Raw genomic sequence first — 55,932 nt, forward strand, 5'->3', positions numbered from 1 at the left:
GTCAATGCCGGCCGGCGTAGCGCCGAAAGTCGGATATCGCGTTCGACGACGACGTCGGTCGGGCCGCCGATCAGAAGCAGGTGCTCGATATCGTCACGGCGTATCAGCACCAACCTGCGATGGCTGTCGACGGCGGTGGCATCCATGACGGCCAGTCGCGTCTTGCGGTTCCGGCCACCGGCGACGAAGGTTCCGAATGTCAGGTTGCGCACCAGCTTGATGATGACGAGAACGATGACCAGCAAGACAAGCGCTGCAAACGTCCACAGCAATGCTGCGGCATAACCGGGACCTGCCACGCTATCGAGCCATTGCATTGGGTTCCCCTGATCGCCCTTGGAAGTGACGAGACACTAGACCGTTGCAGCGGGCCACCGCAAGTTGCGTTTCACGCCGGTGAACAGCTAGAAAAACTCCGAAGCCCGGAAGACATCATTTTTATCCGACATTTGCCGCCCAGGCCTTTTCCGGACTAGGAGAATGTGATTCAACCCGCTAGGGGCGGGTGTCGGAACACCGGAATTCACGAGCAGGGGGCACATGGCCAAGGAAGCGCGCGGCGATTTCTATCCGGTACCGATCGTCGACCAGAATACGCGACCCGGCGCGGTCACCCGGCTTATCATTTTCATCGTCGTTCTGACGGGGGCGGCGATCGTCTTCGGGCTTTTCCGCGAGCGCCTCGGCGATCCTTTCCTGCTCGGCATGCTCGGCGTGCTGGCGATGATCGGCGTCGGCTTCCTGTTCGCGACGGCGATCGGCTTCGTGCAGGTCACGCCACGCTCGACAGGCGACGAACTGTCGAAATCCTTCGTCGATTCGATGTCGCAGGGGCTTCTCGTCACCGACACCAAGGGCCGCGTCGTCTACGCCAATCGCGCCTATGCGGATATGACCGGAGCATCGTCCGCTGCCGACCTGAAGACCGTCGAGGGATTGCTCTCGGATGTCCCCGAAGCCTCGGTGACGATCTATCGCCTGGCGTCCGGCCTGCGCGACGGCCAGCCGGGCGACGGCGAGTTTAGGCTCGCACAGTCCATTCGGCCCGGTGCCGAGCCTGGCGCCCGCTGGTACCGGGCCCGCGCCCGCGCCTTCAGCGTTCCAGGCCAGCGGCTGCCGATGCTGGCCTGGCAGCTTGCCGACATCTCGCAGGAACGGGCCGAGCAGGAGCGCTTCTTCCTCGACCTGCAGAAGGCGATCGATCACCTCGACCACGCGCCGGCCGGCTTCTTTTCGGCCGACCAGGAGGGCCGCGTCACCTATATCAACGCCACGCTCGCCGAATGGCTGGGCATCGACCTCACCAGCTTCACGCCCGGCGCCGTGTCTCTGTCGGAGATCGTGGCCGGCGACGGCATGGCGCTGGTCCGCTCGGTCAAGGCCGATCCCGGCACCACACGCAACGCGGTGATAGATCTCGACCTGACGACCACGACGGGCGAAGCGCTGCCGGTGCGCTTCATGCACCGTGTTTCGGCCAGCCGCGAAGGATTGAACGGGCCGACACGCACTATCGTGCTCAACCGCACGCAAGGCGAGGATGCCTCTGCCGATTTGCGGGCTTCGGAAGTGCGCTTCACCCGCTTCTTCAACTCGACACCGATGGCGATCGCCGGCGTCGACCACAATGGGCGCATCCTGCGCACCAATGCGCCGTTCCTGTCGCTGTTTTCGTCTGTCGTCGATCGCGACGCCGTTGACCGTCGCGTAAGGCTCGACACGGTGATCCACGAACGCGACCGGCCGGCCTTTGCGGCTGCCTTCGAGAAAGCGCAGCAGCGGCAGGCCGACATCGAGCCGATCGACACGCTTTTGCCGGGCAACGACGAACGGCACATCCGCTTCTACGTCAACGCCGTCGCCGACGGCACCGGTGGCGAGGGCGCCGAGGAGTCGGCCATCGTCTACGCCGTCGAGACGACGGAGCAGAAGGCGCTCGAAGGGCAGATGGCGCAGAGCCAGAAGATGCAGGCGGTCGGCCAGCTTGCCGGCGGCATCGCGCATGATTTCAACAATGTGCTGACCGCCATCATCATGGCGTCCGACCTTTTGTTGACCAACCACCGTCCGTCGGACCCCTCCTTCCCCGACATCATGAACATCAAGCAGAACGCCAACCGGGCGGCTTCGCTGGTGCGGCAGCTTCTGGCCTTCTCGCGCAAGCAGACATTGCGGCCGGAAGTGCTCAACCTGACCGACGTGCTCGCCGATCTCAGGATGCTGCTCGCCCGCCTGGTCGGCAACGACATCAAGCTGAAGGTCGACCATGGCCGCGACCTGTGGCCGATCAAGGTCGATATCGGGCAGTTCGAGCAGGTGGTCGTCAACCTTGCGGTCAACGCGCGCGACGCAATGCCGGCGGGCGGCGATCTCACCGTGCGCACCCGCAATGTGACCGCCGAGGAGTGCAAGGCCTTTTCCTACCGCGAACTCGCCCCGGCGGACTATGTCGTGGTCGAAGTCGAGGACACCGGCAGCGGCATCGCGCCCGACGTGCTGAAGAAGATTTTCGAGCCTTTCTTCACCACCAAGGAAGTCGGCAAGGGCACTGGCCTTGGCCTGTCGATGGTCTATGGCATCATCAAGCAGACCGGCGGCTTCATCTTCTGCGATTCCGAAGTCGGCAAAGGCTCGACTTTCCGCATTTTCCTGCCGCGTCACATCGCCGAAGCCAAAAAAGCAGGCGAGCCCGGCGATGCCCCGGCGACGCCGGCAAAGGTCGCCGATCCGGCCAAGGATCTGTCGGGCTCGGCCACGGTGCTGCTCGTCGAGGACGAGGATGCCGTGCGCATGGGCGGCATGCGGGCGCTGACCTCGCGTGGCTACACCGTGCACGAGGCATCGTCGGGCGTCGAGGCGCTGGAAGTGTTCGAGGCGCTGGGCGGCAAGGTCGATATCGTCGTTTCCGACGTGGTCATGCCGGAAATGGACGGACCGACACTGCTTGGTGAATTGCGCAAGCGCCAGCCGGACATCAAGTTCGTCTTCGTGTCCGGCTACGCCGAGGACGCATTCGCCAGAAACCTCCCGGCAGATGCGCATTTCGGCTTTCTGCCCAAGCCGTTTTCGCTCAAGCAACTGGCGACGATCGTCAAGGACGTGCTGGAGTCTTAGAGCCTTTCCCATGTTCCACCTTGCACAACGCCGTGACAACGCCATGATTGCGGGTGAAACGGCAGGAAGGCTTAGGGGGAGCAACTGGTGACGCCGCACAACGAAGCGGACAAGGACGACTACGCCGACACGGTTTTGTTGCCGGGTGACCCGCAGCGCGCCGAGTGGATGGCGCAAACGTTCCTGGAAGCGCCGCGCTGCATCAATCGCCGCCGCGGCGCACTTGGCTTCACCGGGCTGTTTGGCGGCAAACCCGTCAGCATCCAGGCGACGGGCATCGGCGTTTCATCGTTTCTGATCTACGCGCATGAACTGCTGGACCATTATGGCGCCCGGACCTTGATCCGCACCGGCACCTGCGGCAGCCTGACCGCAAAAGCAAAACTGCGCAGCCTTGTCATCTCGCAATCGGCGCAGGCGGAAAGCGCCCAGAGCGGCCAGGTTTTCGGCCTTTATGGACCCGCTGGCCCCGACCCGGCGCTCCTCGCATCGTCACTGGCCAAGGCGGTAGAATTCGGCATGGACCATCATGCCGGCCTGACGGTGTGCAGCGACATCTTCTATCACCCGGAGGGGCGCGCCCGTTTTGCCGTTGCGCGGGCGCAAGGAGCCCTGGCCGTGGATATGGAAACCAGCGCGCTATATCGCATATCGGAGCATTTCGGAGCGCGTGCGCTGTCGATGTGTGTCGTGGTCGACAACATCGAGACCGGCGAACAGACCGACTATTCCGAGCGCCAGGCGCTTTTCACCGACATGAGCCGTCTGGCGCTCGCTGTCGCTGTGGAAGCGGGCTAAGCAGCCTCCCGCTTCGGCACCATCTGCTCATCCATTCCCGGCCGATGGCCCCGCAGATAGAGCGCGCAGGTGGTGCGCAGCATCGACGCAAAGTTCGGGATGGCGCCGTTGATCTCGATGGCTTCGTCATAAAGCTTCGAAATGAATTTTGGCGTCGTCAAATCCTGGTTTTCGGCGATTTCGTCCAGCAAAGCCCAGAATGTCGCTTCGAGCTGGATGCTGGTCGAGTGGCCGTCGATGCGAATCGACCGGTTGATCTGGCGATAGCCTTCGGGATCCTGGCCCGCAAACACCCTGCACATCCGACAAACCTCCCATGATTGTTGGTCTTGGGTGGACGGGCGTGCAGTTTGATACTGCTTGACCTGTCCCCACATGCATTCTCGGGCAAAATTGCCGGTCCGGCAATCGGACTTTCGTCCCGTTCGCGGCTGCGGGCGTGGTAACCGGCTGCCACCACCTTTTGTCCGTGCCGCGCATAATCGCCTTCACACCAGAACGGAGACTGATTTGGCCAAGGCGATCCACAGTATGATCCGGGTTCTCGACGAAGCCCGATCGGTCGATTTCTACAGAAACGCCTTCGGGCTCGATGTCGCCGACAGGCTGGATTTCGAGACATTCACGCTCATTTACCTCAGCAATGCCGAGGCAGGGTTCGAGCTCGAACTGACCGTGAACAAGGATCGGCAGGAGCCTTACGGGCTCGGCGACGGCTACGGCCATCTGGCGGTCTCGGTCGTCGATCTCGACGGCGAACATGACCGTCTCGGCGCGCTAGGGCTCAACCCGAAGAAAATCGTCGAGTTCAACCGCGACGGATCCCTGATCGCCCGCTTTTTCTTCATCGAGGATCCCGACGGCTACAAGATCGAGGTTCTGCAACGCGGAGGTCGCTTCCAATAGGAGACATCGCAGCCGTCCCCTGACGGGGGCAGCGCGCCAGCAACGGCGTTCTGAAGAGAGCGCACATAGCAAGCAGGGAGGAATAAAATGGTCACGATCTATGACGCGAAGCCTGGGCTGTCCCGTCGAGAGCTTCTTAAACGCGGCGGCATTGGCGCGCTGCTCGTCATTTCAAGCAGCGCCGTCATCAGCCCCGAGCATGCCTGGGGACTGGAGACATCGGCACTCAAGCCCGAAACCATGGCGACGCTGATCCAGATGGCGCGTGACATCTATCCGCACGATCAGGTTCCGGACAAATATTACGCCATTGCCGTGAAAGGCCACGACGAACAGGCCGGCAAGGACGCCGCCTACAAGACTATGCTCGAAGATGGCATCGCCGACCTCGACAAGAAGTCCGGTGACGGCGGCTACCGCGGCCTTGGCTGGGAGGACCAGCGCGTCGCCGTGCTGAAGCAAATCGAGGCGACGCCGTTCTTCCAGGCCATTCGGGGTGGCCTCGTGGTCAGCCTCTACAACCAGAAAGAGGTGTGGCCGATCTTCGGTTACGAGGGCGAGTCCTATTCCAAGGGCGGCTACATCGCACGCGGTTTCGACGACATCGAGTGGCTCTGAGCCCCGTCGTTCTTGAACCCGCAAACAGAAATCATGGGAGGAAACCATGGCAGCTTCATTTGATCTGAACAACGATGGCGTGGTCGTCATCATCGGCTCGGGCGCCGGCGGCGGCACGCTAGGCAACGAACTCGCCCAGAAGGGTGTCGACGTCGTCATCCTGGAAGCTGGCGCGCGCCACGAATACGAAGACTTCATCAATGACGAGTGGGGTTCGTTCAGCCAGCTCGCCTGGACGGACAAGCGCACCACGTCGGGCGACTGGCGTGTGGCCAAGGACTTTCCCAACCTGCCGGCCTGGATCGTCAAGTCGGTCGGCGGTTCGACCACGCATTGGGCGGGAGCTTCGCTGCGCTTCCAGGAGCATGAGTTCAAGGGGCTGTCGACCTACGGCAAACTGGAAGGCGCCAACCTGCTCGATTGGCCGATCACGCTGGCCGAGATGGAGCCCTACTATGCCAAGGCTGAAGCCAAGATGGGCGTCACCGGCACCAATGACTGGCCGCGGCTGCCGGGCAACAACAATTTCAAGGTGTTGAAGGCCGGCGCCGACAAGCTCGGCTACAAGGAATGCCACACCGGCAACATGGCGATCAACTCGGTCGATCGCGACGACCGCATGTCCTGCCAGCAGACCGGCTTCTGCTTCCAGGGCTGTAAATGGGGCGCCAAATGGTCGACGCTCTACACCGAGATACCCAAGGGAGAGGCGACAGGCCATCTCGAAGTCAGGCCGAATGCCATGGCGATCAAGATCAACCATGACGTCAGCGGAAAGGTGACCGGCGTTGTCTACGCCGACAAAGACGGCAAGCTGCAGGAGCAGAAGGCGCGCATCGTCGCGGTTGCCGGCAATTCGATCGAGAGCCCGCGGCTGCTGCTCAATTCGGCGTCGGGGAAATTCCCCGATGGGCTTGCCAACTCGTCGGGTCAGGTCGGCAAGAACTACATGCGTCACACCACCGGCTCGGTCTATGCCATCTTCGACAGACCGGTGCACATGTATCGCGGCACGACCATGGCCGGCATCATCCGCGACGAGGCGCGGCATGATCCATCGCGCGGTTTCGTTGGTGGCTACGAGTTCGAGACGCTGTCGCTCGGCCTGCCGTTCATGGCAGCGTTTCTTGATCCGGGCGCATGGGGGCGCTCGTTCACCACAGCACTCGATCACTACGACCACATGGCCGGCCTTTGGATCGTCGGTGAGGACATGCCGCGCGCGGAGAACCGCATCGCGCTGCATGCCGACGAGAAGGACGCGCACGGCATGCCGATAGCCGACGTGCATTTCGACGATCATCCGAACGACACCGCGATGCGTAACCACGCCTACAAGCAGGCTACGGCACTCTATGATGCGGTCGGCGCCACCCGCACCTTCCCGACGCCGCCCTATCCGTCGACCCACAATCTCGGCACCAACCGGATGAGCGAGAAAGCGGAAGACGGCGTCGTCAACAAGCACGGCCAGGCGCACGACATCAAGAACCTGTTCGTGTCCGATGGTAGCCAGTTCACCACCGGTGCCGCCGAAAACCCGACCCTGACGATCGTGTCGCTCGCGATCCGCCAGGCCGACTACATCGCGGCGCAAATGTCGGCCAAGACGATCTAGTCACATCCTCCCGACGGACTGCTGGCGCGGAACCCGCAAGGTTCCGCGCCTTTTTCTTGCCGCCTCACTGCTTGGTGCAGGTCGAGGCGGTGAAGGCGCCGTCGGGCTGCTTCATGATGATGTCGAAGGAGGGCACGGTTTCGCCGTCCAGCGTCGCCTGGGTCAGCGACAGTGAATTGCCGCCGGCGGTATATCCGCCCAGCGGCCCCAGCCACGAGATCACGCCGTTTGCGTCCATTTGGTAGTTGTAGCCCTGCCGCGCGGTGCCGAAGACGCCGTGGCTGGCGTAGACGGGGCCGCTGTAGACGTTCCCCTTGATGGTGATGTCGCCGAGGCTGAGGAACATGCCAAGCAGGTACACTTCGCAATGATAGGCGCCGTCAGGCATCTTGCCGTCGCTGAAATCGGCTCGCGCGGCCACGGTTGCTGCAGCCAGAAGCAGTATGCCGATGAAAATACGTGAAATACCTGAAACCATGACGTCGCTCGCTTGAAGAGCGAGCTTGCCCTATTTTTGCACCGCGCCGCAACATCGGTCGCCTGAGGCACTGGTGAGTTCAAAATCTAGGCAGGTTTGATAAATGATCGAAAAATAGGCAGAGGCTGCGGAAGCTGCGCAAAATTCCCTCAATCGATTTCTGGCCACCTCTCTTTGTTTTGTAAGCCCTATATTCCAAGGTGCTGATATCTATAATTTATTTGTGCCCTTTCGGGATTGCCAGAGCGGTTGGCATGGGGGTTGCTTTGTAGTGTTGCGGTGCAATCAACTAGCTTGGGAGTCTGTAATATGAGGGGTAATTTCTCGACAATAACAAAAATGTTTTCGGCTGGTGTGGTCGCCGCCGGCCTGTTGACGTCCGCTCCGGTCAAGGCCGCCGACGACACGATCAAGGTCGGCATTCTCCATTCGCTGTCGGGGACCATGGCGATTTCGGAGACGACGCTGAAGGACGCCATGCTGATGCTCATCGACGAGCAGAACGCCAAGGGTGGTCTGCTCGGCAAGAAGCTCGAGGCGGTCGTCGTCGATCCGGCTTCCAACTGGCCGCTGTTTGCCGAAAAAGCGCGCGAACTGATCTCCAAGGACAAGGTCGCGGCGGTGTTCGGCTGCTGGACCTCGGTGTCGCGCAAATCGGTGCTGCCGGTGTTCTCGGAACTCGACAATATCCTGTTCTACCCCGTCCAGTATGAGGGCGAGGAAAGCGAGCGCAACGTGTTCTACACCGGTGCGGCGCCGAACCAGCAGGCCATCCCGGCTGTCGACTATCTGATGAGCGAGGATGGTGGTTCGGTGAAGCGCTGGGTGCTGGAAGGCACCGACTACGTCTATCCGCGCACCACCAACAAGATCCTCGAGGCCTATCTGAAGGCCAAGGGCGTGGCGGCTGAAGACATCATGGTCAATTACACGCCGTTCGGCTTCTCCGACTGGCAGACCGAAGTTTCGGCGATCAAGAAGTTCGGTTCGGCCGGCAAGAAGACCGCCGTCGTCTCGACCGTCAACGGCGACGCCAACGTGCCGTTCTACAAGGAACTCGGCAACCAGGGCATCAAGGCCGAGGACATCCCGGTCATGGCCTTCTCTGTCGGCGAGGAAGAGCTAGCCGGTCTCGACACCGCGCCGCTGGTCGGCCATCTCGCCGCCTGGAACTACTTCGAGAGCGTCGACACGCCCGAGAACAAGAAGTTCATCGCCGACTGGCACAAGTTCATCAAGAACGACAAGCGCACCACCAACGACCCGATGGAAGCCCATTATATCGGCTTCAACATGTGGGTGAAGGCGGTCGAGAAGGCCGGCACCACCGATCCGGACAAGGTCATCGACGCCATGATCGGCGTGTCGGTGCCGAACCTGACCGGCGGCTATTCGACGATGATGCCGAACCACCACATCACCAAGCCGGTGCTGATCGGCGAAATCCAGGCCGACGGCCAGTTCGAAACCGTGTCGCGCACGCCGGGCCTGGTGATGGGTGACGAGTGGTCCGACTATCTGCCTGATTCCAAGGACCTGATCTCCGATTGGCGCGCGCCTCTGTCCTGCGGCAACTTCAATGTTGCCACCGGCAAGTGCGGCGGCAAGGGCACGAACTGATCCTCCCCGGGCTGGACCTTCAGGTCCATGCCCATGACCGCGCGCGTCCGGACGGCTTCCTCCGCCGTCCGGACGCCCACTTCAACCTTCAGGGGTGACCAGAGACCGATGACCTTGATCCGCACGGGTTTGATGCTGTTGTTCCTGCTGGCGACACTGTCGTCCTCCGGCGCCGGCGAAGCCGATCTGCGCGGCATCATCGCCAAATTCGCCACGGCCAAGGGCTTTTCCGAGATCGGGGCCGTCGTCCACGAACTGGCGGCCGCCGGCGATCCGGCGGTAGAGCGGCCGCTTGCGGCACTTGCCGACGGCAACCTGTATGTCCGCAAGGCTGATTCCCTTGTGTTTGTCGGCAAGGAAGCGGGCGAAAGCGTCCAGCTTTCCGACCCGTTGAGCGGCGAGGCGTCGGGCGAAGCGGCCAAGGACGGCATCACCAAGATCAAGGTCAACAACACGCTGCGTCGCGTCATACGCGATGCGTTGGGCACACTGACGCTCGGCGCCAAGGACCCGGCAGTGCGTGTTGCCGCCGCCGACACCATGTTCAAGACTCCCGACGCCGCAAACATCGGACCGCTCGACACGGCAATCGCCAGTGAGACCGTGGCCAGCGTCAAGGCGCTGCTCGAACAGGCTCGTGCCGCCTCCGTTCTGGTCTCCGACCGGCCCGAAGCCGACAAGCTCGCTGCAATTGCCCTGATCGGCGCGCGTGGCGACCGCGATGCGGTTTCCCTGCTCACCTCGGTCGAGGCGAATTCCGCCGACACGGTCAAGCAAGCGGCGACGACCGCAATCGCCAACATCAATTCGACGCTGGCCTTCTGGGATGCCGGGCAGAACATCTGGTACGGCATCTCGCTGGGCTCGGTGCTGCTGCTGGCGGCAATCGGCCTTGCCATCACCTTTGGCGTCATGGGCGTCATCAACATGGCGCATGGCGAGATGGTCATGCTCGGCGCCTACACGACCTTCGTCGTCCAGCAGGTGATCCGCACCTCCTTTCCCGGCCTGTTCGACTGGTCGCTGGTCATTGCGCTGCCGCTCGCCTTCCTCGTCGCGGCCCTGGTTGGCCTGATCATCGAGCGCGGCGTCATCCGTTTCCTCTATGGCCGGCCGCTTGAAACGCTGCTCGCGACATGGGGCGTCTCGCTGATCCTGCAACAGGCCGTGCGCTCGATCTTCGGGCCGACCAACCAGGAGGTCGGCAACCCATCCTGGATGTCGGGCTCGTTCAATCTCGGCCAGTTGGCGATCACCTGGAACCGGCTGTGGATCCTGGTTTTCGCGCTCGCTGTCTTCGGCATCCTGCTCTACGTGATGAAGCGCACGCCCTGGGGCCTGCAGATGCGCGCCGTCACCGCCAACCGGCGCATGGCCGCCTCGATGGGCATCAGGACGCCATGGGTAGACGCGCTGACTTTCGCGCTCGGCTCCGGCATTGCAGGCATTGCCGGTGTCGCGCTCAGCCAGATCGACAACGTCTCGCCCAATCTCGGTCGCGGCTACATCATCGACAGCTTCATGGTCGTCGTCTTCGGCGGCGTCGGCAATCTGTGGGGCACGCTGGTCGGCGCCTTCTCGCTCGGCATCGTCAACAAGTTCCTCGAGCCCTATGCGGGCGCGGTGCTCGGCAAGATCGTCGTGCTGGTGCTGATCATCCTGTTCATCCAGAAGCGCCCGCGCGGCCTGTTCGCGCTCAAGGGCAGGGCGGTGGAAGCATGATCACGGGACGCTTCTTTGCCGCCGGCGCGGACCGCCGCATCGCCATCACGATCTTCATCCTGCTGGCAGTGGCCGTCATCGTGCCGCTGCTCAACCTTGCGGTGTCTCCCACCAGCGCCTTCTACGTCCCTTCCTACATCGTCGCGCTGACAGGCAAATATCTCTGCTATGCGCTGCTCGCCTTGGCGCTTGACCTGGTCTGGGGCTATTGCGGCATCCTCTCGCTCGGTCACGGCGCCTTCTTCGCGCTCGGCGGCTATGCGATGGGCATGTATCTGATGCGCCAGATCGGCTCACGCGGCGTTTACGGCAATCCCATCTTGCCCGACTTCATGGTGTTCCTGAACTACAAGGAATTGCCCTGGTTCTGGTACGGTTTCGACCATTTCTGGTTCGCCGGCCTCATGGTGCTCGCGGTGCCCGGCCTGCTCGCTTTCGTCTTTGGCTGGTTCGCCTTCCGCAGCCGCGTTACCGGCGTTTATCTCTCGATCATCACCCAGGCGATGACCTACGCGCTGCTGCTTGCCTTTTTTCGCAACGACATGGGGTTCGGCGGCAACAACGGCCTGACCGATTTCAAGGATATTCTCGGCTTCAACGTGCAGGCCGACGCGACGCGTTCGGCGCTGTTCGCGGCCAGCGCCGTGATGCTCGCGCTTGCCGTGTTCGTCACCTGGGCGATCGTCGGCTCCAAATACGGCAAGCTCCTGATGGCGGTGCGCGATGCCGAGAGCCGCACGCGCTTCCTCGGCTGGCGGGCCGAGAACGTAAAACTGTTCGCCTTCACCGTCTCGGCTGTCATGGCCGGCATAGCCGGCGCGCTCTACGTGCCGCAGGTCGGCATCATCAATCCGGGCGAGTTCGAGCCGGCCAATTCGATTGAAGTCGTCGTCTGGGCCGCCGTCGGCGGACGCGGCACCATTGTCGGGCCGATCATCGGTGCGTTGCTGGTCAATGCCGGCAAATCCTGGTTCACCGGCGTGCTGCCGGAGTTCTGGCTGTTTGCACTGGGCGGGCTGTTCGTCGCCGTCACGCTTTTGCTGCCCAAAGGCATCATCGGCATGTGGGACAGTTGGCGCGGCAACGCCAGGGCGTTGCGAGCAGCTTCGATTGCCGAGGAAGCCGGCAGCGACCCCGACGTTCCGACGCCGGCTAAAATCGTTCGCAGCGAGGCGAGAAAGCCCGGCGACTGGTCAGCCAGCAACCCCGAACCGCAGCCGGCGGAGTGAGCGACCATGTCAAAGTCGAACACGATCCTTTATCTCGACGGCGTATCGGTCTCCTTCGATGGTTTTCGCGCCATCAACAATTTGTCGCTGGTGCTCGACAAGGGCGAGATGCGCGCCATCATCGGCCCCAACGGCGCCGGCAAGACGACCATGATGGACATTGTCACCGGCAAGACGCGGCCCGACGAAGGCGATGTGTTCTTCGACGGCCAGGTCGATCTGACCAAGCATGACGAGGCCGAAATCGCCATGATGGGCATCGGCCGCAAGTTTCAGAAGCCGACCGTGTTCGAAAGCCACACGATCGAGGAAAACCTGATGTTGGCGTTGAAGGGACCGCGCTCGATCTTCCCGGCGCTGTTCCATCGCCGCTCGACCGCCGAGACGCGGCAGATCGATGACATCCTCGGCATCATCCGGCTTGGCGACAAGCGTGACGAATTGGCGGCCAATCTGAGCCATGGGCAAAAGCAGTGGCTCGAGATCGGCATGCTCCTGGCGCAAGACCCGAAACTGCTTCTAGTCGACGAACCGGTCGCCGGCATGACCGATGCCGAGACGGAGGAAACCGCTCGTCTGCTCAAGGACATCGCCCGCGACCATTCGGTCATCGTCGTCGAGCATGACATGCATTTCGTGCGCGAACTCGGCGTCAAGGTCACCTGCCTGCATGAGGGCTCGGTGCTCTCGGAAGGCACACTCGATTTCGTGTCGGCCGACGAGCGTGTCGTCGAAGTCTATCTGGGGAGATGAGCATGGTCTGGCGGGTGCAGTTCCATCATTTCGATCTGTCGTTTCTGCGGTTCTGGAAAAGGCGCTGACATGCTCGAAGTTTCCAATGCCACGCTGCACTACGGCGCCGCCCAGGCACTGCGCGGCGTGTCGCTGAAGGCGGGCGCAGGCAAGATCACCTGCGTGCTCGGTCGCAACGGCGTCGGCAAGACCAGTTTGATGAGATCGATCGTCGGCCATCACAGGCTGACGAGCGGAAGCGTTGCCTTCGAGGGGAAGGCGCTCGACCGGAGCGCGGCGTATGACCGCGCCCGGTCGGGCATCGCATTCGTACCGCAGGGCAGGGAGGTCTTTCCGCTGCTCACCGTGCGGGAGAACCTGGAATCAGGCTTTGCGCCGCTGAAACGGGCCGACCGCAACATTCCGGCGCATGTCTTCGAATTGTTCCCGGTGCTGAAGCAGATGCTCGGCCGCCGCGGCGGTGATCTTTCCGGGGGCCAGCAGCAGCAGCTCGCCATCGGACGGGCGCTGGTGATGCGGCCGAAACTGCTGGTGCTCGACGAGCCGACCGAGGGCATACAGCCTTCGATCATCAAGGACATCGGCCGCGCCATCCGCTACCTGCGTGACCAGGCCGGCATCGCCGTGCTTCTGGTCGAACAATATCTCGATTTCTGCCGCGAGTTGGCCGACGAGGTCAACATCATGGACCGTGGCGTGATCGTCCATACCGGCCCGGCGGAAGATCTGGACCGTGCTGATGTCAGGAAGTTCCTGACGGTCTAGAATCGCCAACGCACTTCAGTTGACGATCCGAAGTCCTTGGCAAGTCCAGTATTTCTCCGGCCCTGCACCAGCGTCTCTGGTGCATTGGCAGCTGCGTGCTAGTCTTTTCCTAGGCTTTTGTGAGTCGGCCGCTTCCGTACCAGTCTGGTTTATCGCAGATCGAGGAGCACGGCCAATGCCGGGCAAGTTTCACGCAAGCAAGGCTGCCTAGCTTCCCTCCTGCGATCTCTGTCGTTCAAACGCGTTTGGGCACACAGGCTAAGGGACAGCCATGGAACGTTACGTCGAGGATTACCAGAAGCGGCGGCTTATCGAACGGGTCGATATCATCGCTGCCATCAACATCTTGAGATCACAGGGCTGCGATTACGACGATCTGATCGAGGAGATCACCAAGGTCTTCTATGTCGATCTCGATACCTTCAATGAGATTGTCATGGCGGCCTAGGAGCCGCATTCGTCTCGCCACGATCAGAGGCCGGTGTTGACACGCGCGATCAGCCTGCGCGCTTGAACGGAGAAGCGGTGACGCGGTTGCGGCCGGCGCGCTTGGCGTCGTAGAGCGCTTTGTCGGCGGCATTGAGCACCTTGTCGAAGCCGAGGCCTTCCTTGGTGCCGAAAGCAAATCCGGCACTGACCGTGCATATCAGCGAGCCTGTCTCGGTTTCGATGTGGTGCGCGGCGAAAGCTGCCCGGATGGCCTCGGCGGTGGCCTCCACCGTTTCGGGCAAGGTCCGCTTCAGCACCAGCGCGAATTCCTCGCCGCCCATGCGCGCGGCGACATCGCCCGGGCGGAGATTGCTGGCGAGTTCCCGTGCAAATACCTTCAGCACCTCATCGCCGGCGGCGTGGCCGAATTCGTCGTTGATGGCCTTGAAGTTGTCGAGGTCGAAGACGACCACCGCCGCGAAGGCACCGACCGGCGCATCGCCGTGCAGGTCGAATAGGGCGCGGCGGTTGAGCAGGCCGGTCAGCGGGTCGGTCAGGGCATTGTGGCGGTGATGCCGGGCCAGACGCCCTTGGTTCAGGGCCAGGGAAAGCGCTCCGATGCCGGTCATGCTGGCGATGACGATGATGAGGCTCAGTTCCTCGGCCCAGTTGCTTGGCGCATGTCCAAGGACCAGCTTTCCCTCCCAGGCCAAAACCATGGCGCAGAGAGCAAAGGATGCGGCCGTGGCCGAATAGAGCGCGGTGATACCGGTTGTCAGGGCAGGGGCTTCGTCGCGGCCTTTCCAGTATTCGACCGCCGTTGCGAACAGAAGCAAGGCGGCGAAGGCATTTTCGAACATGAAGCCCAGCCCGTCATAGCCTAGAGCCATGGGAGGCAATGTCACGGCCAGCGAAATGGCGCTGCCAAACGCCGTTCGCGGCACTGGCGAGCCGCCGGTTCTGAACTGGTAGGCCGCGCCCAGCATTGTCGAGAAACCGAGCAGGAGGAAAGCCAGCGTGGCGATGCCCAGCAGGCGCCCGGGCATATCGATATAGGCGTCATAGAAAAAAATATCGCCGACCACGAACACCAGGCTGACCGCCCATGTCAGCAGGAACTTTTCCGAGCGAGCGGTCAGCCACATGCCAAACAAGGTCAGGCTCAGGCAGGCAGCGGAAAAACCGACAGCCAGCAGAAGTGAAGTGTAGTCGAGCGACATGCCCCTCGTCCTTGCCCGCGGCGGCCCAGATTTGCGACTGGTTCGGCTGGATTCATGCAGCAAGGAGGTATCGATAAGGTTACGACGATGGCGAAGATGCCATGATTCCGCAGCGTCAGGGCACCGACAGATCCTGGTCCACCCGCTTCATCAGTGCCATGGCGCCGAACGGCGCTCGCACCTTGCCCTCCGTGATGAAGTAGACGAACACGTCGCGCGGCTTGACCGGCGCATCGGTGGCGGGGTCGGCGCGCCGCAGGTCGGCCGGCTGCTTGCCTTGCGCCCAGATATTTACCCGCGCGGCCCATTCATCGAGACCTTTCGGCGTGTAGCAATCGGGATTGTCGTCACTGCCGGTCTGCAGCCGGGCGTAGACGAAATCGGCGGTGACGTCGGCGATATCGGGATATTTGGCATGGTCGGCGTAGACGATCGCGGCCTTGTATTTTCGGGCAAGTGCTGCGAATTCCGGCACGACAAAACTGTCGTTGCGGACCTCGACCGCGTGGCGCAGCGCAACGCCGTCCTGCTTTTCCGGCAGCAGTTTCAAAAAGGCTTCGAAATCGTCCGGATCGAATTTCTTGGTCGGCGCGAACTGCCACAGGATCGGCCCGAGCTTTTCCCCGAGTGCGGCAACGCCCGAGCCGAGGAAGCGCGTCATCGATTCGCCGGCCTCGCCCAGCACGCGCCGGTTGGTGACGAAGCGGTTGCCCTTTAGCGAGTACACGAAACCGTCCGGCGCCTCCTTGGCCCATTTGACGAAGGTCGGTTCCTTGAAGCTGGAATAGTAAGTGCCGTTGACCTCGATGCTCGGCACCTGGCGAGTGGCGTAGTTCAGCTGCTTGGCCTTGGAAAGCTTGTCGGGATAGAAGGACGTATCCCAGGGCTCGAAGGTCCAGCCGCCCATGCCGGCGCGGATTGTTCCCGATGTGCTCATCTCATCCTCCCAAGTTCAGAAAATCAGGCCGCTGTGCTCTCGTGGACCGATTTCGCCATGTCGACCAGCACCCATCCCGGCCGGTAGGGATTGGGCCGGCGACCCGTTTCGTGGAAACCATAGGCCAGATAGAGCGCGATGTTCCGTTCCATCCTGGCGTTGGTGTAAAGCCGCACCTCGGGCAGGCCCCAGAGACGGGTCAGCTCATCCGCGTGTTTCAGCAGCGCAATGCCGAAGCCTTTGCCCTGAAAGTCAGGGGAGACCGCGACGGAGAAGATCATCGCGTGATCGTCGTGCCGTTCCAGTGTGAGCACTCCGGCAATTTCGCTGCCACTTTCCAACACCCACACCTCGCCGCCCTCAATGCGCGGCGCATAGTCCTCGGTGACTGGGATCGGCGGTGCGCCTAACAGTGCAGTGTAAGGCGCATAGGCCGCTTGCGTCAGCGAGACGACGGTTTGGAGATCACCGGCAAGCGCTCTTCTGATTTTCATTCAAAAGCTCCAGGCGCCAACCGGTCCGATCACTCCGCCGCTTCGCGCTTGCCTCCGGGGCGCCGCTCCAGAAGCTCCTTGAGGAACTGGCCGGTGTAGCTGCGCTTCTCGCGCACGATCGCTTCCGGCGTACCGGAGGCAACCAGTTCGCCGCCGCCGTCGCCGCCTTCGGGGCCGAGGTCGAGTACCCAGTCAGCGGTTTTGATCACTTCGAGATTGTGCTCGATGACCACCACCGTGTTGCCCTGGTCGACCAGTTCATGCAGCACTTCCAACAGCTTGGCGACGTCGTGGAAATGCAGGCCGGTGGTCGGCTCGTCGAGGATATAGAGCGTCTTGCCAGTTGCCTTGCGCGACAGTTCCTTGGCCAGCTTGATGCGCTGCGCCTCGCCGCCTGACAGCGTCGTCGCCTGCTGGCCGATATGGATATAGCCAAGGCCGACCTGCTTCAGCGTGTCGAGCTTGTCGCGCACGCCGGGCACGGCGGCGAAGAAGTCGACGCCTTCCTCGACCGTCATGTCGAGCACGTCGGCGATCGACTTGCCCTTGAACACCACGTCGAGCGTCTCTCTGTTGTAGCGCTTGCCGTGGCAGACGTCGCAGGTGACGTAGACGTCGGGCAGGAAGTGCATCTCGATCTTGATGACGCCGTCGCCCTGGCAGGCTTCGCAGCGGCCGCCCTTAACGTTGAAGGAGAAGCGGCCGGGCTGGTAGCCGCGCGCTTTGGCCTCCGGCAGGCCGGCGAACCAGTCGCGGATTGGCGTGAAGGCGCCGGTATAGGTGGCGGGGTTCGAACGCGGAGTCCTGCCAATGGGCGACTGGTCGATGTCGATGACCTTGTCGAGGAATTCGAGGCCCTCGATGCGGTCGTGGTCGGCCGGGTGCTCGCGCAAGCCCATGATGCGGCGCGAGGCAGCCTTGAACAGGGTTTCGATCAGGAAGGTCGACTTGCCGCCGCCCGACACGCCGGTGACGGCGGTGAAGGTGCCGAGCGGTATTTCGGCGGTGACGTTCTTCAGATTGTTGCCGCGCGCGCCGACGATCTTCAGGCGCCGGTTTTTCTTCGCTTCACGCCGCACGCCTGGCGTCGCCACTTCGAGCGCGCCCGACAGATATTTGCCGGTGATCGAATTGGGATTGGCCATTACCTGCTGCGGGGTGCCCTGGGCGATGATCTCGCCGCCATGGATGCCCGCGGCCGGACCCATGTCGACGACATAGTCGGCATGCAGGATGGCGTCCTCGTCATGCTCGACGACGATCACCGTGTTGCCGATATCGCGCAGGTGCTTCAGCGTATCGAGCAGGCGGGCATTGTCGCGCTGATGCAGGCCGATCGACGGTTCGTCCAGCACATAGAGCACGCCCGTGAGACCGGAGCCGATCTGCGATGCCAGCCGGATGCGCTGGCTCTCGCCGCCTGACAGCGTGCCGGAATTGCGCGACAGCGTCAGGTAGTCGAGCCCGACATCGTTGAGGAAGCGCAGCCGCTCGCGGATCTCCTTGAGCACCCGCACCGCGATCTCGTTCTGCTTGTCGTTGAGCGACGCGGGCAGGTCGGTGAACCACTGGTCGGCCTTGCGGATGGAAAGCTCGGTGACTTCGCCGATATGCCTGCCGGCGATTTTCACCGCCAGCGACTCGGGCTTCAGCCGATAACCCTTGCAGACCGGGCAGGGCGTGGCCGACATGAAGCGCTCGATCTCCTCGCGCATCCAGGCGGATTCGGTCTCTTTCCAGCGGCGCTCCAGATTGGGAATGACGCCTTCGAAGGTCTTGGTGGTCTTGTAGGAGCGCAGGCCGTCATCATACTGGAAGGTGATTTCGCGCTCACCCGTGCCGTGCAGGATAGCTTCCTTGGCCTCTTCGGACAAATCCTTGAACTTGTCGCCGAGCTTGAAGCCATAGGCCTTGCCCAGCGCTTCCAGCGTTTGCGCGTAATAGGGGGAAGTCGATTTCGCCCACGGGCTGACGGCGCCGTCGCGCAGCGAGATGTTCTCGTCCGGCACGATCAGATTGCCGTCGATGGCGCGCTGGCTGCCGAGACCGTCACAGGTCGGGCAGGCGCCGAACGGGTTGTTGAACGAGAACAGGCGCGGTTCGATTTCCGGAATGGTGAAGCCGGAGACCGGGCAAGCGAACTTTTCCGAGAACAGGATGCGCTCATGCGTCTCGTTCTTCGACTTGTTGACCGAATCCTCGCCGGTCTGGCTGGAATCGAGCGGCTTGTCGGCGAATTCGGCGACCGCCAGCCCATCGGCCAGCTTCAGCGCCGTTTCGATGGAATCGGCGAGCCGCGTCGCCAGATCGCCGCGCACGACGATGCGGTCGACGACGACGTCGAGGTCATGCTTGTACTTCTTGTCCAGCGCCGGCACGTCGGCGATCTCATAGAAGACGCCGTCGACCTTGACGCGTTGAAAGCCCTTCTTCTGCAGTTCCAGCAATTCCTTGCGGTACTCGCCTTTGCGGCCGCGCACCATCGGCGCCAGGATGAACAGGCGCGTGCCTTCCTCGATCGCCAGCACGCGGTCGACCATCTGCGAAACCGTCTGGCTCTCGATCGGCAGGCCGGTGGCCGGCGAATAGGGTATGCCGACGCGCGCAAAAAGCAGCCGCATATAGTCGTAGATCTCGGTGACGGTGCCGACCGTCGAACGCGGGTTCTTCGAGGTGGTCTTCTGCTCGATGGAAATGGCGGGCGACAGGCCGTCGATCTGGTCGACGTCAGGCTTCTGCATCATCTCAAGGAATTGCCGCGCGTAGGCCGACAGGCTTTCGACGTAGCGGCGCTGGCCCTCGGCATAGATCGTGTCGAAGGCCAGCGATGACTTGCCGGACCCCGACAGGCCGGTCATGACAATCAGGCTGTCACGCGGCAAGTCGAGATCGACATTCTTCAGATTGTGTTCGCGCGCCCCGCGAATGGAAAGATATTTATGGTCGGCCATAGCCGGTCGCCGCCTCAGAATCTGGAATTTCCTGGAATGGCGGGTTTTCCCGGCCATCCCCTATGTAGGTAGTTTTGCCGCCACGTCGAGATACGCCACAATTCCCGACGAGAGCGTTTAAGCGTCTTTCGCGTGAACGGGCAAGCGGAAAGAACAAAGGCCGAACACGCTCCTGACAAAGCTGTGCAAAAACTGACTTGCACGTAACCTCCCGGCGATCACATTTTTCGGTAACCGGCTATTGATGGTTGACGCCACCAGCTGACGGGAGCAGTCTCCAGCAGTCAACGAAGACGGCCGTCTTTCGATGGCCTCGCCGCCCAAAGGCGGCCTGCGAGACGCCGCAGGCATTTGCGATTTGTGCTTCGAATTGACAACAATCGCAACGGACAGAGGAGCGGAGCTATGACGCCACCGGATCGTCCCCTAGGGTTCCAGTTGTCACTGGAGCCGAGGCAGGCATAAGTGCCAGGGTTCAGCGTTTTCGCCAGCCGGCAAACCGTGACCTGCCATCTCTCGTAAAATCAGAGACTACTAGTCGGATCGTCGGCTGAATGCCGCGGTGCATCCGAAATCAAACGCCGGCAGTACACTCCCGGTAAAATTGGATTTGAGATCCAAAAAGGCCCCGTCCGTTTGCGCAAAGCACGGCGGGGCCGTTTTCATGTGCGGATTGTCTTGTGGGCGACAGGCGCAGCGCGACACGCGCTGTCAGTGGCGCGGCGGCCCGATCGAGCCGGCGCCGACATCGACGGTGATGCTGCCGGAAATCCTGACATCGGTATCGCCGATCTTGAATGTGCCGTTCTCGCCGGCTGGCAGCGCATCGTCCGGCTCTGGAGCCGGCTTGGCGATGCGGTAGTCGCCGGTCACGCCGGGCAGGGCGCCTTTTTGCGTCGACGACGAACTGTCGTCGGCAAGTGCCGCGCCGCTGATGAGGCTCGCAATGGCGAGCGCTGCAACGGCGATGACGCGGTGCAATGATCTGGACTGATGAGTGTCGGTCATCCCAGGACTATAGTGGCGCGCCGCCGATGGAACCAGACCGGCATCGTCAAATCTTCGACTACCTGCCGGACGGTCTCCGATCCGGCCCTGGCTTACGCCGCTTTCTTTCGCGTGTCGAAAACATGGTCGACGATGCCCCAGGACTGGGCCTCGCGGGCGGTCATGAAGTGGTCGCGGTCGAGCGTGCGTTCCACCTCTTCATAGCTGCGGCCGCAATGCTGCGCGTAAAGTTCGGCCATGTGCCGTTTCGTCCGGCCGATGCGCTCGGCATGGCGCTGGATGTCGGATGCCTGGCCCTGGAACCCACCCAGCGGCTGATGCAGCAGGATAGTGGCATTCGGCAGGGAAATCCGGCGCCCCGGTGTGCCTGCCATCAGCAGGAACGAGCCCATCGAGGCGGCAAAGCCCATGCATACGGTGGACACCGGGCAGCTGATATATTGCATCGTATCGTAGATGGCGAAGCCGCTGGTCACCACGCCGCCCGGCGAGTTGATGTAGAGCGAGATCTCCTTGTCGGGATTGTCCGATTCCAGCGACAAAAGCTGCGCGCAGACCAGCGCCGAGATGTCGTCGTTGATCTCGCCGTTGATGAAGATGATGCGCTCGCGCAGCAGCCGCGAAAAGATGTCGAAGGCACGTTCGCCGCGGCTCGATTGCTCGATGACCATCGGCACCAGACTGGCAACACCGCTCATTGTCTCTCTCCGTCCGTTTTGTTTCAGGCCGCGCGAAGCAGGAGGCGAGGCGTGTTTGCGGCGATTGGCTTAGATGACCTGTTCGCACCGAGCGAAACCCGGCAGCCGGCGCCTGCCATGGCGACGGCAGGCATGGTCTTGCGGGCAAAGCCGTCATGGACGATGCGCAGATGCGTGCCGCCGGAAACGGTTCGGGCAAGTGTGAAGGTGACGGTACTGTCGAGCGGCCCCTGCCTGGCGGCGTCGCCCGGCTGCTCCCGCCAGGAATAGCGCAGCAGCTTCCCGGGTTCGGCGTCGAGGATTTCGCATTCGACCGGCGTTTCCGGTCCGGCGAAGGCAAAACGGTTGCCGATCTCGGGGCTGATGTCGTTCGGCATCATCCAGGCGGCCAGCAATTCCGGTACGGTCAGGGCCCGCCATACCTTTTCCGGCGGCTCGGCAAGCTCGTACTCGAACTCGAGCGCATCCGCGGCGTCGCCTTGGCCGTCGTTGGCCGCTAATCCCGCCTTCTTCATTGATCCATGTCCTTCAAAACCGCCTTCAGCCTTTCGATGCGCTCCGGCCAGAATGTCCGGTAGCGTTCGATCCAGGAGAGCAAGGGGGCGAGCCCCTGCGGATCGGCGCGGTAATAGGCGTTGCGGCCGGCTCGCCGCTCGACCACCAGCCCGGCGCCACGCAGCACCGCCAGATGCTGCGACACCGCGGGCTGCGACACCGTCATCCCGGTGCGCAATTCCGACACGCTCATCTCGCCGGCGGCCAGCCGCTCAAAGACGGCGCGGCGCGTCGGGTCGGCCAGTGCGCGAAAAACCTCTGCTTCGATCATGCCAAAAGCATAAGTGCATACTTATCGATTTGGCAAGCGGTCTTTTCGGGCCCATATGATCGGCTTCGGCATTGCTGCCATTCCTTGACAATAAGCAGCGATGCGGATAAGAACGAAAAGGGAACAAAAACCTTGTGGGTAAAGGCAGCCATGGCAAGCGGCGATCGCCTGCAGCCTGTAAGGTGCTGCGACAAAAATTTGTTTCGGATGAGCGCGGAGAAATATCATGGCGGGTAGCGTCAACAAGGTCATTCTGGTCGGCAATCTCGGCGCGGATCCCGAAATCCGTCGCCTGAATTCGGGTGAGCCGGTCGTCAACATCCGCATCGCCACATCGGAAAGCTGGCGCGACAAGAATTCCGGCGAACGCAAGGAAAAAACCGAGTGGCACAACGTCGTCATCTTCAATGAGGGCATCGCCAAGGTGGCGGAGCAGTATCTGAAGAAGGGCATGAAGGTCTATGTCGAGGGCCAGTTGCAGACGCGCAAATGGCAGGACCAGACCGGTGCCGACAAGTACACGACGGAAGTCGTTCTGCAGAAATTCCGCGGTGAGCTGCAGATGCTCGACGCACGCGGACAGGGCGAGGGCGGTCAGGTCGGCGGCTATACCGGTGGCGGCAGCAGCCGTGGTTCCGATTTCGGCCAGTCCAGCCCGAGCGAAGGCTTCAATCGCGGTGGCGGCGGTGCCAAGAGCGGCGGCGGCGGTGGTTCGTCGCGCGAATTGGATGACGAAATCCCGTTCTGATCGCAACAGTTATGTCAGACACAGTGCCCCGAGAGTCGTTCATGGACTTTCGGGGTTTTGCATCGTGCTTCAAGGGCTGACCAGACCGATCAAGGAAATACGGTGAAAGGACGAGTTCGGTGAAAGCACGGGTAAAGTGGGTCGAGGAGCGCACCTTCGTCGGGGAATCCGGCAGCGGTCACAAGGTCGTGCTCGGAACAGCGCACGGACCGGAAGGCAGGACGCCGGGTCCAAGCCCGATGGAGTTGGTGCTGATCGGCACCGGTGGCTGTTCGGCCTATGATGTCGTGCATATCCTCGAAAAGGGCCGCGAGGCGGTCGAGGACTGCGTGGTCGAGCTTGATGCCGAGCGGGCCGAAACCGAGCCAAGAGTGTTCACCCGCATCCACATGCATTTCGTCGTCAAGGGCAGGGCACTCTCCAGCGTCAAGGTGAAACGTGCGATCGACCTTTCGATCGAAAAATATTGCTCGGCCTCCGCGATGCTGGCCAAGACCGCCACGATTACCCACGATTTCGAGGTCATCGACACGACGGCGAAATAGAACCGGCTTCGGGTTCTCGCCGCGTCAGCCTCTCAGCCTGCTATCAGCGCCTTGATGCCGTCGGCGACGAATTGCACAGCCAGTGCCGCCAGGATGACGCCAAGCAGACGGGTCAGGATCGAGCGGCCGGTTTGGCCGAGGATGCGGTCGATGCGTTCCGACAGCACGAACACCAGATAGGTGATGGCGAGGCAGACGAAGATGATGCCGACCAGCGCCGCCTGCGCGGCAAAGCCTTGAAACGAGCCGGAAAGCAGCACAGTTGCCGAAATGGCACCAGGGCCCGCGATCAGTGGGATCGCCAGCGGGAAGGCGGCGATGTTGTGGATCATGTCCTTGGTGATGGCGACGTCGCCGATCTTCTCCTTGCGGTCCTGCCGGCGCTCGAACACCATCTCGAAGGCGATGAAGAACAGCAGGAAACCGCCGGCGACGCGGAAGGCCGGCAACGTTATGCCGAACACCGACAGGATCGAGGCCCCGGCAACCGCAAACAGCGCCATCACTAGGAAACCGATGATCGAGGCGCGCACCGAAACCTGCTGGCGCTCCTCACGGTTCATGCCGCGCGTCACGGCGAGGAACAGCGGCGCCAGGCCGGGCGGGTCGATGGTCACGAGAATGGTGACGAAAGCGTTGAACAGGCTGTCGAAACTCGGCATCTCTGACCCTCCCGCCGGGCTGTGCCCGTGCCAGAATATTGGTAGAGCAAAGCTCGGTCGGTGGAAACTGTCAGCGGGAAAGTGGCTGATGCCGGCGCGAAGGATCGCGACGCTTTATTCTGGGCTGCTGCATTCCTCGGTGATCAAACTGCACGGCGCGCCAGGAACTCGACTTCCAGCCGCCATGTCGCGCCACTGTCTTGCGAGCGTTCGCCCAGCCATCGGAAGGAGTTTTCGGTGATGCGTGAAAAGCTCCAGCGTACCGAGCTGCCGGTGTCGTCGGCGCCCACTTGCACGATCGTGTCACCCTCGGCGCGGCCGAGCTGGCGGCTGAAATACTGGTTGCGCGGGTCGCTCCAGAAGATGTGCCAGGCATCCGCGCCGGGATCATAGACGCGCAGCGTCGTGCCGTAAAAAGTCCATGTGCCCAAGGATGGCGATGGACCGGCGTCCCGCGCGGGCAGGATCCACACGTCCTGGATCGCCCGGCCTTCCAGCACCCAGCCGAAATGCACCTCGCCACGCCCTGTCAGCACAGTGCCGTCCTCGAGGTGGCGCGAGGCCTCAAACGTCCAGGCGCCGACGAAGCGGCCGTAAAGGCGCAGTTTTTCGGCAAGCCCTTCGATCGGTCCGGAGCTATGCAGGGCTTCGGCAAACGAGGATTGATCGAACATGGCTGCGGTCTCTTCTTGTCAGGAGACCGTTAGGACTAGGCGGTGACGGGGTTCTGGGCTTGGGAAAAATTGCTATATTCCGGTCATGACAGCGACCACGCATACGCTCGCATCCGGACCCGGCTGGCATGTGACGGATGTGATCTGCACGGCTAGTGCCGGCGACCGGCCGTTCGAGGAAGCGCATCAGGATTTCTGCGTCGCTGCGGTCACCAGCGGCACGTTTCGCTACCGCGCCCAGCAAGGCATGGCGATGCTGGCGCCCGGCGCGCTCCTGCTCGGCAATCCCGGCACATGTTACGAATGCGGGCACGAGCATGGCAGCGGCGACCGTTGCCTCTCGTTCCATTTCGATCCGGCCTACATGGAACGAATCGCAGCTGGCGTGCCGGGCACCAGGAAGCTGGCTTTCAAGGCGGCGCGCCTGCCGCCTTTGCCGGTACTGGCGCCACTCCTGGCCGAGGCGGAGACCGCGCGCGAGATGGCCGACATCGACGCCTTCGAGGAACTTTCCCTGCGCTTGGCCGGTGCTGCCGTGGCTACAGCCTCTGGCGCTACGCATGTCGGGCGCGCGCCGAGCCGCCGCGATCAGAAACGGGTAGCCGAGGCAGTGCGGCGGATCGAACTGGACGCCGATGGGCCGGTCTCGCTTTCAGCACTTGCCGATGAGACGGCGACCAGTCCGTATCACTTCCTGCGCATCTTCCGGCAGGTGGCGGGCATGACGCCCTACCAATTCCTGCTCAGGACGCGATTGCATGGGGCGGCGGTGCGGCTGCGCATGTCGAACGATGCGGTCTCGGCGATCGCCTTCGAGGCAGGCTTCAACGATCTGTCGACCTTCAATCGTCGTTTTCGGCGGATCATCGGGGAGACGCCGCGCAACTATCGCAACCGCCGTGGCGCATAGGCCTTTTCTGCTTCGTCAATCGGCCCCGTGCCCGCCAAGGCAGACACGCAGGCTTTTGCGTCAGGGCGGCGAAAACCGCCTTGGCCATATCGTCGCAATCAGCGGTATCCATTTGAAATTACCACCGAAAATGACACTGGAAAAGTGCCGTGAAGGTTGGAGTTTCGGGCTTGCTTCCTATATAAGCACCAAGTGATTCCTGATTAGATTGTGATCCGATTTGACCGACCAGAAGACACCGCGCGGCGCCGACGGCGGCCCCACCGGCATCGAGCCGATATCCATCGTCGAGGAGATGCAGCGCTCCTATCTCGATTACGCTATGAGCGTGATCGTCAGCCGTGCGCTGCCGGACGTGCGCGACGGCCTGAAGCCGGTGCATCGCCGCATTCTCTTCGCCGCCCATGAGAGCGGTTACCACTGGAACCGAAAATATGTGAAGTCGGCGCGTCCTGTCGCCGACGTGATGGGTAAATACCATCCGCATGGCGACGCCTCCATCTATGACGCCTTGGTGCGCATGGCACAGGACTGGTCGCTGCGCGTTCCGTTGATCGACGGGCAGGGCAATTTCGGCTCCATCGACGGCGATCCGCCTGCGGCGATGCGCTACACGGAAGCGCGGCTGACCAAGGTCGCGCACGAGCTTTTGGAGGATATCGACAAGGATACCGTCGATTTTCAGGACACTTACGACGCGTCGGGCAGCGAACCGAAGGTTCTGCCGGCACGGTTTCCCAACCTTTTGGTCAACGGCTCGGGCGGCATCGCCGTCGGCATGGCGACCAACATTCCACCGCATAATCTCAGCGAAATCTGCAACGGCGCCATCGCCCTCATCGACAATCCGGCGATCGACCTGCCGGCGTTGATGGAGATCATTCCGGGACCGGATTTCCCCACCGGCGGCATCGTGCTTGGCCGTTCGGGCATCTACAACGCCTATTCGACCGGCCGTGGCTCCATCGTCATGCGCGGCAAGGTCAACATCGAACAGCGCGGCAACGACCGCGAGTCGATCATCATCACCGAGGTTCCCTACCAGGTGAACAAGTCGTCGATGATCGAGAAGATGGCTGAACTGGTGCGCGACAAGCGCATCGAGGGCATTTCCGATATCCGCGACGAGAGCGACCGCCAGGGCTACCGCGTCGTCATCGAGTTGAAGCGCGACGCCGTTGCCGACGTCATCCTCAACCAGCTCTACCGCTTCACGCCGCTGCAGACCTCCTTCGGCGCCAATATGGTGGCACTGAACGGCGGCAAGCCGGAAGTGATGAACCTGACCGATATGCTGAAGGCGTTCGTCGCCTTCCGTGAGGAGGTGATCACAAGGCGGACGAAATTCCTGCTGCGCAAGGCGCGCGACCGCGCCCATGTGCTGGTCGGTCTCGCCATCGCAGTCGCCAACATCGACGAGATCATCAAGCTGATCCGCACCGCGCCGGATCCGCAGACGGCGCGTGAGCAGTTGATGGAGCGGCGCTGGCCCTCTGGCGACGTGGAATCGCTGATCCTCCTGATCGATGACCCGCGTCACCGGATCAACGAAGACGGCACCTACAATCTGTCAGAGGAACAGGCGCGCGCCATCCTCGAACTGCGCCTGCAGCGCCTGACCGCGCTCGGCCGCGACGAGATCGCCGACGAGTTGAACACGATCGGCGCCGAAATCATCGATTACCTGGACATTTTGTCGTCCCGCGCGCGCGTCCAGCAGATCGTCAAGGACGAGCTTGCCGCCGTGCGCGACGAGTTCGGCACGCCGCGCCGCACCGAACTCACCGACGGCGGTTCGGACATGGAAGACGAGGACCTGATCCAGCGCGAGGACATGGTCGTGACGGTGAGCCATTCCGGCTACATCAAGCGCGTGCCGCTGTCGCTCTACCGGGCGCAGCGTCGCGGCGGCAAGGGCCGCTCCGGCATGTCGACCAAGGAAGAGGATTTCGTCACCCGGCTGTTCGTGGCCAACACCCATACGCCGGTGCTGTTCTTCTCCTCGCGCGGCATCGTCTACAAGGAAAAGGTCTGGCGGCTGCCGATCGGCAATCCGCAGTCACGCGGCAAGGCGCTGATCAACATGCTGCCGCTGGAGCAGGGCGAGCGCATCACCACCATCATGCCGCTGCCCGAGGACGAGGCCAGCTGGGGTGAACTTTACGTGATGTTCGCCACCACGCGCGGCACCGTGCGCCGCAACGATCTATCCGACTTCGTCCAGGTCAACCGCAACGGCAAGATCGCCATGAAGCTGGAGGAAGAAGGCGACGAGATCCTCGGCGTCGAGACCTGCACCGACAAGGACGACGTGCTGCTGACCGCCAGTTCCGGCCAGTGCATACGCTTCTCCGTCGGCGACGTGCGCGTCTTCCAGAGCCGCAATTCGGTCGGTGTGCGCGGCATAACCATGGCCGAGACCGACCGCATCATCTCGATGTCGGTGATAGAGCATGTCGATGCTTCGCCAGCGGAACGCGCCGCTTACCTGAAGCGCGCGGCGGCGGAGCGGCGGCTTGCCACGGAAACGACCGGCGAAGAGGAAGAGATCGCGCTGACCAATGAGGAGATCGGCGAGGAGACGGAGCTTTCCGACAACCGATACGAAGAGCTCAAGGCGCACGAACAGTACGTGCTGACGGTCACCGAGTTCGGCTACGGCAAGCGTTCGTCGTCCTATGATTTCCGGCTGACCGGACGCGGCGGCAAAGGCATCCGCGCCACCGATGTGTCGAAGGCAGCCGAGATTGGCAGGCTGGTGGCGACGTTCCCGGTCGGCAATGACGACCAGATCATGCTGGTGTCGGACGGCGGCACCGTCATCCGGGTTCCGGTCAACGGCATCCGTTTCGCCAGCCGCGCCACCAAGGGCGTGACCATCTTCAACACGGCTGAAGGCGAAAAGGTGGTTTCGGTCGAGCGGATCTCGGAACCGCAAGCGGACGAAGAAAGCGATGAGACGGTCGAGGGCGGTGCTGATGCCGCTCCGGCGCCTGACGCCAGTCCGGAGGGTGCGGACTAAGTCCGGCACCCGGGTATTGACATAGCAACGCCGGCCAGGTGGCCGGCGCGGCAGCAAGTTCAGGCTTTATCAGTAGTGACGATATGGCTTGCGCGGGCCGAAGCCTTCGAAGCGCTTGGTGTTTGCCTTGACGCGGATGCGTTGCGCCTCCTGATGCAGCCCAAATACGGTGGCGATCAGCATGGCGACGGTCATTGCGGTGGCGAGCATGTAGATCAGCATGTGCGTGTTCTCCTGCGCCTAACAACGGATAGATGGGATTTTGGTTTCATCTTATTAAGGTGCAACCTAGTGAACGCTGCGTGAAGGCTTCGTGATCAGCGTGTTCATCTGTCGTTCATGTGCCGGAAAAGGTTCACGGCCGGCGCGCCGATCGGATTTGCCTTTGCGAGAGAGGCTCGCTAGAGCCTGTTCCATCTTGATGGACGGAAGACGGAACAGGCTCTAGCTTTCATTTGAGCATGATCTCTAGGACAAACGAAAAACCGTTTGTCCGCAAAAACCGGTTTCCACTTTTTGGGATCATGCATTAGAAGCACCTGCCATGACTGAACGCATTGCCCTCTATGCCGGCTCCTTCGACCCGCTGACCAACGGCCATCTCGATGTGCTGAAGGCCTCGCTGGCCGTGGCGGATATCGTTTATGCGGCGATCGGCATCCATCCGGGCAAGCAACCGCTGTTTTCCTTCGAGGAGCGGGTGAAGCTGATCGAGACGGCGACGAAGACGGAATTCGGCAGCGACGGTGCCCGCATCAAGGTCGTCGCCTTCGACGGGCTGGTCATCGACGCCGCCAGGAAGCAGGGCGCCTCGATCATGATCCGCGGCCTGCGCGACGGCACCGACCTCGACTATGAGATGCAGATGGCCGGCATGAACGAGACCATGGCGCCTCAACTGCAGACGGTTTTTCTGCCCGCCAGTCCTTCGGTACGCACCATTACCGCCACACTTGTTCGCCAGATTGCCTCGATGGGCGGCGACATTCGCCCCTTCGTGCCGGCGGCGGTTGCCGGTGCGCTCACAGCCAAGTTCAAGAAGTAAGTTTTCGGAGAAAACCATGCAGCTGAAAAAGCTAGCCTCGTTCCTTGTCGTGCTCGCCGGTCTTGTGGCCGCGTCGGTCTCGGCTTTCGCCGCCGACCCGGAAAACACAATGATCATCACGCTGAAGGACGGCGACGTCACCATTGCGCTGAGGCCCGATCTGGCGCCAAAGCATGTCGAGCAGATCAAGAAGCTGGTGCGCCAAGGCGCCTATGACAACGTCGCCTTCCACCGCGTCATCGACGGCTTCATGGCGCAGACCGGCGACGTCAAGTTCGGCAATATGAAAAAGGGTTTCAGCGCCGAGGCCGCCGGCACCGGCGGTTCCGACCTGCCCGACCTGCCGGCCGAATTCTCACAGACCGAACATTATAAGCGCGGCGTGGTCGGCATGGCCCGCTCGCAGGACCCAAATTCGGCCAATTCGCAGTTCTTCATCATGTTCGCTCCGGCACCGCCCCTCGATGGCCAGTACACGATCGTCGGCAATGTCGTCAGCGGCATGGAACTGGTGGACCAAATCAAGAAGGGCGACCAGGCGGACAACGGCACGGTCACCGATCCCGACCGGATGATCAAGGTCCGCATCGCCGCCGACAAGTAAATTGTCGAATAACTCTGTTTTCTCAAAAGGATATCTGACATGGCCGAAATCAAGGATCGCGAGAACGCGCTCATCATGGAAACGACCAAGGGCAAGGTCGTCATCGAACTTTTCCCCGACCTGGCGCCCGGCCATGTCGCCCGCATCAAGGAACTGGCCAGGGAAGGCGCCTATGACGGCGTGGTCTTCCACCGCGTCATCGAGGGTTTCATGGCGCAGACCGGCGACGTCAAGTTCGGCAATTCGAGCAAGCCTTCCTTCGCGCCGTCCCGCGCGGGCATGGGCGGCTCTGAAAAGCCGGATTTGAAGGCTGAATTCTCCAACGCCAACCATGCTCGCGGCACCTGCTCGATGGCCCGCTCGCAGAACCCGAACTCGGCCAATTCGCAGTTCTTCATCTGCTTCGACGATGCCGCCTTCCTCAACCGCCAGTACACGGTCTGGGGCCAGGTCATCGAAGGCATGGACAATGTCGACAAGATCAAGCGCGGCGAGCCGGTGCAGGATCCCGACAAGATCGTGTCGCTGAAGGTCGCGGCCGACGTCAAGTAAGGGCAAACGACAATGATGGGCGTCGTCTGGTCGCTTCTCGGCATCCTGTCCGGCGCCTTCATTGCCATTCAGGCGCCGATCAATTCGCAGCTGGCACGCGGCTTGGGCCTCCCGGTCGCGGCGGCTGCGTTTTCGTTCCTGTCGGGCGCGATCGTGCTCGGTATCATCTCCGTCACGGTGGTGAAGCTGCAAGGCATCTCGCTCGACTGGAAGGCGCCGGCGCCCTGGCTGTTCGTGGCCGGCGGCATGCTGGGCGGTTTCTATGTCACGCTGTCGACGATTCTCACGCCACGCATAGGTGCTGCCGCGCTGATGGCGTTTCTGGTCGCCGGCCAGTTGCTGGCCGGCATGCTCATCGACCGCGTCGGCTTCCTCGGCGTCGCGGTGCGTGAAATCTCGCTCGGCCGCGTTGCCGGCGCGGTGCTGCTCTTGGCCGGAGCGCTGCTCGTCCGGCTCTACTGATGCGCGTCGATCTCTTTGACTTCGACTTGCCGGAGGAGCGCATCGCGCTCCGCCCGGCCCAGCCGCGTGACAGCGCCAAGATGCTTCTGGTCAAATCAGGCGAAGGGCTCGAGGACTGGACGGTTGGCGACCTGCCGTCCTTGCTCAGGGCCGGCGACGTGCTGGTGTTCAACGACACCAAGGTCATTCCAGCGCAGCTCAAAGGCATAAGGCGGCGGGGCGAAGCGACGGCGCAGGTCGAAGCCACGCTGCATATGCGCATGGCGCCGGACCGCTGGCTGGCCTTCATGCGGCCGGGCAAGCGCATAGCCGCCGGCGACCGTATCCATTTCGGCCATGACGGCAATTCCTGTTTCCTCGGTCAGCTCGACGCCACGGTGATCGAGAAAGGCGAGGGCGGCGAAGCACTGCTCGGCTTCGACCTGTCGGGGCCCTTCCTCGACGAGGCGCTGCACACGGTCGGCCATATTCCGCTGCCGCCCTACATCGCCTCGAAGCGCGACGACGACGAACGCGACCGGGCCGATTACCAGACCATCTATGCAAGCGAGGAAGGCGCCGTCGCGGCACCAACCGCGGGCCTGCATTTCACGCCGGAGCTTTTTGCAGCGCTTGACAGCAAGGGCATCGAACGCCGCTTCGTCACCTTGCATGTCGGCGCCGGCACGTTCCTGCCGGTGAAGGCGGACGACACCGCCGACCACAAGATGCATGCCGAGATAGGCTCGGTAAGCGCGGAAACAGCCGACGCGCTGAATGCGGCCAAGGCGAGGGGTGGGCGCATCGTTGCTGTCGGTACGACCTCGCTGCGTCTGCTGGAGAGTGCCGCGCGTGAGGACGGTACTCTGGCTGCGTGGTCCGGTCCGACCGATATCTTCATCACGCCCGGCTACCGTTTTCGCACGGCCGACGTGCTGATGACCAATTTCCATCTGCCGCGCTCGACGCTGTTCATGCTGGTCTCGGCCTTCAGCGGCCTCGACACGATGCGTGCGGCCTATGCCCATGCCATCGAGAACCGTTACAGGTTCTATTCCTATGGCGACGCAAGCCTCCTTTTCCGAGCGGAGACGAGCGATGGACGATGATCTGCAAGCCTTTGACTGCGATGCCGTGATCGCCGAGGTGAAAAAACTGCGCGCCGGCATTCGCCAGCACCGCGATTCCACCATGCGCGGCTGCATCCACTACCGCCAGTCGCTCGACAATCAGGCGCCGGACGCCCCGATCCACGACAAGGAATTCAATGGCTAAGCCGTTCAGCTTCAAGGTTCTGGCAACCGACGGCAAGGCGCGGCGCGGCGTGATCGACATGCCACGCGGCGAAATCCGCACGCCGGCCTTCATGCCGGTCGGCACCGGCGGCACCGTCAAGGCCATGTATATGGACCAGGTGCGCGGTGTCGGCGCCGACATCATCCTGGGCAACACCTATCATCTGATGCTGCGGCCCGGCGCCGAGCGTGTGGCGCGGCTCGGCGGTTTGCATGAATTCGCTCGCTGGCCGCATCCGATCCTAACCGACAGCGGCGGTTTCCAGGTGATGTCGCTGTCGAAGCTGAGAAAGCTGACCGAAAAGGGCGTCACCTTCCGCTCGCATATTGATGGCGCCGCCTACGAGATGTCGCCGGAACGTTCGATAGAGATCCAGGGATTGCTCGATTCCGATATCCAGATGCAGCTTGACGAATGCACGGCGCTGCCGGCCGAGATGAAGGAGATCGAGCGCGCCATGGAGATGTCGCTGCGTTGGGCCGAGCGCTGCAAGACGGCGTTCGGCGATCAGCCGGGCAAGGCGATGTTCGGCATCGTGCAAGGCGGCGACAACGCGGCGCTGCGGGAGCGCTCGGCGCAGGCGCTGAGCGCGATGGAGCTGAAGGGCTATGCGGTCGGCGGCCTGGCCGTCGGCGAACCGCAAGCGGTGATGCTCGAGATGCTCGACATCACCTGCCCGGAACTGCCAGCGGACAAGCCGCGCTATCTGATGGGTGTCGGCACGCCCGACGATATCCTGAAATCGGTGGCGCGCGGCATCGACATGTTCGACTGCGTGATGCCGACACGGGCCGGCCGCCACGGCCTTGCCTATACAAGGCGCGGCAAGGTCAATCTGCGCAACGCCCGCCATGCCGACGATCCACGGCCGCTCGACGAGGAAAGCGACTGCCCGGCCGCCCGGGACTACTCACGCGCCTATCTGCATCATCTGGTGCGCTCTCAAGAAGCGCTCGGCGCAATGCTTTTGACGTGGAACAACCTGTCCTACTACCAGAAACTGATGCAGGACATCCGCGCTGCGATCGAGGCCGGCACCTTCGAGGCGCGCGGCGCGGAAATCACCGAGGGCTGGGCGAGGGGCGATATCCCGTTGCTGTGAGGCCTCAAGTGCTGAGCGAATTCGAAGCGCGCAGGCTGCAGCCGGTGATCTGGAACGTACCGTCGGGCTGTTGCTGCAACGTGTAGACCGCCTCGTAATCCTTGCCGTCGGGGCCGACGATCAGCACCTGCTGGACGATCGAACCCGGAGCGGTCTCCTCGACCTTGCCGAAGGAATAGGTCCGCGGCTTGCGCACCGGCGGATAGCCGTTGGTCACCATGTTCATGAAGGCATCGACGGTCGGGAAGATCCGCTTCACATTCGGGGCGGCGAAGCTGTAGGCGGTGGCGCCGTCATTGGCGATGAGGGCCTTTAGCTGACTGTCGATGACGGACTGGCCCGCCTTGATCTCGGCATCGCCGGCCAATACCGACGACGCGAAGAGGAATGGAGCGACTGCGATTGCGAAAAAGGCGCGGCGCATGGCCTGTCTCCGTTATCCCGCGAAATATCTTCCCTCGAAATGCTGCTGTCCGAAGACACATCATAACATACGCTTGGCAGCGCATCGCGGTTTCAGCGATTGCGAATATTCACTGGCGATCGGTGACAAGTTCCACGCCAGTGGCGGAGTTGCAGCAGGCGGTAGCCTAGGCCCGAGCCGGCTGAGCATTCATTCCAGCGCTTGAAAGCCCGCCTCCAGTCTGCCAGAAGGGCCGCTGGACTTGGACGTTTAGCGGGACGAAGCCATGAAGGCGTTTTTCGTGCAGATCAAATGCGAGCTCGGCAAATCCTATGAGGTTGCCAGCGCGCTTGCCGATGCCGAGATCGCCTCGGAAATCTACTCCACCGCCGGCAATTACGATCTGCTCGCCAAATTCTACGTCGACGACGAGGAAGACGTCGGCCATTTCGTCAATGAGAAGGTGCAGATTCTCCCCGGCATCAAGGACACGTTCACCGTCGTCACGTTTCGCGCTTTCTAGCCTGGAAACGCATTTGCCCGGGCACGAGGCAAAGGCTGATCAAGGTCATATTTCACCTGCCTCAATTTTAGGCAGGCGCAACATACTGATCGCCCGTATCTCCCAAATCACCGATTGCGCTTGATTTTCTCCGGCGACGTCAGTGAAATGGCGTCACAGGGGAGTATGCGATTGGCAGCGTTCGATGAAATGCTTCCGGAAGTCTCCGGATTGAGAAGACCGTATTCGGCTTATGATCGCTGGCTGAAGGAGCAGGATCCGGCCAGGCTGACCGAGAAGATGCAGGACGCCGAACGCGTCTTCCGCAAGACCGGCATCACCTTCGCCGTCTATGGCGAGCAGGAAGCTTCCGAGCGGCTGATCCCGTTCGATATCGTTCCACGCATCATTTCAGGCAATGAATGGCGGCGCCTCACGCAGGGCATCGAGCAGCGCGTGCAGGCGCTGAACGCCTTCCTCGACGACATCTACCACCGCCAGGAAATCCTGCGCGCAGGGCGCGTCCCCAGGGAATTGATCGCCAGGAACGAGGCCTTCCTGCCGGAGATGATCGGGGTCAGGCCGCCGGCCGGCGTCTACACCCACATCATCGGCGTCGACATCGTCCGCATCTCGGAGGACGAATTCTACGTGCTGGAGGATAATGCGCGCACGCCGTCGGGCGTCTCCTACATGCTGGAGAACCGCGAGACGATGATGCAGCTGTTCCCCGAGCTGTTCCAGAAGATCAAGGTACGGCCGGTGGAAAACTACCCGCAGCTTCTGCGCCAGTCGCTGGCGGCGGTGCGGCCGCAAAGCACCAAGGGCGCGCCGACCATTGCGGTGCTGACGCCCGGCAGCTTCAACTCCGCCTATTTCGAACACGCCTTCCTCGCCGACCAGATGGGCGTGCAGCTGGTCGAAGGCCAGGATCTGCGCGTCGTCGACGGCCATGTCGCGATGCGCACGACCGAAGGCTACAAGCAGATCGATGTGCTCTACCGGCGCGTGGACGATTCCTTCCTCGATCCGCTGACCTTCCGACCGGATTCGGCGCTTGGCATACCCGGTATCATGGATGTCTATCGGGCCGGCAACATCACCATCGCCAATGCGCCGGGCACCGGCATCGCCGACGACAAGGCGATCTATTCCTACATGCCCGAGATCATCGAATTCTACACCGGCCGCAAGGCGATCCTGGGCAACATCCCAACCTGGCGCTGCTCGGAGCCCGACAGCCTGAAATACGTGCTCGAGCACATCGACGAGCTGGTGATCAAGGAAGTCCATGGTTCCGGCGGCTACGGCATGCTGGTCGGGCCGGCTGCGACCAAGAAGGAATGCGAGACCTTTGCCAAGAAACTCCAGGCAAAACCTTCGAATTACATCGCCCAGCCGACGCTGGCGCTGTCGACATGCCCGATCCTGACGGAAAAGGGGCTGGCGCCGCGCCATGTCGATCTCAGGCCTTATGTGCTGGTCTCCGATCGCATCCAGATCGTGCCGGGCGGCCTCACGCGTGTCGCGCTGAAGGAAGGCTCGCTGGTCGTGAATTCCTCGCAAGGCGGCGGGACGAAAGATACTTGGGTGCTGGATGATTAAAGCGAATAGCGAATAGTGAGTAGCGAATAGGGGAAGGAGGGCAGCAAGACGGCGATCAATTCTTACAGGGACCTAATTGTTGGAAAGCGGCCGTCGAGTTGGCGGTGGATTGCTATTCGGTAACCAAAGCCTTTCCAAGCAGCGAAATCTACGGGATGACCTCTCAGATGCGGCGGTCTTCCGTATCAATTGCAGCAAACATTGCCGAAGGGCATGGGCGGGAGAGTACGGGATCATTCATTCAATTTCTGCGCATGGCGCAGGGATCTCTCAAAGAGTTGGAAACACACCTGATCTTGTCTGAAAAAGTAGGGTTGATGGTTGAAGCAGAGGTGGTGCGTTTGCTTAGCAAGGCCGATGAGATCGGGAAAATGCTACGTTCCATGATCAGGAGTTTGCAACAAAAATCATGAAGCTGATTTTCCCCTATTCGCTACTCACTATTCGCTATTCGCTCGAAATCGGGGCACGATGATGCTTTTAGGCCGCACCGCCAACGGGCTCTATTGGATGAATCGCTATATCGAGCGGGCGGAGAACATGGCGCGCTTGGTCGATGCCGGTTTGCGCATGGCGCTGACTCGTACCCAGAGTGCCTCGGAAGAGTGGAATTCGGTGCTGCTCAGCGCCGGTTCCGACGTCACCTTCAGCCAGAAATATTCTGACTATACCGCGGCCAAGGTCGCCGACTTCCTGTTGCGCGACACGTCGAACCCGTCGAGCACGATGGCGTCGATCGAGACGGCCCGCAACAATGCCCGCATGGTGCGTACCGCGCTGACGCGCGAAACCTGGGAAAGCATCAACGAAGCCTGGATGTCGCTGAAGCGGATGCTGGCCAAGCCGATCGACGAGCGCGACCTGCCCAGCGTACTCGACGCCATCAAGCGCGAGACGGCGCTGATCCGCGGCTCATTCTACGGCACCATGCTGCGCAACGAGATCTTCGACTTCTCGCAGCTCGGCACTTATGTCGAGCGCGCGGACAACACGGCGCGCATCCTCGACGTGAAATATTATGTGCTGCTGCCGTCGATCTCCTGGGTCGGCTCGACGCTCGACAATTATCAGTGGGAATCGATCCTGCGTTCGGTCTCGGCGCATCGCTCCTACCGTTGGGTCTACGACGCCGATTACAAGCCGACCAACATTGCCGATTATCTGATCCTCAATGTCCGCATGCCGCGCTCGCTGATGTTCTGCTATCGCTTCCTGTCAGAGCATCTGAAATTCCTCGGCGACGATTACGGCGAGCGCCATGCCTGCCACGCAACGGCCGAGAAGACGCAGACAATGCTGAGAGCCGGGTCGATCAAGGGCATATTCGACGCCGGCCTGCATGAATTCCTTGCCAATTTCATTCGCGACAACACCAAACTGGGCGAAGAGATCGCACAAGATTATCGGTTCAATTGAGCATGGTCCCGAAAGGTGGGAGCCGGTTTTCTCAGACAAACGAAACCGTTTGTCCGGAGATCGTGCTCACAAACGGAATAGAAGCATGCGGCTGAAGATCACCCATCGGACCGAGTACCGCTACGATACGCCGGTGCACTATCTGTTGCAGCGGCTGCGGCTGCTTCCGGTCAGCGGGTCGACGCAGACCGTTCTGTCCTGGGCCTTGACCATCGAAGGCGCGCGCGAAGAAGTTCGCTTTGTCGACCATTTCGGCAATGACACAAGGTTGCTAAGCGTCGAGGGCGAGCGCGACTTCATCACGGTGGAAGCATCAGGCGAAGTGGTGACACGCGACACCGCGGGCGTCTCGGGCCCACATCAGGGCTTTACGCCGCTCTGGCTGTACAGCCATGAAACACCATTGACGACGATCGGCAGCGGTGTTCGCGAACTCGCCGCATCGGTCGGCAAGGGCACCGACATTGAAAGGCTGCACCGGCTGATGGCCATCATTGGCGAGCGCGTTGTCTACACGCCCGGCATCACCAATGCGACGACGCCTGCGGAGGAAGCCTTGGCGCTGAAAACCGGTGTCTGCCAGGATCACACCCATATCTTTGCCGCCGCCGCGCGTGCCATGGGCTTTCCGGCTCGCTATGTCAGCGGCTATCTGATGCTGGATGCTACGGTCGAGCAGGCGGCCAGCCATGCCTGGGCCGAAGCGCATGTTTCGGGTCTCGGCTGGGTTGCCTTCGATGCCGCCAATGGCATTTCACCCGACGAGCGATATGTAAAGGTGGCAACGGGCCGCGATTACCGCGACGCCACGCCGGTGTCGGGAATTCGGCTGGGACAGGCGGAAGAACAGCTTGCGGTCACCGTCACGGTGGAGCAGTAATCCTCCGCAAGATTGCTGCCGAGCGATTCATCGTTTCAAGGAAACGCCGGACCGCTCTATCTCCTTGTTTTAACGCAATTCCGGACGGAAAACCGCTTCACACTTTTCCTGGAATTGCTCTAGAAGAGATTCCATGACCTATTGCGTTGGCCTGAAGATCGATGGCGGGCTCGTGTTCATGTCGGACACGCGTACCAATGCAGGCATGGATTCCATCTCCACCTTTCGCAAGATGCATGTCTGGGAAGAGCCGGGCGAGCGCGTCATCGTTTTGATGTCGGCGGGCAACCTGGCGACGACGCAGGCCGTGGTCAGCCTGCTTGACGAGCGCACCAAGGCGATCTCCGAAAGACATTCCACGCTGCTCGAAACGCCGTCGATGTACCAAACGGTCCGCATTGTTGGCGACACGGTCAAGGAGGTCATCGCCAATTCGTCGCCCGCCGGCGAGAAGGCGGATTCCTATTTCAATGCCTCCTTTATCCTCGGCGGTCAGATCAAGGGCAGCGAGCCGCGCCTGTTCATGATCTATCCCGAAGGCAATTTCATCGAATCGACCGATGACACGCCGTTTTTCCAGATCGGCGAGACCAAATACGGCAAGCCGATCATCATCCGCGCCTACGAAAAGACGATGAGCCTCGCCGAGACGGTGAAGCTGCTTTTGGTGTCGTTCGATTCGACGTTGAAGTCGAACCTGTCCGTCGGCTTGCCGCTCGACCTGCTGTTCCTGGAGAAGGACGCCTTCAAGGTCGGATTGAAGAAGCGGATCGGCCAGGACGACCAGTATTACCGCACGATCTCCGACGGCTGGTCGAATGCGCTGAAGACGGCCTTTGCCAGCCTGCCGGATTTCCCGGGCTGAGGCGTGCGGCATCCGTTGTCGGTTGCATCTATTTCACGCGTTAATTAATAAAGAGACCAGCCGCGATGGATGGTGGCGGTCGATCATGTCGGGAGGACAGGATGAACAACGATGATTTCCGGCAATGGTCGCGCCGCGCCGCCGACTGGGGCGCCGACTACCGCAATACGCTACGCGAGCGGCCGGTGCGGCCGCTGGTCGAACCGGGCGACATTTTTCGAAGCATTGAGGCTTCTCCGCCCGAAGACGCCGAGCCGATGGACCGGATCTTCGCCGACTTCGAAGAGAAGATCCTGCCGGGAATGACGCATTGGCAGCATCCCCGCTTCTTCGCCTATTTCCCGGCCAATGCGGCGCCGGTTTCGGTGGTGGCGGAATATCTGGTTTCGGCGATGGCCGCGCAATGCATGCTCTGGCAGACGTCGCCGGCGGCGACCGAACTCGAAACGCGCACCGTCGACTGGATGCGCCAGGCGCTCGGCCTGCCCGAAGGGTTTTCCGGGGTGATCCAGGATTCAGCCTCGTCGGCGACACTGGCCGCGGTGCTGACCATGCGCGAACGGGCGCTCGACTGGCAAGGCAACAGACAAGGCCTGGCAGGGCAGACGCGGCTGCGCATCTATTCCTCCGACCAGGTGCACACGTCGATCGACCGGGCGATCTGGGTGTCCGGCATCGGCGAGGACAATCTCGTGCGCATTCCCGTCGCCGGCCGCTTTCGCGCCATGGACACGGCAGCACTCGAGGCGGCAATCATCGCCGACAGGGAAGCCGGCATGCTGCCGGCCGGCATCATCGCTTGCGTCGGCGGCACCAGCACCGGCGGCACCGACGATATTGCAGCGGTTGTGGAGGTCGCACGGCGGCATGGGCTTTATCTTCACGTCGACGCCGCATGGGCGGGATCGGCGATGATCTGTCCGGAGTATCGGCATTTCTGGACAGGCGTCGAAGGCGCCGATTCAATCGTTTTCAATCCGCACAAATGGCTGGGCGCCCAGTTCGACTGCTCTATCCAGTTCCTGCGCGATCCCGAAAGCCATGTGAGGACGCTGGCCATCAAGCCGGATTATCTGAAGACACACGGCCACGACGGCATCATCAACTATTCCGAATGGTCGGTGCCGCTTGGCAGGCGATTTCGCGCGCTGAAATTGTGGTTCCTGCTGCGCGCCCATGGCCTGGAAAATCTGCGCACGATGATCCGCAATCATGTCGCGTGGAGCGAAGGGCTTGCCGCGCGGCTGGCAAGGGAGCCGAATTTCGAGATCGTCAGCGAGTCGATGCTGTCGCTCTTCTCGTTCCGGCACAAGGCTGCAGCTGGCACTGATGCGGACGAGCACAATCTGCGCCTGGTCAATGCGATCAACGACGATGGCCGCATCTACCTGACGCAGACGAAGGTCGATGGCAGGATCGCAATCCGCTTCCAGGTCGGCCAGTTCGAGGCGACCGCCGCCGATGTTGATACGGCCTTCACCGTCATCACGGAAATCGCGCGCGCAATGGATTGATCGGGCACAATCTGGTTTGCGTTCGTATTCACCTTGGCAATCACATGCATTTCATTAGCCGGCTCATGCCTTTTCATCGGTTTCGTTTTCGACTATAGACAAGAAAAACGAAAACGGGAGGTTGCCTATGTATCTGTCGCCGCGCCATGCCGAGATTATCCAGATGGCCAAGGATCATGGCCGCGTGCTGGTCGATGATCTGGCCACCCACTTCAATGTGACGCCGCAGACCATACGCAAGGACCTCAACGATTTGTGCGACCAGCGGCTGCTCTCGCGCATCCATGGCGGCGCGCTGTATCCCTCCGGCATCGAGAACATGGAATATGAAGCGAGACGCAAGATCGCCGCCGACGAGAAGGAGGCGATCGGCCGTGCGGCCGCCAGGCTGATCCCCGACAATGCCTCGCTGTTCATCAACATCGGCACCACGACCGAGTCGGTCAGCAAGGCGTTGCTCGATCACAACGGGCTCATGGTCATCACCAATAACATCAATGTTGCCAATAGGATGCGGATATATCCCTCGATCGAGGTGGTGATCGCCGGCGGGGTTGTGCGCGGTTCCGATGGCGGTGTGGTCGGCGAAGCGGCGGTCGACTTCATCAGGCAGTTCAAGGTCGACTATGCGGTGATCGGTGCATCCGCCATCGACCATGACGGCGCCTTGCTCGATTTCGATTTTCGCGAGGTCAAGGTGGCGCAGGCGATCATCGCCAATGCAAGGCATGTCATCCTGGTTTCCGACCAGACCAAATTCGAGCGAACCGCACCGGTGCGCATCGGCCATCTGTCGCAGGTCAACACCTTCATCACCGATCGTTGCGACATCCCGTCAGTGCGCAAGATCTGCCAGGAGGCCGAGGTTCAGTTGATCGAGACGTCGCTCGCCTAGGCGGTTTCTGCCCGATATCACGCGCTCGTGATATTTCGTTTGACATTCGTTATCATTTCGAAATAATTCCGACACGGTTTCGTAAAAGCCCAAAAATGGTGCAATGCGAAATCGTTGGAGGAATTGTGGACGCATCTCCGATCCGTGACATTTTCGTCATAGGCGGCGGCATCAATGGCTGCGGCATTGCCCGTGACGCCGTCGGTCGTGGCTTTTCCGTGTTTCTCGCCGAGATGAACGACCTAGCCAGCGGAACCTCCTCGGGTTCGACCAAATTGATCCATGGCGGCCTGCGCTACCTCGAATTCTACGAATTCCGCCTGGTGCGAGAGGCGCTGATGGAGCGCGAGGTTTTGTGGAAGAACGCGCCGCACATCATCTGGCCGATGCGGTTCGTGCTGCCCTATGCCAAAGGCCTGCGTCCGGCCTGGCTGATCAGGCTCGGTCTCTTCCTCTACGATCACATTGGCGGGCGCAAATTGCTGCCCGCGACCCGGACGCTGGACATGGCCAGGGATCCGGCCGGCAAGCCTTTGAAGCCGCTGTTCAAGAAGGCCTTCGAATATTCGGATGGCTGGGTCAATGATGCACGGTTGGTGGCGCTGAACGCGCGTGATGCCGCCGACCGCGGCGCCACGGTCCGCACCCGCACGAAAGTGACCGGCGCGCGCCGCGAAAACGGCCTTTGGACGATCCAGATCGAGGATCTGCAGAGCGGCGAGACCGAGGAGATCAAGGCGCGACTGCTGGTCAATGCCGCCGGCCCCTGGGTCGATCATGTGCTGTCCGGCGTCGTCGGGCTGAACGATGTGCACAATGTCCGCCTCGTGCAGGGCAGCCACATTGTCATCGCCAGGAAGTTCGACGATCCACGCGCCTATTTCTTCCAGAACAAGGATGGTCGCATCATCTTCGCCATTCCCTACGAGGAAGAGTTCACACTGATCGGCACCACCGACCAGGATTATCCCGGCGATCCGCATGACGTGAAGATCAGCGACACCGAGATCGATTACCTCTGCGCCGCGGCAAGCGAATATTTCGCTCAGCCGGTCAAGCGCTCGGACATCGTCTGGACCTATTCGGCCGTCCGTCCGCTCTATGATGACGGAGCCTCCAAGGCGCAGGAAGCGACGCGCGACTACGTGCTCAAGGCCGATGGCGGCGAGGGCGCCGCCCCAATCGTCAATGCTTTTGGCGGCAAGATCACCACCTATCGCCGGCTGTCGGAATCGATGCTGGAAAAGATCGAGGGTTTTCTCGGCAAACGCGGCAAGCCGTGGACGGCAAACGCGCCGCTGCCGGGCGGCGATTTCCCGGCCACCGGTTTCGATGCCGAAGTGGCGAAACTGAAAACCGCTTATCCATTCCTCGACGCGCGCCTGGCTCGCCGGCTGACCCGGCTCTATGGCACCCGCGCGAGGATGCTGCTGGGGCTGGCCAAATCGAACGTCGATCTCGGCCGCAACTTCGGCGCCGATCTCTATGAGGCCGAGGTGCGCTATCTCGTTCAAAACGAATGGGCCGTCACATCAGAAGATGTATTGTGGCGCCGGACCAAACGCGGTCTGCATCTCAGCCGCGAGCAGGTGGCGGCGCTCGATGAGTTCATGCGCGGCATAAGCCGGCGCCATGTCGCGGCTGCCGAATGAAGGAGGGGTTTGAGCTGATGCGGAAGGCCTGGGAGGAGGCGTCATGCTGGAACTGAGAAACGTCACCAAGGCGGTCGGCGCGGTCGAGCATATAAGCGACGTGTCGCTGACGCTCCAGCACGGCTCGCTCAACGTCCTGCTCGGACCGACGCTTTCCGGCAAGACAAGCCTGATGCGGCTGATGGCCGGCCTGGACGTGCCGACCTCCGGTTCGATCTGGTTCGACGGCAAGAATGTCACCGGCGTGCCGGTGCAGAAGCGCAAGATCGCCATGGTCTACCAGCAGTTCATCAACTATCCGGCGATGACCGTCTATGAGAACATCGCTTCGCCGCTCCGGGTGGCCGGCATCGAGCAGGCCAGGATCGACAGCCAGGTGCGTGAAGCCGCCGCTCTTCTCAAGCTGACACCCTATCTCGATCGCACGCCGCTCAGCCTGTCGGGCGGCCAGCAGCAGCGCACCGCGCTGGCGCGCGCCATCGTCAAGAACGCAAGCCTGGTCCTGCTCGATGAGCCGCTCGCCAATCTCGACTACAAATTGCGCGAGGAACTGCGCGCCGAATTGCCCAGGATATTCGCCGCCGCCGGCACCATCTTCGTCTACGCCACGACCGAGCCGCACGAGGCGCTGCTGCTCGGCGGCAACACGGCGACGCTTTCTGAAGGGCGGATCACGCAGTTCGGACCGACCATCGAGGTGTTCCGCAAGCCGGTAGATCTGGTGACAGCCAGGACGTTTTCCGATCCACCGCTCAACACCATCGTGCTCGCCAAGAAGGGTCGGGACTTCCTGCTGGAGGGCGGCGTGAACCTGCCGGTGCCGGCCGAGCTCTCCGGCATTGCCGATGCCATGTACACGATCGGTTTTCAGCCGCACCACCTGTCGCTCGAGCGGCCCAATGCGGCGGCGGTGCCGGTGCGTGCCAAGGTGACGATCACCGAGATCACCGGCTCGGAGAGTTTCATCCATCTCGATTTCGCTGATGCGCGCTGGGTCATGCTGACCCACGGTATCAGGCATTTCGAGCCGGACGCGGTGGTCGAGGTGTTCATCGATCCGCGCCACATCATGGTTTTCGACGAGCACGGCAGCGCCGTCACTGCGCCGAAGCTGGCGGCTTGAGGGCAAAGAGATGGCACGCATCGACGTCAACCATGTCAGGCATTCCTATCTGCCGAACCCGCAGAAGGATGCCGATTTCGCGCTGCGGGAAGTGCATCATGTCTTCGAGGACGGCGGCGCCTATGCGCTGCTTGGGCCCTCCGGTTGCGGCAAGACCACGCTGCTCAACATCATTTCGGGATTGTTGCACCCCTCGCACGGCCAGTTGCTGTTCAACGGCAAGGACGTGACCAATTTGTCGACGCAGGAGCGCAACATCGCGCAGGTGTTCCAGTTCCCGGTCATCTACGACACCATGACCGTCTACGACAATCTGGCCTTCCCGCTGCGCAACCGCGGCGTGCCGGAAGCCGATGTCGACCGCAAGGTTCGCGAGACGCTGGAGATGATCGATCTGGCGTCGTGGGCGAAGAAGAAGGCGAGGGGCCTGACCGCCGACCAGAAGCAGAAGATCTCGCTCGGCCGCGGGCTGGTGCGCTCCGACGTCAACGCCATCCTGTTCGACGAGCCGCTGACCGTCATCGATCCGCACATGAAGTGGGTGCTGCGCTCGCAGCTGAAGCAGCTGCATCGCCGCTTTGGCTACACCATGGTCTATGTGACCCACGACCAGACCGAGGCGCTGACCTTCGCCGAGCAGGTCGTGGTCATGTATGATGGCGGCATCGTGCAGATCGGCACACCGGCCGAATTGTTCGAACGCCCACGCCATACCTTCGTCGGTTATTTTATCGGCTCGCCGGGCATGAACGTCATGCCGGTGGCGATCGACGGCAAGACGGCGACGCTCGGCTCGCAGCGCATCGAACTGCCGGGTGCACCCAAGGCAGGCAGCGGCGCCGTCGAGCTCGGCATCCGTCCCGAATATGTCCGGCTCGGCCGCGAAGGCATGGCCGTGCAAGTCAGCAAGGTCGAGGATCTCGGCCGCCACAAGGTGGTGCGCGCCAAGCTCGAAGGCCGCGATATCTCTGCCGTGATCGGTGAGGACGAGACCCTGCCCGCCGATCCGAAGGTGCGGTTCGACCCGGCCGGCATCAACATCTATGCCGATTCCTGGCGTGTCGAGATGGAGGCCTAGATGGAGAAGACCTGGAACAACAAGGCCTGGTTCATGGTGCTGCCGGTTCTCCTGCTGGTGGCGTTCTCCGCGGTGATCCCGCTGATGACGGTGGTCAACTATTCGGTGCAGGACACGTTCGGAAACAACGTCTTCTTCTGGAACGGCTCGGACTGGTACACCGAAATCCTGGAGTCGGAACGCTTCTGGCTGTCGATGGTCCGCAACCTGATCTTTTCCGCAACCATCCTCGCCATCGAGATCCCGCTCGGCATCTTCATCGCTCTCAACATGCCCAAGAAAGGCTGGGGCGTGCCGGTCTGCCTGGTGCTGATGGCTCTGCCGCTGCTGATCCCGTGGAACGTCGTCGGCACCATTTGGCAGGTGTTCGGCCGCATCGATATTGGCCTGCTCGGCTACACGCTGTCGTCGCTCGGCTTCGACTACAACTACGTCAACGATCCGACCGACGCCTGGGTGACGGTCATCCTGATGGACGTCTGGCACTGGACAAGCCTCGTCGTTCTGCTTTGCTACGCCGGACTGGTCTCGATCCCCGATGCCTTCTACCAGGCGGCCAAGATCGACGGCGCCTCACGCTGGGCAGTGTTCCGCTACATCCAGCTGCCGAAGATGAACCGCGTGCTTCTGATCGCGGTGCTGCTGCGCTTCATGGACTCGTTCATGATCTACACCGAGCCGTTCGTCGTCACGGGCGGAGGCCCAGGCAATTCGACGACGTTCCTGTCGATAGACCTGGTCAAGATTGCCATCGGCCAGTTCGATCTCGGGCCGGCGGCGGCCATGTCGATCATCTACTTCCTGATCATCCTTTTGCTGTCTTGGGTGTTCTACACCGTCATGACCAATGTCGATGCGGAGCGCTGAGATGAGCGGCGCCAACGAAGGAACGACGAGGCAGGACCGGGTGCGTGAGACGGCGGTTTCGGACGGGCTCGCCAGCACATTGTCGCAGGACCAGCTTGCGCGGCTGATGCGCCGGCGCGGCGAAGAATCCCGGTTCTGGTGGTTGGTGCCGACGATCTACATCATCTTTCTGATGCTGCCGATCTACTGGCTGGTCAATATGAGCTTCAAGACCAATCAGGAGATTCTGGGCGCCTTTTCGCTGTGGCCGAAGAGCCCGACCCTGGCCAACTACATCGTGATCTTCACCGACCCGTCCTGGTACAAGGGCTACATCAATTCGATCATCTATGTCGTCATGAACATGGTGATCTCGGTTTCGGTGGCGCTGCCGGCTGCCTACGCTTTCTCGCGCTACCGGTTCCTCGGCGACAAGCACCTCTTCTTCTGGCTATTGACCAACCGCATGGCGCCGCCGGCGGTGTTCGCGCTGCCATTCTTCCAGCTCTATTCGGCCTTCGGGCTGATCGACACGCATATCGCGGTGGCGCTGGCACACTGCCTGTTCAACGTGCCGCTGGCGGTGTGGATCCTCGAGGGTTTCATGTCCGGCGTGCCGAAGGAGATCGATGAGACCGCCTATATCGATGGCTACTCCTTCCCGCGCTTCTTCCTGAAAATCTTCATGCCGCTGATCGCCAGCGGCGTCGGAGTGGCCTGCTTCTTCTGCTTCATGTTCTCATGGGTCGAGCTGCTGATCGCGCGCACCTTGACCACGACCGCCGCCAAGCCGATCGCGGCGATCATGACGCGCACGGTCTCGGCCTCCGGGCTCGACTGGGGCGTGCTCGCCGCCGCCGGCGTGCTCACCATCCTTCCAGGCGCGCTCGTGATCTGGTTCGTCCGTAATTACATCGCCAAGGGCTTCGCCCTCGGGAGGGTATGACCATGAACCTCACCTGGATGGCATGGACGCTGCCAACGGCGATCTTTTTCATCACGATCCTGGTGCTGCTCTGTGGCATGGCGGTCTGGGAATACGCCTCGCCTGGCGGCAATCCCCGGGTCGGCGTCCTGCGCTTCGAGACGACGCGCGGCGACCGCCTCTTTGTTTCGCTGCTCGGCAGCGCCTTTATCCATCTCGCTTGGCTGGGTCTTGTCGGACCCAACCTGTGGTGGGCTCTCGCTCTCTCCGTAGTCTACGCCGTTGGCGTGTTCCGCTACGTATAGAGGGGGAAACTGTTGGAGCGACCGCGTGCCGGCGGCCGCTCCAGATCGCACTTGAAACTGAAAAGTGGAGGAAACGAAATGCGAAGGCAATTTTTAACATCAACGACTGCGCTTGTCCTGCTCTGGGGAGCAGGCCAGGCCTATGCCGGAATGGACGAAGCCAAGACCTTCCTCGATACCGAAATCAAGGACTTGTCGACGCTCGATCGCGCCGGCCAGGAAGCCGAGCTGCAATGGTTCATCGATGCCGCGAAGCCTTTCGCCGGCATGGACATCAAGGTGGTCTCCGAGACCATCGATACGCATAGCTATGAGTCCAAGGTTCTGGCGCCCGCCTTCACCGCGATCACCGGCATCAAGATCACTCACGACCTGATCGGCGAAGGCGATGTCGTCGAGAAGCTGCAGACGCAGATGCAGTCGGGCGAAAACATCTACGACGCCTACGTCAACGACTCCGACCTGATCGGCACCCACTGGCGGTACCAGCAGGCGCGCAGCCTGACCAAGTGGATGGCGAATGAGGGCAAGGATGTCACCAATCCCAACCTCGACCTCGCCGACTTCATCGGCACCAAGTTCACGACCGCTCCGGACGGCGACCTCTACCAGCTGCCCGACCAGCAGTTCGCGAACCTCTACTGGTTCCGCTACGACTGGTTCAACGACGAGAAGAACAAGGCCGACTTCAAAGCCAAGTACGGCTACGACCTTGGCGTTCCGGTCAACTGGTCGGCCTACGAAGACATCGCCGAGTTCTTCACCGGCCGCGAGATCGACGGCAAGAAGGTCTACGGCCACATGGACTACGGCAAGAAGGACCCGTCGCTCGGCTGGCGCTTCACCGATGCCTGGCTGTCCATGGCGGGCAATGGCGATAAGGGCCTGCCGAACGGTCTTCCGGTCGACGAATGGGGCATCAAGGTCAACGAGAAGTCGCAGCCTGTCGGCTCGTGCGTCGCGCGCGGCGGCGACACCAATGGCCCGGCTTCCGTGTATTCGATCCAGAAGTACCTGGATTGGCTGAAGGCCTATGCGCCGCCGGAAGCCCAGGGCATGACGTTCGGCGAATCCGGCCCCGTCCCGTCGCAGGGCACGGTCGCGCAGCAGATGTTCACTTACACCGCCTTCACCGCCTCCTTCGTCAAGGACGGGCTGCCGGTCGTGAACGCGGACGGCACCCCGAAATGGCGCTTTGCTCCCTCGCCGCATGGCGTCTACTGGAAGGACGGCATGAAGCTCGGCTATCAGGACGTGGGCTCATGGACACTTCTCAAGTCCACGCCTGACGATCGCGCCAAGGCCGCCTGGCTCTATGCGCAGTTCGTGGTGTCGAAGACGGTCGACGTGAAGAAGAGCCATGTCGGCCTGACGCTCATCCGCGAGTCGACGATCCAGGACAAGAGCTTCACGGAACGCGCTCCGAAGCTCGGCGGCCTGATCGAGTTCTACCGCTCGCCGGCCCGTGTTCAGTGGTCGCCGACCGGAACGAACGTTCCGGACTATCCGAAGCTGGCACAGCTCTGGTGGCAGGCGATCGGCGATGCGTCGTCGGGTGCCAAGACGGCACAGGAGGCGATGGACTCGCTTTGCTCTGAGCAGGAAAAGGTCATGGAACGCCTGGAAAAGGCCGGCATCCAGGGTGATATCGGCCCGAAGATGGCCGAAGAGCATGATCTAGCCTACTGGAACGCCGACGCGGTCAAGAAGGGCAATCTCGCTCCTCAGTTGAAGATCGAGAACGAGAAGGAAAAGCCGGTCACCATCAATTACGACGAACTGGTGAAGAGCTGGCAAAAGTAAGATTGCTCTAAGCGGGCGTCTGCGCCCGTGTGACATTGGGGGAGGCGGCATCTTGCCGTCTCCCCTGTTTGTGTAAAAGACTAAGCGGGGAGGCATAATGACCGGATATATCCTTGCCATCGACCAGGGCACGACTTCGACCCGGGCGATCCTGTTCGACGGCGAGATGAAGGTCGCCGGCAGCGGGCAAAAGGAATTCGCCCAGCACTATCCGGCCTCCGGCTGGGTCGAGCACGATCCGGAAGATATCTGGGCGAGTGTGGTGTCGACCGTGAAGGCGGCGCTGAAGAAGGCCGGCCGGAATGCTTCCGACGTGGCGGCACTCGGTATCACCAATCAGCGCGAAACAGTCGTCATCTGGGACAGGGCGACCGGCAAGCCGATCCATAATGCCATTGTCTGGCAGGACCGGCGCACCGCGCCGCTGTGCCAGAAACTCAAGAAGCAGGGGTTGGAGAAAAAGTTCACCCGCAAGACCGGCCTGCTGCTCGATCCCTATTTTTCCGGCACCAAGATCGCCTGGATGTTGGACAAGGTGAAAGGCGCGAGAAAACGCGCCGAGAAGGGCGAATTGCTCGCCGGCACCATCGACAGCTTTTTGATCTGGCGGCTGACCGGCGGCAAGGTCCACGCCACGGACGCCACCAACGCCTCGCGCACGCTGGTCTACAACATCGCTGAGAATGCCTGGGACGACGAGCTGCTGTCGATCCTTAACATCCCGGAAAAAATGCTTCCCGAGGTGAAAGACTGCGCCGATGACTATGGAATCACGGAGAAAAATCTCTTTGGCGCCGAGATAAGAATCCTCGGTGTCGCCGGCGACCAGCACGCCGCGACCATCGGCCAGGCCTGCTTCGAGCCAGGCATGATGAAATCGACCTACGGCACCGGCTGTTTTGCGCTCCTCAACACAGGCAGCGACCTGGTGCGTTCGAAAAACCGGCTCTTGACCACTATTGCCTACCGGCTGAACGGCAAGACGACCTACGCGCTTGAGGGTTCGATCTTCATTGCCGGCGCCGCGGTCCAATGGCTGCGCGATGGCATCAAGGTGATCGGCAAGGCCGAACAAAGCGGCAAACTGGCTGATGAAGCCGATCCAACCCAAAACGTCTACCTGGTGCCGGCCTTCGTCGGGCTCGGCGCGCCGCATTGGGACGCCGAGGCACGCGGCGCCATTTTCGGACTGACGCGCAATTCAGGCCCGGCGGAGTTTGCCCGCGCCGCGCTTGAATCCGTGGCCTACCAGACACGCGACCTGCTCGACGCCATGCGCAAGGACTGGAAGGGGGCTTCGGCCAAGACCGTGCTGCGGGTCGACGGCGGCATGGTGGCGTCGGACTGGACCATGCAGCGTCTGGCCGACATCCTCGATGCACCGGTCGACCGCCCGACCATTCTGGAGACGACGGCGTTGGGGGCGGCCTGGCTGGCCGGCTCGAAGGCGGGCGTGTGGCCGGATGCCAAGAAGTTCGCGAAAAGCTGGGCGCTGGAGCGGCGCTTCCAGCCGGACATGGATGGCTCCGCGCGCGCAGCCAAGCTTGCTGGTTGGCGCGATGCTGTGCGCCGGACACTGAGCATGCAATAACTAGCCATCAGTGGTGGGTGAGGGGAAATGAAGCCAGATTGGTATCCTGCTTGGCGCGACGAGGCTATCGAACAACTAAATGCCAAGAATGACCGCTTGGAGAGAGACTTCCAGCTCGGCCACTGGTCTCGCTACGACTATGACATCGAGACCAGAAGGCTTTTGTTTTCCAAGGGCGGAGAAATCAAAGTCACCGCAGAGGTCCAGATTGCCGGGTCCACGAGCGCTAAGTCGCAGAGTTGGCTCTGGGCCTGGGCAAATTCAAATTGGCCCGATGACGTTATGATCGACGCAAAGCGGGTTCGATCCTTCGGCGAGACAAATAGCATCGACGAACTGATCCAGTCCTACGTGACGGATGTCGATGACGACCTGGAAGTGCTTGGTTGGGAACTGAGCGCCGCGGCGGTTCGAATTTGCGACGCCCTTGGAGCATATCGCTCACCTTCGGAAGGCGATGCACGTTTTTACATCATCAAGGCCATCAGTTGGGCTGGCTGATGCCGGCTCCCATGCTTACTGAAAAGAGAAGACCCGCGACAGATTCTGGCACGGGTCTACTCGTCAGCTATTGGCACTCATTCACGAATCAGTAAGGCGAACGGCACTCCTTGCGAGGGCCGTAATTAGGCTGGAACGTGTTGTCCGAAGCACGGTAGCTGCGATAGCGGTCGTAGCACCACTGGACGTGGGCGTTGCCTCCGTAGACGCGATTGTTCTCGTTGTTGATGATGGCACCGGTGATCAGCGCGCCAGTCGCGAACGCCGCGAGCGGGAACCAATAATCGCCGTGACGACGGTAGCCGGGGCGATATTCGCGATAGCCGCGATGGCCGTTCCAATACGCGCCGCGATTGCGGGAAAAATTGCGGTCACGCGAAAAGCTGCGGTCACGCGAAAAATTGCGATTGTGGCGGTCCTTGCGCCATTCCCGGTACTGGACTGTCTGCACATCCGGCACCGCGACCTGGGATTGCGGCACATAGTTCGGTTGGGCGTTAACCGACACGGCCTCCGCCGCAACGAATGTGGCGGAGAGAGTGGCCGCCAGAAGGCTCGTTGTGATTCTGTTCATTGGTTTTCTCCTCGATGGTTTTGGCGGACGTCCCTGTGCCGGGAAAACGAGCGGCGCATACAATTGTTCCCCAGACTGGATGCCGCTGTCGGGCAGAAATGCCAGTGTTCCCTTGGCTGTTCTCCCACCGGTGGCGCGGCTGGCAAGTGTCGCGACAGGCCGAAGCCACCCGTGTTTGCGAGCTCTCTTTTTCCGGTTGACCGGTCGAGGCACTCTCCCTATGTTCCGCGCAATTTCGAGGGCCGCCTTTCGCCCGCGGGAGCGCGTAGCTCAGCCGGTAGAGCAACTGACTTTTAATCAGTAGGTCATGGGTTCGAATCCCATCGCGCTCACCAAATCCACCCAATGAACTGTCACCCAGCTCTCGGGAAGGGCACGCCACCACGGGCGGGGAAGCCGTCAACGCTTCCAGAAATCGCGGTGCGGTGCGAGCAACTCGTCGGCGATTTCGGGGAAGGGGCCAAAGACCTCGATCTTTTTCTGGCCGGAGTCGAGGACGGTGCGCGAAGAGAGGCTCATCGTCGGATTCTCTGCGTGATCCCCGGTGAGCGCCAGGAGCTCGGTCTCCTCGACCCCGTAAACCAGCCGCCCGATATTGGCCCAATACATCGTGCCGGCGCACATGGCGCACGGCTCGAAGGTTGAGACCAGCGTGCATTGCCACAGGAACTTCGGCTCGTAGGCAGCCGCCGCGCGCCGGGCGAGCTCCGTCTCGGCGTGGCGCACCGTGTCGAGATTGCCTTGCCGCATCAGCACCCGATCGTCCGGCCCGACCAGCACGCAACCAAACGGATGATGCCCATGCGCCGCCGCCTCGCGCGCGACCGCGTCGGCGGATCGAAGGTGGGCGAGCATCTGATCGCGGGTCATGGCAAGATCCTGTCATGCCGACATCCACCGATGAGCGGCTGAGCGAGATTGGTGCCAACGGACGCGAGTGGCAAGAGCCAACTTTTGCTTGAGACCTTTGCCTCGGGATATCAGACCTTTACCCTACAATCGCCGGCCGTCTTGGCGTCGAACAGATGAGCACAGGCGCGGCAAAGCGGAAAGCCGGCTGAAAAGGCCATCCTCGCCGAGCTTCTCGAAGGAGTTCGGCGGCGCGAAAATGCGAACAGCGTCAGACGGAAGGCTCCCCGAACACCAGCGAAACATTGCCGCCAGCATGGCGCTCGAGGCGGCCGGCGAGGTCGAGTTCCAGCAGCACCATGAACACCTGGGCCGGGTGCAGGCGGGTGTGGCGGATGATCTCGTCGACCGCCACTGGCGTCGGGCCGAGCGCCTCGACGACGCGGGCGCGGTCGCTTTCGCCGGGCGGTGGTGTGGCCGAGAAGTCGGGCGGCTCTTCGAATGGCGGCACGTCGGGCGCTCGCATGCCGGTCAGCGGGGCGATCGCCCTGGAAATATCCGATGCCTCGGTGACCAGGGTGGCGCCATCCTTGAGCAGGCCATTGGTGCCGGCGGCGCGTGGATCGAGCGGCGAGCCCGGCACGGCGAAGACCAGCCGGCCCATTTCGCCCGCGAGCCGGGCGCTGATCAGCGAGCCGGAGCGTTGCGCGGCCTCGACCACCACCAGCCCAAGGACCGCACCCGCGACAAGGCGGTTGCGGCGCGGGAAATCCTGGGCGCGCGGCTGCCAGCCGAACGGCATTTCCGAGATGATGGCGCCGCGCTCGGCGATTTCCTCGCACAGGCCGGCATTTTCAGGCGGGTAGGGCAGGTCGAGGCCGCCCGCCAGCACCCCGATCGTGCCGGTCGCCAGGCTGCCCTGATGCGCCGCCGTGTCGATGCCGCGCGCCAGGCCGGAGACGATTGCGTCCGAGGTCGGCCGCCAGCATGCGTGCCATCTTGATGCCGGCCAGCGACGCGTTGCGTGCCCCAACGATGGCGACACCCGGCAGCCGAAAAACAGCTGCGTTGCCCTTTACCGCCAGCAGCGGCGGCGGATGGTCCATGTTGCGCAATAGGGGTGGATAGTCTGTTTCACCGATCCCGACAAAGCGGGCGCCGGCCTTTCCGGCTAATTCCAGTTCGGCCTCGGCTTCGGCAATGGAAGGGATGCGAGCGATCCGGATGGCGCCGCCTGAAATCATCAGTTCCGGCAATATCTCCAGCGCCGCCTCGGCCGAACCGAAACGGTTGATGAGGTCGCGAAACGATGCGGGGCCGACATTCTGGGTGCGGATCAGCCGCAGCCAGCTCAGCCGCTGCCGGTCGCTGAGACGCGGCCCGGCGGCCGGCCCACTCACCACGGCGGCAGGCTCGCTCACCCCTTGGCTCCGATCTTGCCCTCGGTGCCGGCAAGCAGGCGCGAAATGTTTTCCCGGTGCTTGATGGAAACGATGATGCTCATCACCACGAACAAGGCCGCATTCTGCGGTGTGCTCAGGACATAGAGAGCGATCGGCACGATGACCGCCGCCGTCAGCGCCGCCAGCGAGGAATAACGGAACAGAAATGCCATCACCAGCCAGGCGACGGCAAAGATCAGCGCCACCTGCCAGGCAAGGCCGATCAGCACGCCGAGATAGGTGGCGACGCCCTTGCCGCCCTTGAACCCGAGCCAGACCGGGAAGAGATGACCGAGAAAGGCGCCGAGACCGGCCCAGATCGCCAGGTCAGGCGCGAAATGGCCTGCTATCAGCACGGCGACCGTGCCCTTCAGCGCGTCGAGCAGCAGCGTCGCGGCGGCAAGGGCCTTGTTGCCGGTGCGCAGAACATTGGTGGCGCCGATATTGCCGGAGCCGATCTTGCGCACATCGCCAAGGCCGGCCGCGCGCGTCAGCAGGAGCCCGAACGGAATCGAGCCAAGCACATAGCCGAACACGAGCGCTGGGATGAGGCTGTAAATCATTGTTTCCCCCGCATTTCCCCTGGCTGACCGGGTCAGGCGCGATGCGCGGTGGCCGGCTCAGACGGAGAACACTGTGCGGCCCGCAACCAGCGTTTGCAAGACCTTGCCTTGCAGCCGCGCGCCTTCGAAACAGGTGTTTTTCGAGCGCGAACGAATGCCGCTTTCGCTGACGATCCAGGGTTCGTCGAGGTCGACAAGCGCAAGATCGGCGACAGCGCCCGGCTTCAGCGTGCCGCCGGGCAGGCCGAACAGTTTTGCGGGAGCGGTGGATAGGGTCTCGATCAGCCGGAGCAACGGCACATCGCCATTGTGGTAGAGCCGCAGTGCGGCGCCCAGAAGCGTCTCCAACCCTATAGCGCCGGCCGCCGCATCGGCGAAGGGCAGGCGCTTGGTGTCGACATCCTGCGGATCATGCGAGGAGACGATGATGTCGATCGTGCCGTCCCTGACCGCCTCGATCATCGCCAACCGGTCTTCCTCGGCGCGCAATGGCGGCGTCAGGCGGAAGAAGGTGCGGTATTCGCCGACATCGTTTTCATTCAGCGACAGATTGTGGATCGCCACGCCTGACGTCACCGTCGCCCCGTCGGCTTTCGCACGCGTTATGGCTTTTGCCGCCATTGCCGTCGAGATCTTTGCTGCGTGGTACGAACCGCGCGTCAGCCGCGCCAAGGCCAGATCGCGTTCCAGCGGGATGGATTCGGCTTCGCGCGGAATGCCGGAAAGGCCGAGCCAGCTGGCGTAAAGGCCTTCATTCATCACGCCGGATGAACCGAGGTCCGCATCCTGCGTCTCATGCACGATGGTGGCGCCGA

58 protein-coding genes, 1 tRNA gene and 2 pseudogenes (1 of these 61 running past the window's edge) are annotated in these 55,932 nt (G+C 61.9%); 40 read left to right on the top strand and 21 right to left on the bottom strand.

Annotated elements, in window-relative coordinates; genetic code table 11:
- Positions 1-317, bottom strand: a pseudogene (locus EOB49_RS37505) (flagellar biosynthetic protein FliO); the annotation flags it as partial.
- A 223-nt stretch (positions 318-540) separates the two neighbouring features.
- On the opposite strand from EOB49_RS37505, the gene EOB49_RS09565 reads away from it, so the two are divergent.
- A complete protein-coding gene (locus EOB49_RS09565) occupies positions 541-3,114 on the top strand; it encodes an ATP-binding protein (RefSeq protein ID WP_127380821.1) in 2,574 nt (857 codons plus the stop codon).
- A gap of 87 nt (positions 3,115-3,201) precedes the next feature.
- Positions 3,202-3,912, top strand: coding sequence for a purine-nucleoside phosphorylase (locus EOB49_RS09570; protein WP_127321937.1), 711 nt, complete (start codon positions 3,202-3,204; stop codon positions 3,910-3,912).
- Here the strand turns inward: EOB49_RS09570 and EOB49_RS09575 are convergent.
- Complete coding sequence (locus EOB49_RS09575) at positions 3,909-4,214, bottom strand: ribbon-helix-helix domain-containing protein (RefSeq protein WP_127268969.1); 306 nt, start codon at positions 4,212-4,214, stop codon at positions 3,909-3,911. The genes EOB49_RS09570 and EOB49_RS09575 overlap by 4 nt on opposite strands.
- Positions 4,215-4,422: 208 nt before the next feature.
- On the opposite strand from EOB49_RS09575, the gene EOB49_RS09580 reads away from it, so the two are divergent.
- The 3 genes from EOB49_RS09580 to EOB49_RS09590 all read left to right on the top strand — a co-directional run bounded on the left by EOB49_RS09580 (position 4,423) and on the right by EOB49_RS09590 (position 7,054).
- Positions 4,423-4,818 (top strand): VOC family protein, encoded by a 396-nt coding sequence (locus EOB49_RS09580; protein WP_127321936.1) that lies wholly within the window; start codon positions 4,423-4,425, stop codon positions 4,816-4,818.
- An 87-nt stretch (positions 4,819-4,905) separates the two neighbouring features.
- Positions 4,906-5,436 carry a gluconate 2-dehydrogenase subunit 3 family protein gene (locus EOB49_RS09585; protein ID WP_127380822.1) on the top strand — a complete coding sequence of 177 codons (531 nt, stop codon included), beginning with the start codon at positions 4,906-4,908 and terminating at the stop codon, positions 5,434-5,436.
- A gap of 46 nt (positions 5,437-5,482) precedes the next feature.
- Entirely contained in the window at positions 5,483-7,054 is a 1,572-nt protein-coding gene (locus tag EOB49_RS09590) for a GMC family oxidoreductase (protein WP_127380823.1), read from the top strand.
- A gap of 64 nt (positions 7,055-7,118) precedes the next feature.
- Here the strand turns inward: EOB49_RS09590 and EOB49_RS09595 are convergent, their stop codons facing one another.
- Positions 7,119-7,532: a hypothetical protein gene (locus tag EOB49_RS09595; protein WP_127380824.1), complete on the bottom strand. Its 414-nt coding sequence runs from the start codon at positions 7,530-7,532 to the stop codon at positions 7,119-7,121.
- Between the two features lie 309 nt (positions 7,533-7,841).
- Between EOB49_RS09595 and urtA the strand changes: the two genes are divergently transcribed.
- The 6 genes from urtA to EOB49_RS09625 all read left to right on the top strand — a co-directional run bounded on the left by urtA (position 7,842) and on the right by EOB49_RS09625 (position 14,069).
- Positions 7,842-9,152, top strand: coding sequence for an urea ABC transporter substrate-binding protein (gene urtA / locus EOB49_RS09600; protein ID WP_027036733.1), 1,311 nt, complete (start codon positions 7,842-7,844; stop codon positions 9,150-9,152).
- A 108-nt stretch (positions 9,153-9,260) separates the two neighbouring features.
- Complete coding sequence (urtB, locus tag EOB49_RS09605; protein WP_127380825.1) at positions 9,261-10,874, top strand: urea ABC transporter permease subunit UrtB; 1,614 nt, start codon at positions 9,261-9,263, stop codon at positions 10,872-10,874.
- Positions 10,871-12,103 (top strand): urea ABC transporter permease subunit UrtC, encoded by a 1,233-nt coding sequence (urtC, locus tag EOB49_RS09610; protein WP_127380826.1) that lies wholly within the window; start codon positions 10,871-10,873, stop codon positions 12,101-12,103. Before urtB ends, urtC begins: the two co-directional genes overlap by 4 nt.
- Positions 12,104-12,109: 6 nt before the next feature.
- Positions 12,110-12,856: an urea ABC transporter ATP-binding protein UrtD gene (gene urtD, locus EOB49_RS09615; protein WP_127271299.1), complete on the top strand. Its 747-nt coding sequence runs from the start codon at positions 12,110-12,112 to the stop codon at positions 12,854-12,856.
- 69 nt (positions 12,857-12,925) lie between these two features.
- Positions 12,926-13,621: an urea ABC transporter ATP-binding subunit UrtE gene (urtE, locus tag EOB49_RS09620; RefSeq protein WP_023813006.1), complete on the top strand. Its 696-nt coding sequence runs from the start codon at positions 12,926-12,928 to the stop codon at positions 13,619-13,621.
- Positions 13,622-13,892: 271 nt separating this feature from the next.
- Positions 13,893-14,069 (top strand): hypothetical protein, encoded by a 177-nt coding sequence (locus tag EOB49_RS09625; protein WP_081738697.1) that lies wholly within the window; start codon positions 13,893-13,895, stop codon positions 14,067-14,069.
- A gap of 49 nt (positions 14,070-14,118) precedes the next feature.
- Here the strand turns inward: EOB49_RS09625 and EOB49_RS09630 are convergent, their stop codons facing one another.
- The 8 genes from EOB49_RS09630 to EOB49_RS09665 form a co-directional block, all read right to left on the bottom strand.
- On the bottom strand, positions 14,119-15,270 hold the full coding sequence (locus EOB49_RS09630) for a GGDEF domain-containing protein (RefSeq protein ID WP_127380827.1): 1,152 nt from the start codon (positions 15,268-15,270) through the stop codon (positions 14,119-14,121).
- A 115-nt stretch (positions 15,271-15,385) separates the two neighbouring features.
- The gene (locus EOB49_RS09635; protein ID WP_127380828.1) at positions 15,386-16,207 is read right to left on the bottom strand and encodes a DUF72 domain-containing protein; all 822 of its coding nucleotides are present in this window, start codon (positions 16,205-16,207) and stop codon (positions 15,386-15,388) included.
- Positions 16,208-16,230: 23 nt separating this feature from the next.
- A complete protein-coding gene (locus tag EOB49_RS09640) occupies positions 16,231-16,701 on the bottom strand; it encodes a GNAT family N-acetyltransferase (RefSeq protein ID WP_127380829.1) in 471 nt (156 codons plus the stop codon).
- A gap of 29 nt (positions 16,702-16,730) precedes the next feature.
- Positions 16,731-19,652 (bottom strand): excinuclease ABC subunit UvrA, encoded by a 2,922-nt coding sequence (gene uvrA, locus EOB49_RS09645; protein ID WP_127380830.1) that lies wholly within the window; start codon positions 19,650-19,652, stop codon positions 16,731-16,733.
- A 711-nt stretch (positions 19,653-20,363) separates the two neighbouring features.
- Positions 20,364-20,660: a hypothetical protein gene (locus EOB49_RS09650; protein ID WP_127380831.1), complete on the bottom strand. Its 297-nt coding sequence runs from the start codon at positions 20,658-20,660 to the stop codon at positions 20,364-20,366.
- A gap of 92 nt (positions 20,661-20,752) precedes the next feature.
- Positions 20,753-21,358, bottom strand: coding sequence for an ATP-dependent Clp protease proteolytic subunit (locus tag EOB49_RS09655; RefSeq protein WP_127270740.1), 606 nt, complete (start codon positions 21,356-21,358; stop codon positions 20,753-20,755).
- A gap of 23 nt (positions 21,359-21,381) precedes the next feature.
- Positions 21,382-21,873, bottom strand: a complete 492-nt coding sequence (locus EOB49_RS09660; RefSeq protein WP_127380832.1) for an SRPBCC domain-containing protein — start codon at positions 21,871-21,873, stop codon at positions 21,382-21,384.
- Complete coding sequence (locus EOB49_RS09665; protein WP_127322659.1) at positions 21,870-22,184, bottom strand: metalloregulator ArsR/SmtB family transcription factor; 315 nt, start codon at positions 22,182-22,184, stop codon at positions 21,870-21,872. The genes EOB49_RS09660 and EOB49_RS09665 overlap by 4 nt, the downstream gene beginning before the upstream one ends.
- Positions 22,185-22,410: 226 nt before the next feature.
- Here EOB49_RS09665 and EOB49_RS09670 point away from each other — a divergent pair, with 226 nt between their 5' ends.
- Positions 22,411-22,932 carry a single-stranded DNA-binding protein gene (locus EOB49_RS09670; protein ID WP_127270744.1) on the top strand — a complete coding sequence of 174 codons (522 nt, stop codon included), beginning with the start codon at positions 22,411-22,413 and terminating at the stop codon, positions 22,930-22,932.
- A gap of 119 nt (positions 22,933-23,051) precedes the next feature.
- The gene (locus EOB49_RS09675) at positions 23,052-23,477 is read left to right on the top strand and encodes an OsmC family protein (protein WP_127270746.1); all 426 of its coding nucleotides are present in this window, start codon (positions 23,052-23,054) and stop codon (positions 23,475-23,477) included.
- Between the two features lie 32 nt (positions 23,478-23,509).
- Here the strand turns inward: EOB49_RS09675 and EOB49_RS09680 are convergent, their stop codons facing one another.
- Both EOB49_RS09680 and EOB49_RS09685 read right to left on the bottom strand, forming a co-directional pair.
- Complete coding sequence (locus EOB49_RS09680; RefSeq protein ID WP_013531832.1) at positions 23,510-24,139, bottom strand: MarC family protein; 630 nt, start codon at positions 24,137-24,139, stop codon at positions 23,510-23,512.
- Between the two features lie 143 nt (positions 24,140-24,282).
- Positions 24,283-24,813 carry a hypothetical protein gene (locus EOB49_RS09685; protein ID WP_127380833.1) on the bottom strand — a complete coding sequence of 177 codons (531 nt, stop codon included), beginning with the start codon at positions 24,811-24,813 and terminating at the stop codon, positions 24,283-24,285.
- An 85-nt stretch (positions 24,814-24,898) separates the two neighbouring features.
- Here EOB49_RS09685 and EOB49_RS09690 point away from each other — a divergent pair, with 85 nt between their 5' ends.
- Positions 24,899-25,723, top strand: coding sequence for an AraC family transcriptional regulator (locus EOB49_RS09690; protein WP_127380834.1), 825 nt, complete (start codon positions 24,899-24,901; stop codon positions 25,721-25,723).
- 220 nt (positions 25,724-25,943) lie between these two features.
- On the top strand, positions 25,944-28,745 hold the full coding sequence (gene gyrA, locus EOB49_RS09695; RefSeq protein ID WP_127380835.1) for a DNA gyrase subunit A: 2,802 nt from the start codon (positions 25,944-25,946) through the stop codon (positions 28,743-28,745).
- Positions 28,746-28,814: 69 nt separating this feature from the next.
- Here the strand turns inward: gyrA and EOB49_RS09700 are convergent, their stop codons facing one another.
- On the bottom strand, positions 28,815-28,967 hold the full coding sequence (locus EOB49_RS09700) for a hypothetical protein (protein WP_081714296.1): 153 nt from the start codon (positions 28,965-28,967) through the stop codon (positions 28,815-28,817).
- Between the two features lie 322 nt (positions 28,968-29,289).
- Between EOB49_RS09700 and coaD the strand changes: the two genes are divergently transcribed.
- From coaD to tgt, 7 genes are read left to right on the top strand one after another with little or no spacing between them, the layout of a single operon-like run.
- Positions 29,290-29,790 carry a pantetheine-phosphate adenylyltransferase gene (gene coaD, locus EOB49_RS09705; RefSeq protein WP_127272529.1) on the top strand — a complete coding sequence of 167 codons (501 nt, stop codon included), beginning with the start codon at positions 29,290-29,292 and terminating at the stop codon, positions 29,788-29,790.
- Between the two features lie 16 nt (positions 29,791-29,806).
- On the top strand, positions 29,807-30,394 hold the full coding sequence (locus tag EOB49_RS09710) for a peptidylprolyl isomerase (protein WP_127327321.1): 588 nt from the start codon (positions 29,807-29,809) through the stop codon (positions 30,392-30,394).
- A 39-nt stretch (positions 30,395-30,433) separates the two neighbouring features.
- On the top strand, positions 30,434-30,946 hold the full coding sequence (locus EOB49_RS09715; RefSeq protein ID WP_127269467.1) for a peptidylprolyl isomerase: 513 nt from the start codon (positions 30,434-30,436) through the stop codon (positions 30,944-30,946).
- A gap of 12 nt (positions 30,947-30,958) precedes the next feature.
- Positions 30,959-31,408, top strand: a complete 450-nt coding sequence (locus tag EOB49_RS09720; RefSeq protein ID WP_013531824.1) for a DMT family transporter — start codon at positions 30,959-30,961, stop codon at positions 31,406-31,408.
- The gene (gene queA / locus EOB49_RS09725) at positions 31,408-32,496 is read left to right on the top strand and encodes a tRNA preQ1(34) S-adenosylmethionine ribosyltransferase-isomerase QueA (RefSeq protein WP_127380836.1); all 1,089 of its coding nucleotides are present in this window, start codon (positions 31,408-31,410) and stop codon (positions 32,494-32,496) included. Before EOB49_RS09720 ends, queA begins: the two co-directional genes overlap by 1 nt.
- Positions 32,486-32,662 (top strand): hypothetical protein, encoded by a 177-nt coding sequence (locus EOB49_RS36415; RefSeq protein ID WP_164781635.1) that lies wholly within the window; start codon positions 32,486-32,488, stop codon positions 32,660-32,662. The genes queA and EOB49_RS36415 overlap by 11 nt, the downstream gene beginning before the upstream one ends.
- The gene (gene tgt, locus EOB49_RS09730) at positions 32,655-33,785 is read left to right on the top strand and encodes a tRNA guanosine(34) transglycosylase Tgt (protein WP_127380837.1); all 1,131 of its coding nucleotides are present in this window, start codon (positions 32,655-32,657) and stop codon (positions 33,783-33,785) included. The genes EOB49_RS36415 and tgt overlap by 8 nt, the downstream gene beginning before the upstream one ends.
- A 4-nt stretch (positions 33,786-33,789) precedes the next feature.
- Here tgt and EOB49_RS09735 read toward each other — a convergent pair whose 3' ends face one another.
- A complete protein-coding gene (locus EOB49_RS09735) occupies positions 33,790-34,209 on the bottom strand; it encodes a DUF4864 domain-containing protein (protein WP_127327324.1) in 420 nt (139 codons plus the stop codon).
- Positions 34,210-34,474: 265 nt separating this feature from the next.
- On the opposite strand from EOB49_RS09735, the gene EOB49_RS09740 reads away from it, so the two are divergent.
- The 17 genes from EOB49_RS09740 (at position 34,475) to EOB49_RS09820 (ending at position 51,689) form a co-directional block, all read left to right on the top strand.
- Positions 34,475-34,711 (top strand): Lrp/AsnC family transcriptional regulator, encoded by a 237-nt coding sequence (locus EOB49_RS09740; RefSeq protein WP_010909609.1) that lies wholly within the window; start codon positions 34,475-34,477, stop codon positions 34,709-34,711.
- Positions 34,712-34,882: 171 nt separating this feature from the next.
- Complete coding sequence (locus EOB49_RS09745) at positions 34,883-36,295, top strand: circularly permuted type 2 ATP-grasp protein (RefSeq protein WP_023812984.1); 1,413 nt, start codon at positions 34,883-34,885, stop codon at positions 36,293-36,295.
- Positions 36,296-36,399: 104 nt separating this feature from the next.
- Positions 36,400-36,708 carry a four helix bundle protein gene (locus tag EOB49_RS09750; RefSeq protein WP_348630272.1) on the top strand — a complete coding sequence of 103 codons (309 nt, stop codon included), beginning with the start codon at positions 36,400-36,402 and terminating at the stop codon, positions 36,706-36,708.
- 61 nt (positions 36,709-36,769) lie between these two features.
- Positions 36,770-37,711, top strand: coding sequence for an alpha-E domain-containing protein (locus tag EOB49_RS09755; RefSeq protein ID WP_127380858.1), 942 nt, complete (start codon positions 36,770-36,772; stop codon positions 37,709-37,711).
- 85 nt (positions 37,712-37,796) lie between these two features.
- Positions 37,797-38,591, top strand: coding sequence for a transglutaminase family protein (locus EOB49_RS09760; RefSeq protein WP_127380839.1), 795 nt, complete (start codon positions 37,797-37,799; stop codon positions 38,589-38,591).
- A 133-nt stretch (positions 38,592-38,724) separates the two neighbouring features.
- Positions 38,725-39,456 (top strand): peptidase, encoded by a 732-nt coding sequence (locus tag EOB49_RS09765; protein ID WP_127380840.1) that lies wholly within the window; start codon positions 38,725-38,727, stop codon positions 39,454-39,456.
- 101 nt (positions 39,457-39,557) lie between these two features.
- Positions 39,558-40,970, top strand: a complete 1,413-nt coding sequence (locus EOB49_RS09770) for an aspartate aminotransferase family protein (RefSeq protein WP_127380841.1) — start codon at positions 39,558-39,560, stop codon at positions 40,968-40,970.
- A 127-nt stretch (positions 40,971-41,097) separates the two neighbouring features.
- A complete protein-coding gene (locus EOB49_RS09775; protein ID WP_127258922.1) occupies positions 41,098-41,865 on the top strand; it encodes a DeoR/GlpR family DNA-binding transcription regulator in 768 nt (255 codons plus the stop codon).
- A 125-nt stretch (positions 41,866-41,990) separates the two neighbouring features.
- On the top strand, positions 41,991-43,517 hold the full coding sequence (gene glpD, locus EOB49_RS09780) for a glycerol-3-phosphate dehydrogenase (protein WP_127380842.1): 1,527 nt from the start codon (positions 41,991-41,993) through the stop codon (positions 43,515-43,517).
- Between the two features lie 43 nt (positions 43,518-43,560).
- Positions 43,561-44,640 (top strand): ABC transporter ATP-binding protein, encoded by a 1,080-nt coding sequence (locus EOB49_RS09785; RefSeq protein ID WP_127380843.1) that lies wholly within the window; start codon positions 43,561-43,563, stop codon positions 44,638-44,640.
- A gap of 10 nt (positions 44,641-44,650) precedes the next feature.
- Positions 44,651-45,718 (top strand): ABC transporter ATP-binding protein, encoded by a 1,068-nt coding sequence (locus tag EOB49_RS09790; protein WP_023812976.1) that lies wholly within the window; start codon positions 44,651-44,653, stop codon positions 45,716-45,718.
- A complete protein-coding gene (locus tag EOB49_RS09795; protein ID WP_127272310.1) occupies positions 45,719-46,585 on the top strand; it encodes a sugar ABC transporter permease in 867 nt (288 codons plus the stop codon).
- 1 nt (position 46,586) lies between these two features.
- Complete coding sequence (locus EOB49_RS09800; protein ID WP_027036701.1) at positions 46,587-47,510, top strand: carbohydrate ABC transporter permease; 924 nt, start codon at positions 46,587-46,589, stop codon at positions 47,508-47,510.
- 2 nt (positions 47,511-47,512) lie between these two features.
- Positions 47,513-47,794, top strand: coding sequence for a DUF2160 domain-containing protein (locus tag EOB49_RS09805; RefSeq protein ID WP_127269597.1), 282 nt, complete (start codon positions 47,513-47,515; stop codon positions 47,792-47,794).
- Positions 47,795-47,872: 78 nt separating this feature from the next.
- Positions 47,873-49,597 (top strand): ABC transporter substrate-binding protein, encoded by a 1,725-nt coding sequence (locus EOB49_RS09810; RefSeq protein ID WP_127321930.1) that lies wholly within the window; start codon positions 47,873-47,875, stop codon positions 49,595-49,597.
- 97 nt (positions 49,598-49,694) lie between these two features.
- On the top strand, positions 49,695-51,188 hold the full coding sequence (gene glpK / locus EOB49_RS09815) for a glycerol kinase GlpK (RefSeq protein WP_127380844.1): 1,494 nt from the start codon (positions 49,695-49,697) through the stop codon (positions 51,186-51,188).
- Positions 51,189-51,215: 27 nt separating this feature from the next.
- A complete protein-coding gene (locus EOB49_RS09820) occupies positions 51,216-51,689 on the top strand; it encodes a DUF6882 domain-containing protein (RefSeq protein ID WP_127321928.1) in 474 nt (157 codons plus the stop codon).
- An 88-nt stretch (positions 51,690-51,777) separates the two neighbouring features.
- Here EOB49_RS09820 and EOB49_RS09825 read toward each other — a convergent pair whose 3' ends face one another.
- On the bottom strand, positions 51,778-52,263 hold the full coding sequence (locus EOB49_RS09825) for a BA14K family protein (RefSeq protein ID WP_127380845.1): 486 nt from the start codon (positions 52,261-52,263) through the stop codon (positions 51,778-51,780).
- A 259-nt stretch (positions 52,264-52,522) separates the two neighbouring features.
- Here EOB49_RS09825 and EOB49_RS09830 point away from each other — a divergent pair.
- Positions 52,523-52,598, top strand: a tRNA-Lys gene (locus tag EOB49_RS09830).
- A gap of 64 nt (positions 52,599-52,662) precedes the next feature.
- On the opposite strand, the gene EOB49_RS09835 is transcribed toward EOB49_RS09830, so the two are convergent.
- From EOB49_RS09835 to EOB49_RS09850, 5 genes and pseudogenes are all read right to left on the bottom strand, one after another.
- Positions 52,663-53,133 (bottom strand): nucleoside deaminase, encoded by a 471-nt coding sequence (locus tag EOB49_RS09835; RefSeq protein WP_127380846.1) that lies wholly within the window; start codon positions 53,131-53,133, stop codon positions 52,663-52,665.
- Between the two features lie 250 nt (positions 53,134-53,383).
- Entirely contained in the window at positions 53,384-53,638 is a 255-nt protein-coding gene (locus EOB49_RS38775; protein ID WP_348630273.1) for a hypothetical protein, read from the bottom strand.
- A 102-nt stretch (positions 53,639-53,740) separates the two neighbouring features.
- Positions 53,741-54,533: pseudogene (locus tag EOB49_RS09840) on the bottom strand (DNA-processing protein DprA); the annotation flags it as partial.
- A complete protein-coding gene (plsY, locus tag EOB49_RS09845; protein WP_127380847.1) occupies positions 54,530-55,117 on the bottom strand; it encodes a glycerol-3-phosphate 1-O-acyltransferase PlsY in 588 nt (195 codons plus the stop codon). The gene plsY and the pseudogene EOB49_RS09840, both read right to left, overlap by 4 nt.
- A 57-nt stretch (positions 55,118-55,174) precedes the next feature.
- Positions 55,175-55,932, bottom strand: the 3' portion of a protein-coding gene (locus EOB49_RS09850) for a dihydroorotase (RefSeq protein WP_127380848.1). It continues 529 nt past the right edge of the window; 758 of the gene's 1,287 nt are visible here — the last part of the coding sequence; its start codon lies off the right edge, out of view — the gene reads right to left on this strand; its stop codon occupies positions 55,175-55,177.

Origin of the sequence: Mesorhizobium sp. M7A.F.Ca.MR.148.00.0.0 (assembly GCF_003997735.1) — a bacterium.
GTDB lineage: Bacteria > Pseudomonadota > Alphaproteobacteria > Rhizobiales > Rhizobiaceae > Mesorhizobium.

Bases quoted from the DNA above. Each gene is read 5' to 3' on its own strand.
- EOB49_RS09565 (WP_127380821.1), top strand. From the start codon at position 541: ATGGCCAAGGAAGCGCGCGGCGATTTCTATCCGGTACCGATCGTCGAC.
- EOB49_RS09575 (WP_127268969.1), bottom strand. From the start codon at position 4,214: ATGTGCAGGGTGTTTGCGGGCCAGGATCCCGAAGGCTATCGCCAGATC.
- EOB49_RS09585 (WP_127380822.1), top strand. From the start codon at position 4,906: ATGGTCACGATCTATGACGCGAAGCCTGGGCTGTCCCGTCGAGAGCTT.
- EOB49_RS09590 (WP_127380823.1), top strand. From the start codon at position 5,483: ATGGCAGCTTCATTTGATCTGAACAACGATGGCGTGGTCGTCATCATC.
- EOB49_RS09595 (WP_127380824.1), bottom strand. From the start codon at position 7,532: ATGGTTTCAGGTATTTCACGTATTTTCATCGGCATACTGCTTCTGGCT.
- urtA (WP_027036733.1), top strand. From the start codon at position 7,842: ATGAGGGGTAATTTCTCGACAATAACAAAAATGTTTTCGGCTGGTGTG.
- urtB (WP_127380825.1), top strand. From the start codon at position 9,261: ATGACCTTGATCCGCACGGGTTTGATGCTGTTGTTCCTGCTGGCGACA.
- urtC (WP_127380826.1), top strand. From the start codon at position 10,871: ATGATCACGGGACGCTTCTTTGCCGCCGGCGCGGACCGCCGCATCGCC.
- urtD (WP_127271299.1), top strand. From the start codon at position 12,110: ATGTCAAAGTCGAACACGATCCTTTATCTCGACGGCGTATCGGTCTCC.
- urtE (WP_023813006.1), top strand. From the start codon at position 12,926: ATGCTCGAAGTTTCCAATGCCACGCTGCACTACGGCGCCGCCCAGGCA.
- EOB49_RS09625 (WP_081738697.1), top strand. From the start codon at position 13,893: ATGGAACGTTACGTCGAGGATTACCAGAAGCGGCGGCTTATCGAACGG.
- EOB49_RS09630 (WP_127380827.1), bottom strand. From the start codon at position 15,270: ATGTCGCTCGACTACACTTCACTTCTGCTGGCTGTCGGTTTTTCCGCT.
- EOB49_RS09635 (WP_127380828.1), bottom strand. From the start codon at position 16,207: ATGAGCACATCGGGAACAATCCGCGCCGGCATGGGCGGCTGGACCTTC.
- EOB49_RS09640 (WP_127380829.1), bottom strand. From the start codon at position 16,701: ATGAAAATCAGAAGAGCGCTTGCCGGTGATCTCCAAACCGTCGTCTCG.
- uvrA (WP_127380830.1), bottom strand. From the start codon at position 19,652: ATGGCCGACCATAAATATCTTTCCATTCGCGGGGCGCGCGAACACAAT.
- EOB49_RS09650 (WP_127380831.1), bottom strand. From the start codon at position 20,660: ATGACCGACACTCATCAGTCCAGATCATTGCACCGCGTCATCGCCGTT.
- EOB49_RS09655 (WP_127270740.1), bottom strand. From the start codon at position 21,358: ATGAGCGGTGTTGCCAGTCTGGTGCCGATGGTCATCGAGCAATCGAGC.
- EOB49_RS09660 (WP_127380832.1), bottom strand. From the start codon at position 21,873: ATGAAGAAGGCGGGATTAGCGGCCAACGACGGCCAAGGCGACGCCGCG.
- EOB49_RS09665 (WP_127322659.1), bottom strand. From the start codon at position 22,184: ATGATCGAAGCAGAGGTTTTTCGCGCACTGGCCGACCCGACGCGCCGC.
- EOB49_RS09670 (WP_127270744.1), top strand. From the start codon at position 22,411: ATGGCGGGTAGCGTCAACAAGGTCATTCTGGTCGGCAATCTCGGCGCG.
- EOB49_RS09680 (WP_013531832.1), bottom strand. From the start codon at position 24,139: ATGCCGAGTTTCGACAGCCTGTTCAACGCTTTCGTCACCATTCTCGTG.
- EOB49_RS09685 (WP_127380833.1), bottom strand. From the start codon at position 24,813: ATGTTCGATCAATCCTCGTTTGCCGAAGCCCTGCATAGCTCCGGACCG.
- EOB49_RS09690 (WP_127380834.1), top strand. From the start codon at position 24,899: ATGACAGCGACCACGCATACGCTCGCATCCGGACCCGGCTGGCATGTG.
- EOB49_RS09700 (WP_081714296.1), bottom strand. From the start codon at position 28,967: ATGCTGATCTACATGCTCGCCACCGCAATGACCGTCGCCATGCTGATC.
- coaD (WP_127272529.1), top strand. From the start codon at position 29,290: ATGACTGAACGCATTGCCCTCTATGCCGGCTCCTTCGACCCGCTGACC.
- EOB49_RS09710 (WP_127327321.1), top strand. From the start codon at position 29,807: ATGCAGCTGAAAAAGCTAGCCTCGTTCCTTGTCGTGCTCGCCGGTCTT.
- EOB49_RS09715 (WP_127269467.1), top strand. From the start codon at position 30,434: ATGGCCGAAATCAAGGATCGCGAGAACGCGCTCATCATGGAAACGACC.
- EOB49_RS09720 (WP_013531824.1), top strand. From the start codon at position 30,959: ATGATGGGCGTCGTCTGGTCGCTTCTCGGCATCCTGTCCGGCGCCTTC.
- queA (WP_127380836.1), top strand. From the start codon at position 31,408: ATGCGCGTCGATCTCTTTGACTTCGACTTGCCGGAGGAGCGCATCGCG.
- EOB49_RS36415 (WP_164781635.1), top strand. From the start codon at position 32,486: ATGGACGATGATCTGCAAGCCTTTGACTGCGATGCCGTGATCGCCGAG.
- tgt (WP_127380837.1), top strand. From the start codon at position 32,655: ATGGCTAAGCCGTTCAGCTTCAAGGTTCTGGCAACCGACGGCAAGGCG.
- EOB49_RS09735 (WP_127327324.1), bottom strand. From the start codon at position 34,209: ATGCGCCGCGCCTTTTTCGCAATCGCAGTCGCTCCATTCCTCTTCGCG.
- EOB49_RS09740 (WP_010909609.1), top strand. From the start codon at position 34,475: ATGAAGGCGTTTTTCGTGCAGATCAAATGCGAGCTCGGCAAATCCTAT.
- EOB49_RS09755 (WP_127380858.1), top strand. From the start codon at position 36,770: ATGCTTTTAGGCCGCACCGCCAACGGGCTCTATTGGATGAATCGCTAT.
- EOB49_RS09760 (WP_127380839.1), top strand. From the start codon at position 37,797: ATGCGGCTGAAGATCACCCATCGGACCGAGTACCGCTACGATACGCCG.
- EOB49_RS09765 (WP_127380840.1), top strand. From the start codon at position 38,725: ATGACCTATTGCGTTGGCCTGAAGATCGATGGCGGGCTCGTGTTCATG.
- EOB49_RS09770 (WP_127380841.1), top strand. From the start codon at position 39,558: ATGAACAACGATGATTTCCGGCAATGGTCGCGCCGCGCCGCCGACTGG.
- EOB49_RS09775 (WP_127258922.1), top strand. From the start codon at position 41,098: ATGTATCTGTCGCCGCGCCATGCCGAGATTATCCAGATGGCCAAGGAT.
- EOB49_RS09785 (WP_127380843.1), top strand. From the start codon at position 43,561: ATGCTGGAACTGAGAAACGTCACCAAGGCGGTCGGCGCGGTCGAGCAT.
- EOB49_RS09790 (WP_023812976.1), top strand. From the start codon at position 44,651: ATGGCACGCATCGACGTCAACCATGTCAGGCATTCCTATCTGCCGAAC.
- EOB49_RS09795 (WP_127272310.1), top strand. From the start codon at position 45,719: ATGGAGAAGACCTGGAACAACAAGGCCTGGTTCATGGTGCTGCCGGTT.
- EOB49_RS09800 (WP_027036701.1), top strand. From the start codon at position 46,587: ATGAGCGGCGCCAACGAAGGAACGACGAGGCAGGACCGGGTGCGTGAG.
- EOB49_RS09805 (WP_127269597.1), top strand. From the start codon at position 47,513: ATGAACCTCACCTGGATGGCATGGACGCTGCCAACGGCGATCTTTTTC.
- EOB49_RS09810 (WP_127321930.1), top strand. From the start codon at position 47,873: ATGCGAAGGCAATTTTTAACATCAACGACTGCGCTTGTCCTGCTCTGG.
- glpK (WP_127380844.1), top strand. From the start codon at position 49,695: ATGACCGGATATATCCTTGCCATCGACCAGGGCACGACTTCGACCCGG.
- EOB49_RS09820 (WP_127321928.1), top strand. From the start codon at position 51,216: ATGAAGCCAGATTGGTATCCTGCTTGGCGCGACGAGGCTATCGAACAA.
- EOB49_RS09825 (WP_127380845.1), bottom strand. From the start codon at position 52,263: ATGAACAGAATCACAACGAGCCTTCTGGCGGCCACTCTCTCCGCCACA.
- EOB49_RS09835 (WP_127380846.1), bottom strand. From the start codon at position 53,133: ATGACCCGCGATCAGATGCTCGCCCACCTTCGATCCGCCGACGCGGTC.
- EOB49_RS38775 (WP_348630273.1), bottom strand. From the start codon at position 53,638: ATGCGAGCGCCCGACGTGCCGCCATTCGAAGAGCCGCCCGACTTCTCG.
- plsY (WP_127380847.1), bottom strand. From the start codon at position 55,117: ATGATTTACAGCCTCATCCCAGCGCTCGTGTTCGGCTATGTGCTTGGC.